Annotated in this window: 54 protein-coding genes and 4 pseudogenes (1 of these 58 only partly in view); 34 read left to right on the top strand and 24 right to left on the bottom strand. The window is 59.8% G+C overall.

Annotation, left to right across the window (positions count from 1 at the left end; translation table 11 throughout):
* Window positions 1-270: the 5' end (the start) of a LysR family transcriptional regulator gene (locus PSJE_RS23205; protein WP_090456558.1), read on the bottom strand. Its footprint begins 645 nt before the window's first position; 270 of the gene's 915 nt are visible here — the first part of the coding sequence; it begins with the start codon at window positions 268-270; the stop codon falls past the left edge of the window.
* A 151-nt stretch (window positions 271-421) separates the two neighbouring features.
* Between PSJE_RS23205 and speB the strand changes: the two genes are divergently transcribed.
* The 5 genes from speB (at window position 422) to PSJE_RS23180 (ending at window position 7,226) form a co-directional block, all read left to right on the top strand.
* Window positions 422-1,423 carry an agmatinase gene (speB, locus tag PSJE_RS23200; RefSeq protein ID WP_057714206.1) on the top strand — a complete coding sequence of 334 codons (1,002 nt, stop codon included), beginning with the start codon at window positions 422-424 and terminating at the stop codon, window positions 1,421-1,423.
* A 53-nt stretch (window positions 1,424-1,476) separates the two neighbouring features.
* Window positions 1,477-2,985 carry an aldehyde dehydrogenase family protein gene (locus PSJE_RS23195; RefSeq protein ID WP_090456556.1) on the top strand — a complete coding sequence of 503 codons (1,509 nt, stop codon included), beginning with the start codon at window positions 1,477-1,479 and terminating at the stop codon, window positions 2,983-2,985.
* Window positions 2,986-3,268: 283 nt separating this feature from the next.
* Window positions 3,269-4,843, top strand: coding sequence for a purine-cytosine permease family protein (locus PSJE_RS23190; RefSeq protein WP_090456554.1), 1,575 nt, complete (start codon window positions 3,269-3,271; stop codon window positions 4,841-4,843).
* Window positions 4,844-4,860: 17 nt separating this feature from the next.
* Window positions 4,861-6,549 (top strand): choline dehydrogenase, encoded by a 1,689-nt coding sequence (gene betA, locus PSJE_RS23185; protein ID WP_090457955.1) that lies wholly within the window; start codon window positions 4,861-4,863, stop codon window positions 6,547-6,549.
* Between the two features lie 218 nt (window positions 6,550-6,767).
* Window positions 6,768-7,226 (top strand): GNAT family N-acetyltransferase, encoded by a 459-nt coding sequence (locus PSJE_RS23180; protein ID WP_090456552.1) that lies wholly within the window; start codon window positions 6,768-6,770, stop codon window positions 7,224-7,226.
* Window position 7,227: 1 nt separating this feature from the next.
* Here PSJE_RS23180 and PSJE_RS23175 read toward each other — a convergent pair whose 3' ends face one another.
* Complete coding sequence (locus tag PSJE_RS23175) at window positions 7,228-7,545, bottom strand: NIPSNAP family protein (protein WP_057714210.1); 318 nt, start codon at window positions 7,543-7,545, stop codon at window positions 7,228-7,230.
* Between the two features lie 206 nt (window positions 7,546-7,751).
* Here PSJE_RS23175 and PSJE_RS23170 point away from each other — a divergent pair, with 206 nt between their 5' ends.
* The 6 genes from PSJE_RS23170 (at window position 7,752) to PSJE_RS23145 (ending at window position 11,639) form a co-directional block, all read left to right on the top strand.
* Window positions 7,752-8,087 carry a hypothetical protein gene (locus tag PSJE_RS23170; protein ID WP_090456550.1) on the top strand — a complete coding sequence of 112 codons (336 nt, stop codon included), beginning with the start codon at window positions 7,752-7,754 and terminating at the stop codon, window positions 8,085-8,087.
* Window positions 8,088-8,269: 182 nt separating this feature from the next.
* Entirely contained in the window at window positions 8,270-8,932 is a 663-nt protein-coding gene (locus tag PSJE_RS23165) for an ATPase (protein WP_090456548.1), read from the top strand.
* A 67-nt stretch (window positions 8,933-8,999) separates the two neighbouring features.
* Window positions 9,000-9,338, top strand: coding sequence for a hypothetical protein (locus PSJE_RS23160; RefSeq protein ID WP_057714212.1), 339 nt, complete (start codon window positions 9,000-9,002; stop codon window positions 9,336-9,338).
* 276 nt (window positions 9,339-9,614) lie between these two features.
* Window positions 9,615-10,544 carry a Ppx/GppA phosphatase family protein gene (locus tag PSJE_RS23155; RefSeq protein WP_090456546.1) on the top strand — a complete coding sequence of 310 codons (930 nt, stop codon included), beginning with the start codon at window positions 9,615-9,617 and terminating at the stop codon, window positions 10,542-10,544.
* A 24-nt stretch (window positions 10,545-10,568) separates the two neighbouring features.
* Window positions 10,569-11,012: an arsenate reductase ArsC gene (locus PSJE_RS23150; RefSeq protein ID WP_090456544.1), complete on the top strand. Its 444-nt coding sequence runs from the start codon at window positions 10,569-10,571 to the stop codon at window positions 11,010-11,012.
* 237 nt (window positions 11,013-11,249) lie between these two features.
* Entirely contained in the window at window positions 11,250-11,639 is a 390-nt protein-coding gene (locus tag PSJE_RS23145) for a c-type cytochrome (RefSeq protein WP_057714215.1), read from the top strand.
* Here the strand turns inward: PSJE_RS23145 and PSJE_RS23140 are convergent, their stop codons facing one another.
* The gene (locus PSJE_RS23140) at window positions 11,640-12,515 is read right to left on the bottom strand and encodes a LysR substrate-binding domain-containing protein (RefSeq protein ID WP_090456542.1); all 876 of its coding nucleotides are present in this window, start codon (window positions 12,513-12,515) and stop codon (window positions 11,640-11,642) included.
* A gap of 134 nt (window positions 12,516-12,649) precedes the next feature.
* Here PSJE_RS23140 and PSJE_RS23135 point away from each other — a divergent pair, with 134 nt between their 5' ends.
* Genes PSJE_RS23135 through PSJE_RS23120 form a run of 4 tightly spaced genes read left to right on the top strand, consistent with a single transcriptional unit; the run spans window position 12,650 to window position 16,890 of the window.
* The gene (locus PSJE_RS23135; RefSeq protein WP_090456540.1) at window positions 12,650-13,702 is read left to right on the top strand and encodes an agmatine deiminase family protein; all 1,053 of its coding nucleotides are present in this window, start codon (window positions 12,650-12,652) and stop codon (window positions 13,700-13,702) included.
* Window positions 13,703-13,706: 4 nt separating this feature from the next.
* Complete coding sequence (aguB, locus tag PSJE_RS23130; protein WP_090456539.1) at window positions 13,707-14,615, top strand: N-carbamoylputrescine amidase; 909 nt, start codon at window positions 13,707-13,709, stop codon at window positions 14,613-14,615.
* A gap of 1 nt (window position 14,616) precedes the next feature.
* Complete coding sequence (locus PSJE_RS23125) at window positions 14,617-15,717, top strand: extracellular solute-binding protein (protein WP_090456537.1); 1,101 nt, start codon at window positions 14,617-14,619, stop codon at window positions 15,715-15,717.
* A 48-nt stretch (window positions 15,718-15,765) separates the two neighbouring features.
* Window positions 15,766-16,890, top strand: coding sequence for an agmatine deiminase family protein (locus PSJE_RS23120; RefSeq protein ID WP_090456535.1), 1,125 nt, complete (start codon window positions 15,766-15,768; stop codon window positions 16,888-16,890).
* A gap of 139 nt (window positions 16,891-17,029) precedes the next feature.
* Here PSJE_RS23120 and PSJE_RS23115 read toward each other — a convergent pair whose 3' ends face one another.
* The 9 genes from PSJE_RS23115 to PSJE_RS23075 all read right to left on the bottom strand — a co-directional run bounded on the left by PSJE_RS23115 (window position 17,030) and on the right by PSJE_RS23075 (window position 26,954).
* A complete protein-coding gene (locus tag PSJE_RS23115; RefSeq protein WP_090456533.1) occupies window positions 17,030-17,458 on the bottom strand; it encodes a nuclear transport factor 2 family protein in 429 nt (142 codons plus the stop codon).
* Complete coding sequence (locus PSJE_RS23110) at window positions 17,451-18,194, bottom strand: SGNH/GDSL hydrolase family protein (RefSeq protein WP_090456531.1); 744 nt, start codon at window positions 18,192-18,194, stop codon at window positions 17,451-17,453. The genes PSJE_RS23115 and PSJE_RS23110 overlap by 8 nt, the downstream gene beginning before the upstream one ends.
* Before the next feature lie 6 nt (window positions 18,195-18,200).
* Window positions 18,201-18,773: a chorismate mutase gene (locus tag PSJE_RS23105; RefSeq protein ID WP_090456529.1), complete on the bottom strand. Its 573-nt coding sequence runs from the start codon at window positions 18,771-18,773 to the stop codon at window positions 18,201-18,203.
* Between the two features lie 81 nt (window positions 18,774-18,854).
* A complete protein-coding gene (locus PSJE_RS23100) occupies window positions 18,855-19,145 on the bottom strand; it encodes a DUF7693 family protein (protein ID WP_057714224.1) in 291 nt (96 codons plus the stop codon).
* 320 nt (window positions 19,146-19,465) lie between these two features.
* Window positions 19,466-21,019 carry an amino acid permease gene (locus PSJE_RS23095; protein WP_057714225.1) on the bottom strand — a complete coding sequence of 518 codons (1,554 nt, stop codon included), beginning with the start codon at window positions 21,017-21,019 and terminating at the stop codon, window positions 19,466-19,468.
* Between the two features lie 162 nt (window positions 21,020-21,181).
* On the bottom strand, window positions 21,182-22,342 hold the full coding sequence (locus tag PSJE_RS23090) for an iron-containing alcohol dehydrogenase (protein WP_090456528.1): 1,161 nt from the start codon (window positions 22,340-22,342) through the stop codon (window positions 21,182-21,184).
* Window positions 22,343-22,345: 3 nt separating this feature from the next.
* The gene (locus tag PSJE_RS23085; protein WP_090456526.1) at window positions 22,346-23,737 is read right to left on the bottom strand and encodes an aldehyde dehydrogenase family protein; all 1,392 of its coding nucleotides are present in this window, start codon (window positions 23,735-23,737) and stop codon (window positions 22,346-22,348) included.
* Window positions 23,738-23,744: 7 nt separating this feature from the next.
* Entirely contained in the window at window positions 23,745-25,118 is a 1,374-nt protein-coding gene (locus PSJE_RS23080; protein ID WP_090456524.1) for a glutamine synthetase family protein, read from the bottom strand.
* Between the two features lie 243 nt (window positions 25,119-25,361).
* Complete coding sequence (locus PSJE_RS23075; protein WP_090457954.1) at window positions 25,362-26,954, bottom strand: winged helix-turn-helix domain-containing tetratricopeptide repeat protein; 1,593 nt, start codon at window positions 26,952-26,954, stop codon at window positions 25,362-25,364.
* Between the two features lie 259 nt (window positions 26,955-27,213).
* Here PSJE_RS23075 and PSJE_RS23070 point away from each other — a divergent pair, with 259 nt between their 5' ends.
* The 4 genes from PSJE_RS23070 (at window position 27,214) to PSJE_RS23055 (ending at window position 31,206) form a co-directional block, all read left to right on the top strand.
* Entirely contained in the window at window positions 27,214-27,966 is a 753-nt protein-coding gene (locus tag PSJE_RS23070; protein WP_090456522.1) for an SDR family oxidoreductase, read from the top strand.
* 44 nt (window positions 27,967-28,010) lie between these two features.
* The gene (locus PSJE_RS23065; protein WP_090456521.1) at window positions 28,011-28,424 is read left to right on the top strand and encodes a cupin domain-containing protein; all 414 of its coding nucleotides are present in this window, start codon (window positions 28,011-28,013) and stop codon (window positions 28,422-28,424) included.
* 95 nt (window positions 28,425-28,519) lie between these two features.
* A complete protein-coding gene (locus PSJE_RS23060) occupies window positions 28,520-29,617 on the top strand; it encodes an HlyD family secretion protein (RefSeq protein ID WP_090456519.1) in 1,098 nt (365 codons plus the stop codon).
* Window positions 29,614-31,206, top strand: coding sequence for a DHA2 family efflux MFS transporter permease subunit (locus tag PSJE_RS23055; RefSeq protein ID WP_090456517.1), 1,593 nt, complete (start codon window positions 29,614-29,616; stop codon window positions 31,204-31,206). Before PSJE_RS23060 ends, PSJE_RS23055 begins: the two co-directional genes overlap by 4 nt.
* A 259-nt stretch (window positions 31,207-31,465) precedes the next feature.
* Here PSJE_RS23055 and PSJE_RS23050 read toward each other — a convergent pair.
* The 5 genes and pseudogenes from PSJE_RS23050 to PSJE_RS31960 all read right to left on the bottom strand — a co-directional run.
* Window positions 31,466-31,702 (bottom strand): annotated as a pseudogene (locus tag PSJE_RS23050) (hypothetical protein); the annotation flags it as partial.
* 149 nt (window positions 31,703-31,851) lie between these two features.
* The gene (locus tag PSJE_RS23045; RefSeq protein ID WP_090456514.1) at window positions 31,852-32,544 is read right to left on the bottom strand and encodes an RES family NAD+ phosphorylase; all 693 of its coding nucleotides are present in this window, start codon (window positions 32,542-32,544) and stop codon (window positions 31,852-31,854) included.
* Window positions 32,538-32,942: an antitoxin Xre-like helix-turn-helix domain-containing protein gene (locus PSJE_RS23040; RefSeq protein ID WP_090456513.1), complete on the bottom strand. Its 405-nt coding sequence runs from the start codon at window positions 32,940-32,942 to the stop codon at window positions 32,538-32,540. The genes PSJE_RS23045 and PSJE_RS23040 overlap by 7 nt, the downstream gene beginning before the upstream one ends.
* Before the next feature lie 97 nt (window positions 32,943-33,039).
* Window positions 33,040-34,536 (bottom strand): methyl-accepting chemotaxis protein, encoded by a 1,497-nt coding sequence (locus tag PSJE_RS23035; protein ID WP_090456511.1) that lies wholly within the window; start codon window positions 34,534-34,536, stop codon window positions 33,040-33,042.
* A gap of 295 nt (window positions 34,537-34,831) precedes the next feature.
* Window positions 34,832-34,966, bottom strand: a complete 135-nt coding sequence (locus PSJE_RS31960) for a hypothetical protein (protein ID WP_256355847.1) — start codon at window positions 34,964-34,966, stop codon at window positions 34,832-34,834.
* A gap of 322 nt (window positions 34,967-35,288) precedes the next feature.
* Here PSJE_RS31960 and PSJE_RS23030 point away from each other — a divergent pair, with 322 nt between their 5' ends.
* Window positions 35,289-35,561 (top strand): hypothetical protein, encoded by a 273-nt coding sequence (locus PSJE_RS23030; RefSeq protein WP_090456510.1) that lies wholly within the window; start codon window positions 35,289-35,291, stop codon window positions 35,559-35,561.
* Window positions 35,562-36,070: 509 nt separating this feature from the next.
* Here PSJE_RS23030 and PSJE_RS23025 read toward each other — a convergent pair.
* Window positions 36,071-37,369 (bottom strand): annotated as a pseudogene (locus PSJE_RS23025) (ABC transporter ATP-binding protein/permease); the annotation flags it as partial.
* Between PSJE_RS23025 and PSJE_RS31345 the strand changes: the two are divergent.
* Window positions 37,367-37,531 (top strand): annotated as a pseudogene (locus PSJE_RS31345) (DMT family transporter); the annotation flags it as partial. The pseudogenes PSJE_RS23025 and PSJE_RS31345 sit on opposite strands and share 3 nt — an antisense overlap.
* Before the next feature lie 87 nt (window positions 37,532-37,618).
* Here PSJE_RS31345 and PSJE_RS23020 read toward each other — a convergent pair.
* Window positions 37,619-38,647, bottom strand: a complete 1,029-nt coding sequence (locus PSJE_RS23020; RefSeq protein ID WP_057714240.1) for an AraC family transcriptional regulator — start codon at window positions 38,645-38,647, stop codon at window positions 37,619-37,621.
* 516 nt (window positions 38,648-39,163) lie between these two features.
* Here PSJE_RS23020 and PSJE_RS32295 point away from each other — a divergent pair.
* Entirely contained in the window at window positions 39,164-39,658 is a 495-nt protein-coding gene (locus tag PSJE_RS32295; RefSeq protein ID WP_408003779.1) for a lecithin retinol acyltransferase family protein, read from the top strand.
* On the opposite strand, the gene PSJE_RS31340 is transcribed toward PSJE_RS32295, so the two are convergent.
* A complete protein-coding gene (locus PSJE_RS31340; RefSeq protein ID WP_167362845.1) occupies window positions 39,637-39,798 on the bottom strand; it encodes a hypothetical protein in 162 nt (53 codons plus the stop codon). The two genes, PSJE_RS32295 and PSJE_RS31340, sit on opposite strands and share 22 nt — an antisense overlap.
* Window positions 39,799-39,950: 152 nt before the next feature.
* Here PSJE_RS31340 and PSJE_RS23010 point away from each other — a divergent pair, with 152 nt between their 5' ends.
* From PSJE_RS23010 to PSJE_RS31735, 7 genes and pseudogenes are all read left to right on the top strand, one after another.
* A complete protein-coding gene (locus PSJE_RS23010) occupies window positions 39,951-41,195 on the top strand; it encodes a dienelactone hydrolase family protein (protein WP_057714241.1) in 1,245 nt (414 codons plus the stop codon).
* 10 nt (window positions 41,196-41,205) lie between these two features.
* Window positions 41,206-41,991 carry an SDR family oxidoreductase gene (locus PSJE_RS23005; protein WP_090456506.1) on the top strand — a complete coding sequence of 262 codons (786 nt, stop codon included), beginning with the start codon at window positions 41,206-41,208 and terminating at the stop codon, window positions 41,989-41,991.
* Between the two features lie 79 nt (window positions 41,992-42,070).
* Window positions 42,071-43,309: a styrene monooxygenase/indole monooxygenase family protein gene (locus tag PSJE_RS23000; RefSeq protein WP_057714243.1), complete on the top strand. Its 1,239-nt coding sequence runs from the start codon at window positions 42,071-42,073 to the stop codon at window positions 43,307-43,309.
* A 25-nt stretch (window positions 43,310-43,334) separates the two neighbouring features.
* Window positions 43,335-43,877, top strand: a complete 543-nt coding sequence (locus tag PSJE_RS22995) for a flavin reductase family protein (protein WP_057714244.1) — start codon at window positions 43,335-43,337, stop codon at window positions 43,875-43,877.
* 176 nt (window positions 43,878-44,053) lie between these two features.
* Complete coding sequence (locus tag PSJE_RS22990; RefSeq protein WP_090456504.1) at window positions 44,054-45,001, top strand: SphA family protein; 948 nt, start codon at window positions 44,054-44,056, stop codon at window positions 44,999-45,001.
* A 341-nt stretch (window positions 45,002-45,342) separates the two neighbouring features.
* A complete protein-coding gene (locus PSJE_RS31335; protein WP_159439189.1) occupies window positions 45,343-45,510 on the top strand; it encodes a hypothetical protein in 168 nt (55 codons plus the stop codon).
* A pseudogene (locus PSJE_RS31735) lies at window positions 45,483-45,619 on the top strand (methyl-accepting chemotaxis protein); the annotation flags it as partial. The gene PSJE_RS31335 and the pseudogene PSJE_RS31735, both read left to right, overlap by 28 nt.
* Window positions 45,620-45,765: 146 nt before the next feature.
* Here the strand turns inward: PSJE_RS31735 and antC are convergent.
* Genes antC through antA form a run of 3 tightly spaced genes read right to left on the bottom strand, consistent with a single transcriptional unit; the run spans window position 45,766 to window position 48,691 of the window.
* Window positions 45,766-46,797 carry an anthranilate 1,2-dioxygenase electron transfer component AntC gene (antC, locus tag PSJE_RS22980; protein WP_057714246.1) on the bottom strand — a complete coding sequence of 344 codons (1,032 nt, stop codon included), beginning with the start codon at window positions 46,795-46,797 and terminating at the stop codon, window positions 45,766-45,768.
* Window positions 46,798-46,815: 18 nt separating this feature from the next.
* Window positions 46,816-47,304 carry an anthranilate 1,2-dioxygenase small subunit gene (gene antB / locus PSJE_RS22975; protein WP_090456502.1) on the bottom strand — a complete coding sequence of 163 codons (489 nt, stop codon included), beginning with the start codon at window positions 47,302-47,304 and terminating at the stop codon, window positions 46,816-46,818.
* 1 nt (window position 47,305) lies between these two features.
* On the bottom strand, window positions 47,306-48,691 hold the full coding sequence (antA, locus tag PSJE_RS22970) for an anthranilate 1,2-dioxygenase large subunit (RefSeq protein ID WP_057714248.1): 1,386 nt from the start codon (window positions 48,689-48,691) through the stop codon (window positions 47,306-47,308).
* Between the two features lie 240 nt (window positions 48,692-48,931).
* Here antA and PSJE_RS22965 point away from each other — a divergent pair, with 240 nt between their 5' ends.
* From PSJE_RS22965 to PSJE_RS22945, 5 genes are all read left to right on the top strand, one after another.
* The gene (locus PSJE_RS22965; RefSeq protein ID WP_090456501.1) at window positions 48,932-49,939 is read left to right on the top strand and encodes an AraC family transcriptional regulator; all 1,008 of its coding nucleotides are present in this window, start codon (window positions 48,932-48,934) and stop codon (window positions 49,937-49,939) included.
* A gap of 174 nt (window positions 49,940-50,113) precedes the next feature.
* Complete coding sequence (locus PSJE_RS22960; RefSeq protein ID WP_090456499.1) at window positions 50,114-50,554, top strand: CBS domain-containing protein; 441 nt, start codon at window positions 50,114-50,116, stop codon at window positions 50,552-50,554.
* 245 nt (window positions 50,555-50,799) lie between these two features.
* Complete coding sequence (locus PSJE_RS22955) at window positions 50,800-52,158, top strand: MATE family efflux transporter (protein ID WP_090456498.1); 1,359 nt, start codon at window positions 50,800-50,802, stop codon at window positions 52,156-52,158.
* A 115-nt stretch (window positions 52,159-52,273) separates the two neighbouring features.
* A complete protein-coding gene (locus PSJE_RS22950) occupies window positions 52,274-52,945 on the top strand; it encodes a phosphoribosyltransferase (protein ID WP_090456496.1) in 672 nt (223 codons plus the stop codon).
* 137 nt (window positions 52,946-53,082) lie between these two features.
* On the top strand, window positions 53,083-53,652 hold the full coding sequence (locus tag PSJE_RS22945) for a YceI family protein (protein WP_090456494.1): 570 nt from the start codon (window positions 53,083-53,085) through the stop codon (window positions 53,650-53,652).
* A gap of 334 nt (window positions 53,653-53,986) precedes the next feature.
* Here PSJE_RS22945 and PSJE_RS22940 read toward each other — a convergent pair.
* Window positions 53,987-56,301 (bottom strand): Ig-like domain-containing protein (locus PSJE_RS22940; RefSeq protein ID WP_244908396.1); only part of this gene is annotated, 2,315 nt, incomplete at its 5' end.

Below are 56,301 nucleotides of genomic sequence, written 5' to 3'. Positions count from 1 at the left end.
CACGTCGGCGTCCATGCAGAAGTTTTCCACCGCCGACAGCAGGCGCTGGGTGGCTTCATGAATCGCCACCCCTTGTTCGGTCAGGCGAAAGCCGCTGCGCCCACGCTGGCAGAGTTTCACCCCAAGACGGGTTTCCAGGTGGGTCATCTGTTCGCTGATGGTCGACTGCCCGGCATTCAACGCCGCCTGCGCGGCCGAGAAACCGCCACAGCGCACAATCGTGGCAAACACCCTGAGCAGTTTCAGGTCGACGTCGTGCAGCTGGATCATCTTGGACCTCCGGCATGTGGATGCATCGGGAATGCCGATATGAGTATCTGATGTTTAGCATTTTTTCCACGAAAACCTGCGCCCATAGTCTTTCCAACGGCGGTCGCCTTGCAGTCCGTCAAGCCGATAACAAGAAGTGGAGAGGCTAGAAATGTCGAACAACGGTTATGAATCCGGTCGCCTGAACCTGCCATTCGTGGGTCATTGCACCTTTGGCAAATCCCCGGTGTGCACCGATTGGGATGCACTGGATGCCGACGTCGCGGTGCTCGGCGTGCCCAACGACATGGGCACCCAGTGGCGCTCCGGCGCACGCTTCGGACCACGCGGGATTCGCGAAGCATCGACGCTGTTTTCCTTCGGCCACGCCGGCGCCTACGATCATGAAGATGACGTGATGTACCTCACCGCATCGGACGTGCGCATGGTTGACGTCGGTGATGCCGACATCGTCCACACCGACATGGCTACCAGCAACAAGAACACCGAGTACGCCGTGCGCAAGATCCTCGACGCTGGTGTCATGCCGGTTGTTCTCGGCGGCGACCATTCGGTGCACGCACCAGTGATCAAGGCCTTCGAGGGCCGTGGCCCGATCCACATCATTCACTTCGATGCGCACCTGGATTTCGTCGACGAGCGCCACGGCGTGCGCTACGGCCACGGCAACCCGCTACGCCGTGCCTCGGAAATGAACCACATTGTCGGCATGACCCAAATGGGCATTCGCAACGTGTCGTCGTCCAACCGTGATGACTACGAAGCGGCCCACGAAGCCGGCTCGAAAATCCTCTCGGTGCGCGATGTGCGTCGTCTCGGTGTCGAAGGCGTGCTGGCGCTGATCCCGCAGAACATCAACTACTACATCACCATCGACATCGACGGTTTCGACCCGTCCATCGCCCCCGGCACCGGCACCCCGAGCCACGGTGGCTTCCTCTACTACGAAGTGCTGGAAATCATCCAGGCCCTGGCCAAGCGCAGCAAGGGCAACATCGTCGGCATGGACCTGGTGGAAGTGGCTCCGGTCTACGACCCGACCGGCATGACTTCGATTCTCGCCGCGCAACTGCTGCTCAACAGCATCGGTTTCATCTTCCACGAGCGAGGCAAGGTGCGGGCGGCCGCCGAAAGCGAAACCGCATCAGCCTGATCATCGAAACCAGTGACCCGGCAGGCCCTGACTGCCGGGCAGAGAGAACAAAAATGGACACGATCGTCAAAAGTTACCTGCAAAAATTCGGCGTCAGCGAAGCCACCCAGACCTTCCTCTGCAAGGTCCAGAAAATGTTCATCGGCGGCGCCTGGGTCGAGGCCAGCAACGGCGAAACCTCCGATGTGATCGAGCCCTCGACCGAAGGCCTGATCACCCGCATTCCCATGGGCACCACCGATGACCTGGACCGCGCCGTGCAAGCCGCCCGCGCCCAGTTCGACGGCGGCGCCTGGCGCCAGGCCAAACCCGCGGAACGCGAGCGTATGATGCAGCGCCTGGCCGACCTGATCGAACAGAACGCTGATGAACTGGCGCAAATCGAATCCATCGACATGGGCAAATCGGTTGCCTTCGCCAAGGACGTGGACATCCAGGGCACCGTGGATACCCTGCGCTACTTCGCCGGCTGGGCCACCAAGCTGCACGGCCGTACTGTCGAACCTTCGCTGCCGGGCAACTACCTGGCCTATACCCGCAAGGAAGCGGTAGGTGTGGTCGGCGCCATCGTGCCGTGGAATTTCCCGCTGCAAACCATGGCCTGGAAGCTCGGCGCGGCGCTGGCGACCGGTTGCACCGTGGTGGTCAAGCCCGCAGAACTGACTTCGTTGTCGGCCCTGCGTTTCGCTGAACTGGTGCAGGAAGCGGGCATCCCTGACGGCGTGATCAACATCGTCACCGGGCGCGGCAGCGTGGTCGGCGCGGCCATGGCCACCCATCCCGGCATCGACAAACTGACCTTCACCGGATCGACCCCGGTCGGCCAGACTGTCGGCCGCGCAGCGCTGGATGACATGAAGCGGCTGACCCTTGAACTCGGTGGTAAATCACCGGTCATCGTCTGTGCCGACGCCGACATCCCGGCCGCCGCCCAAGCGGTTGCCAACGGCGTGTTTTTCAACTCCGGGCAGGTATGCGACGCCGGTACGCGGGCCTATATTCATAGCAGCGTCTACGACGAATTCCTGCGTGAGCTGATCGCCTACACGCGCACCCTGAAAATGGCCCCGGGCCTGGACCCGGACTGCTTCATCGGCCCGCTGGTCTCGGCGCTGCAAAAGCAGCGCGTGACCGAGTACATCGAAACCGGCAAAGCCGAAGGCGCCGAACTGGTCTACGGCGGTCAACCGGTCGATGGCCCTGGCTTCTTCGTCGAGCCGACCATTTTCGCTAATTGCCGCAACGACATGCGCATTGTCCAGGAAGAGATCTTCGGCCCGGTGCTGGTCACCGCACCGTTCGACGATGAAGAAGAGGCACTGGCCCTGGCCAACGACTCGCCTTACGGCCTGGCGGCGGCACTGTATTCCAACGACCTCGGGAAAGTGCACAGCCTGATCCCGCGCCTCAAGGCCGGTTCGGTCTACGTCAACGCCCACGGCACCCTCGATCCGTCGATGCCGTTCGGTGGCTACAAGCAGTCCGGATTCGGCAAGGACCTGGGCGCCGAGCAGCTCGATTACCTGCTCGAAACCAAGGCGGTGTGGATCACGCTGCCTTGAGTCAGGGCTGACTCAATTCCTGTGGGAGCGAGCTTGCTCGCGATGACGGTTGCACATTCGACATCTGTGTTGCCTGACCCTCCGCTATCGCGAGCAAGCTCGCTCCCACAGGTTTTCGGTTCCAGCAACAACGCCAGGTAGGCACGGGCAACACTGAACCTGTGGCGAGGGAGCTTGCTCCCGCTGGACTGCGCAGCAGTCCCATTTTCAGGGCCACAGGGGAGTCGTTCACCCGAAAGAACGCGGTTATCTCGTCATGATCTTCCAACAATAAGAGTCCGTCATGAACACTAACGCCAAGTCCGCCCCGAGCGTGTCCAGCCTCGATGAAAAATCCGTCGTCGAGGGGCATTCGATCGACTTCATCCCCGAGAACGAGCGCACCGACAAACTGTCGAGCCAGGGCCCGTTCTGGTTCCTCGGCAATTTCACCTTCTTCACCATGACCATCGGCTTCGTTGGCCCAAGCGTCGGCCTGACCGCACTGTGGACCACGCTCGCCGGCACGCTGGGCATCATGTTCGGCACGCTGTTCATGGCGTTTCACGGCTCGCAAGGCCCGCACCTTGGCCTGCCGCAGATGATCCAGTCCCGCGCGCAGTTCGGTTATCGCGGGGTGATCCTGGTGCTACTGGCGACGCTGTTCGTGTTCGCCGGCTTCAACATCGTCAACCTGGTGCTGATGATGCAGGGGCTGCACACGCTGTTCGGCTTCAACCCCGCAGTGATCGCGGTGGCGGTGACCATACCGGCGGCGGTGCTGGCGATTCTCGGCCATGACTGGATGCACCGCAGCTTCAAATGGGCGTTGTTCCTGTCGCTGCCGCTGTATGGCCTTGTCACCGTGGCGGTGTTGATGGGTTGGGTGCCGGACGCGGTAATGCCGGCGCTGGCGGCGGGCGAAGTGGCCCGGGAGCCGCTGGGTTTCAACTGGACCGGTTTCATCGCGCAGTTTGCGGCGGCCGCCAGCTACAACATCGCCTATGCGCCTTATGTGTCGGACTACTCGCGCTACCTGCCGAAGAATACTTCCAGCGGCAAGCTGATCGCCGTGGTGTTCCTTGGGGCGTCGCTGTCCGGTGCGTGGATGATTTCCGTGGGTGGCTGGCTGGCCGATCACCTGCACTCCACTGACGTGCTGGTGGCCCTCGGGCAAGTCGGCAACACCGTGTCGCCGCTGGTGGGCACGGCGGTGGTGGTCGTCACCATCCTGGCGTTCCTGCCGGTGATCGCGATGAACATCTACAGCGCCAAGCTGACTACGCTGACCTGCGTCGACTCGATCAAGCACATCGAGCCAACCCGCAAGGCACGCATCCTGGCCATCGGCTTCGTGATCCTGCTGCAACTGGGCGTGGCCCTGAGCATCCAGAGTTCCGGCAAAGGCCTGTCGGTACTGGGGATCTACCTGGTGGTGATGCTGTACTTCCTGGTGCCCTGGACCTCGGTCAACCTCACCGACTACTTCTTCGTGCGCAAGGGCCGCTACGCCATCCCGCACTTCTTCATGCCCCACGGCAACATTTACGGCAGCTGGGGACTGCGCGGTATCGCCGCCTATGCCATCGGTTTTATCTCGATGATCCCGTTCTTCTACATCTTCGACGGCGTTGAACAGCGCGAGGTGTATGTCGGTCCGCTCGCCAAGGCGCTGGGCAGCATCGACATCGCCTGGCTGGTCGGGCTGATCGTATCGGGCCTGGCGTACTACTGGTTGAGCCGCTCGATCGATCTCAAGCGCGAAGAGGCGGTGATCCAGCAGATTGAGAAAAACTCCCCGCAATACACCACCGGCGACACGCTGACCCACAAACAGCAGCCTATGCCGGTATTCACTGAATCAACGGTCGGGAGATAGTCATGACCACGCAAAAAATGGCTACGCAAAAATACGACTACATCATCATTGGCGCAGGCTCGGCAGGTTGTGTGTTGGCCAACCGCCTGAGCGAAGACCCGGCCACCTCGGTGCTGGTCCTGGAATTCGGCGGCAGTGACAAGAGCGTAGTGATCCAGATGCCCAGTGCCTTCTCTATCCCGATGAACACCAAGAAGTACAACTGGCGCTACGAAACCGAGCCGGAGACCCACCTCAACGGCCGACGCATTCACTGCCCACGGGGCAAGGTGCTGGGCGGCTCGTCGTCGATCAATGGCCTTGTGTACATCCGTGGCCATGCACTGGACTTTGACGAGTGGGAATCCCTGGGTGCCGAAGGCTGGGGCTATCGCAACTGCCTGCCGTACTTCAAGCGCGCCGAGAGCTACGAGTCGGGTGGTGATAGCTATCGCGGGCAAACCGGGCCGCTGCACACCACCAACGGCAACCATATGAAAAACCCGCTGTACGGTGCCTGGGTCGAAGCCGGCGCGGAAGCTGGCTACATCAAGACCGAAGACTGCAACGGCTACATGCAGGAAGGTTTCGGCGCCATGCACATGACTGTGAAGAACGGCGTGCGCTGCTCCACGGCCAACGCCTATCTGCGCCCGGCCATGGGCCGTCCGAACCTGACGGTGATCACCCATGCGATGACGCGCCAGGTCATCCTCGAAGGCAAGCGTGCGGTGGGGGTCATGTATGACCACGGCGGCCAGACCCACCAGGTGTATTGCAACCGCGAAGTGCTGATCTCGTCCGGGCCGATCGGTTCGCCGCACCTGCTGCAACGCTCGGGCATCGGCCCGGCGGACGTCCTGCGCAAGGCCGGGATCGGCGTACGCCATGACCTGCCGGGGGTAGGGGAGAACCTGCAGGATCACGCCGAGGTGTACATCCAGTTCGGTTGCAAGGAGCCGGTGACCCTCAACAGCAAGATGGACCCGCTGAGCAAGCTGATGATCGGTCTGCGCTGGCTGCTGTTCAAGGACGGCCTGGGCGCAACCAACCATTTCGAGGCCGGTGGTTTCATTCGCTCCGAGAAGGGCCTGCGCTGGCCGGACATCCAGTTCCACTTTTTGCCGGCGGCGATGCGCTACGACGGCAACAAACCGATCAAGGGCCACGGCTTCATGGTGCTGACCGGGCCGAACAAACCGAAAAGCCGTGGTTATGTGCGCGTGCGCTCGGCCGATCCGTACGAGCATCCGGAAATCCGCTTCAACTATCTGGAGCGGGAAGAGGACCGTGAAGGTTTCCGCCGCTGCATTCGCCTGACCCGCGAGATCATTGGCCAGAAAGCCATGGACCGCTTCCGCGACGGCGAAATCGCCCCGGGCGCGCAAGTGACCAGCGATGAAGACCTCGACGCCTTCGTGCGTGACAACCTTGAAAGCACCTACCATCCGTGCGGTTCGTGTCGCATGGGCGAGGACGACATGGCGGTGGTCGATTCCGAATTGCGCGTGCGTGGTATCGCCGGTCTGCGGGTGATCGATTCGTCGGTGTTCCCGACTGAGCCGAACGGCAACCTCAATGCGCCGACCATCATGCTTGCCGAGCGGGCATCCGACCTGGTGCGTGGCGTGCAGATGCTGCCGTCGGCGGATGTGCCGGTGGGGCTGGTCGAGGGCTGGGAAAGCAGCCAGCGTACTTCGCTGCCGGGGCGTAATGTGCGGGTCTGACCGCAATCCGCAATCCGCAATCCAATGTGGAAATCTAATGTGGGAGCGAGCTTGCTCGCGAAAGCGGCGTGTCATTCAACATTTATGTCGACTGACACGGCCTCTTCGCGAGCAAGCCCGCTCCCACAGTAGGCGGCGGTGCTTTCAGAAAATTTTACGTCGCTGTTGCCTCGCCATTGCTAGTCTGTAATTCCTTGAGACCGCAATGGAGCACCCTCATGGCTATTCAGGCCCTGCGCGCCGACGCATCGCACATCGACCAGATCGCCCCTTTGTTTGACGCCTACCGGATGTTCTACCAGCAGTCGTCGAACCTTTCGCAATCGCGCGCTTTCATCGCCGAGCGCCTCGCCCGGGATGAATCGGTGATTTTTCTTGCCCGGGACAGCGATGGTGAAAACCTCGGCTTCGTCCAGCTGTTCCCGACCTTTTCCTCGATCGACGCCCATCGCACCTGGCTGCTCGGTGACCTGTTCACCACACCCGCCGCCCGGGGCAAAGGCGTCGGCACCTTGCTGATGAACACCGCCCGGGATTTTGCGAAGCTGGCCGGTGGCAAAGGCATGACCCTGGAAACCGCCACCGACAACGTCACCGCCCAGCGTCTGTATGAATCCCTGGGCTGGGTGCGCGACCCCGGTTACTACACCTATTGCCTGGATCTGCAAAAAGGCTGACTCAGCGCGCCTGCTCGCCAAACACCGGCCGCATGAACGATCGCTCGTAGCTGAGGATGAATTTCTTCTCCTCGGCGTACTTGAAGGCTGCGATGCACTCTGGATCGTTCATCGACTGCTGCCGGTAATGTTCGTACGCCGCCAGGCTGGGGAAGGTGAACAGCGCCAGGGCGATGTTGTTGGCACCCTCCGACGGCAAAAAGTAGCCGTGGTGCTGGCCGCCGAACTTTTCCACCAGGGGAATCCACAACTTGCCGTAGTGCTCGAACGCTTCGAGCTGGTAGGGATCGAGCACGTATTTCAAGTAGCAAGTGACCATTTTTTCTCTCCTTGATAAAGCGTCTGACTATCCGCTGATTGCAGCTGTCGCCACAGCAATGTATGCGCCATAGACCGGTAAATTTGCGCCAACTGAACACTATTGCTGTGGTCAGCTTCAAGGGTGATGTTAATGAGGCATCATTTTCGCTAGGATGCGCACCGCCCGAGAATTGATCTCGGGCGTTCCCCCTCTGGAGTTGTTCAGTGAAATACCTCAGTAAAGTGGCTGCCGTTACCCTGTTCGGTCTGGTACTGGCCGGTTGCAACAGTGCCCCGATGAATACCCAGCATTACGACAGCAGTCAGTACACCGTGCTGGGTCACAGTGAAGCGAGCGCCACCGGCCTGTTGTTGTTTGGCATCATCCCGATCCGTCAGAACAGTCGTTTTGTGCGCGCACAGGACGAGGCAATCAAGGCCAAAGGCGGCGATGCCATGATCAACACACAGGTGCAGGAGCGCTGGTTCTGGGCGTGGGTCCTGACGGGTTACACCACCAAGATTTCCGGTGATGTGGTTAAGCTGAAGAACGTTCAATAAACGCAATACCTGTCGCCTTGACGTGAAAAGCCCGGTCGAGCCGGGCTTTTTTTCGCCCGCGGGAACCCCGCCGCCACACTATTGGTTCAATCAATAGTCACCATCAAGAATCGCAAGTTCTGTTTTGTGCGCAAAGGCGGAAAATTGCCTGCATTGAACACGCTGCTCAAGGAACCTGCGCGATGAATATCTTGACCCGACTGGCTGTGATTGCCCTGTTGCTGGGCAGTGTTGCGTCCACCGCATCGGCCTTTGCCGAAGATGCACGCGCCTGCCATCTGCCGCCGATCACCGGCGGTCACAGCGGGCTGCAATACGGTCAGACGGTCGGGGTGCTCTACAGCGACAACACTGTGGAAAACCTGCAATACCTTGAGCAATACCACTCGGTGGCCGTCAACGGTGCGAAAAACGCACTGGATACACGGATTCGCCAGGCGTTCGTCAACAGTTCCGATCCGGCCCTGGCCATCGACTGGCTGATGGGTTCGTTGCACCACACTTTTCTGTCGGTGACGGTCTACGAAAATCTCGATGCCCTGGTGCAGGCCCATCCCGATGTGGTGGTGATGCTCGATACCCACAACCAGTTGCTGACCCAGCGTAACGACCGGGTCGAGGCGCGTTTCGCCGCGCGGTTCTACGACGCCAACCTGCAGTACATCGGCAAGGCCGAAGGCGCGGTGGAAAAACAACTGCCGTCGGTATGGGTGCATGACAAGACCGCGCCCGAGATCGCCGCGCAAATCGAACAGCAACGCGACCTGCAACTGACCGCGCTGAAACAGTTCGATGCATCGTTGAAGGCGCTGGTAACCGCCGGATTGACCGCAACAACAAATTAACAAGCCCGACGTCCATTGAGCGGCGGGCAACCCGATCCACCGTGGATTTCTATTCAGGACCTGATTCATGCGCACTGTTTTTGCCCCGACCCTGGCCTTCGCTTCGCTGCTGCTGGCCGGTTGTGCCACGCCGAACGATCCGACCATGACCTTGCAGACCAGCAAGTCGCCGGAGGAGTACACCCATTGCGTGGTGCCGAAGTTGCAGCACGATGCGCTCAACCCAACGGTGTCGCAGACCCAGCGCAGCTACCGGATCGTCGTATCAAGCAAAGTGTCGGCGGACAACGTGCTTGAAACCTATAAAGCCTCGAACGGCGGCAAGGTATTCCTGTACGAGCGCAAGCTGCTGGCGTCGACCTTCGTGCCGTCGACGTTCGAGCGTGCGGCGCAGGAGTGTTTGTAAGGGCAATTTCAGGCAAAAAAAAGCTGCCGGGACTGGCAGCGGAAAGTTAAAGCACGCATTGGATGGACTGAGTATGGCGCTCGGTCCATGACGATTCGATGACAGCTTCACGGCCATCCATCAGGATGCCGAAAATCCTGCCAGTGTTGTGGTGTGGCTCAGAACTCCAGGCCTGTCATCCGGGTGTCATCGAAGCAATGGCAAGATCCTCGCAATCCGTTTTGAGTGACTGGCGGCCGTCAGTCCGCCGGCAGATGAATGTGCAAGGAACCCCATATGAAAGACGCCCCGCTGTTTGCCGCCATCGACCTGGGTTCCAATGCGTTTCGCCTGATGATTGGCCAGTCGGTGAGACGGAACCAGCAGATGGTCATCCAGGAAGTGAAAACCCTGCGTGAACCGGTGCGTCTGGCCGAGGGCCTGCAGGGCGGGGCGCTCGATGAATTGGCGCTGGACCGTGGCTGGCAGGCGCTGGCGCGATTCGGCAAGAAACTGCGCGGCTTCGAGGCCGGGCGCGTGCGGGCGGTGGCCACCAGCGCGGTACGCGAAGCGGACAATGCGCCGCTGTTCCTGGCCAGTGCCGAGCGGCACCTGGGCTTTCGCATCGACGTCATTTCCGGTCACGAAGAGGCGCAACTGGTCTACGCCGGCGTCGCCCACACCTTGCCGGCGCAAACCACGCGGCTGGTGGTGGATATCGGCGGTGGCTCCACGGAAATGATCATCGGCCGTGGCGACCAGTTGCTGGTCACCGAGAGCATTGCCATCGGCAGCGGCACCTTCGGTGCGCATTACTTCCACGGCGGGCGGATCGTGGCCGAAGCGCTGCTGGAGGCCGAACGTGCAGCCACCGTGCAATTCGAACGCATTGCCCGCCGCTATCGCGCCATGGGTTGGCAGCAGGCGATCGGTTCTTCAGGGACGGCGCGGATGCTGGCCAAGGTGCTCAAGGCCAATGGCCTCAATGATGACGGCCAAGGCGGCATCACCTACGGTGGCCTGTTGCGCCTGTCGTTGCGCCTGCTGGAAGTCAAACATGTGAAACACCTCAAGTTGGCCGGTTTGCCCATCCACCGCCTGAGCATTCTGCCCGGCGGTCTGGTGGTGATGCTGGCGGCATTCAAGGTGTTCGGGATCACGCACATGATTGCGTCTGAACCGGGTCTGCGGTTCGGCGTTCTGCATGGATTGATGAGCAAACACTAAAAACCTGCCAGCCGAGGTAAACCCATGACCGACCCCCGTCGCGTGCTGTTCGTCTGCGCCCGAAACGATGTCCGCTCACCCATGGCTGAAGCCCTGCTTCGCCACACCGATCCTGCCGACTTCCAGGCCTTCAGCGCCGGGCTTGAGGCCAGCGAGATCGACCCGCGCACATTCGAATCCCTCGATCACATCGGTGTCGATGCCAGCGGCTTGCGCAGCAAGTCCCTCGAAGATTTCGAAGGTCAGGAATTCGACTACGTCATCACCCTGTGCGACAAGTCTTGCGAAGAGGCCTCACGCATGCCGTTTACCGGTGAAGTGATGGTCTGGAGCTTCGAAGACCCGACCACCAGCGAAAGACACGACCCGTTCCGCCATACCCTCCAGGAAATCGGTGACCGCATCAAAATGTTCGTCACCGTGAAAACCCGCCCCGTGCCCCAGGCGCCGTCAGTCAGCGATTGCTGAAAACCCTCGAACACCGTCTACCCTCATCGGTCACAACCATCATGATGAGCGCAGGCCCCCTGTGGGAGCGGGCTTGCTCGCGAAGAGGCCTTCACATTCAACATCGTAGGTGGCTGGACTTACTGCTTTCGCGAGCAAGCCCCGCTCCCACAGGGATTGCGTCCATTTGACCACTTGGGATATCCCCGGCCCGCATGTTCCAATAGCCATCCGGCAACACCCGACTGGAAACGGAACATGAAGAAACTCGCAGCACTGACCCTCGCCTCGGCGCTCACCGCGGGCCTGTTCAGCACACCCACCCTTGCTGCGGGCGATGTCCAGGCCGGGGAGAAAGTGTACAAGCGCCTCTGCAGCGGCTGCCATCAGATCGGTGAATCGGCTCGCGCCTTCTTTGGCCCGCAACTCAATGGCGTGATCGGTCGCCATTCCGCCGTCACCACGGACTACGTGTATTCCGACGCGATGAAATCCGCCAACCTGGTCTGGGACCGCGAAACCCTGATCGCCTACCTCGAAGCGCCGAAGAAAGTCGTCCCCGGCACCCGCATGATTTTCTGGGGCCTCAGTGACCCGGAAAAAATCGAAGACCTGCTGGCCTACCTGCAAACTTTCCCGGCGCAATGATCACGCCGTGGTCTGCTGCTCGGCCGCCAGGTTGTCGACCAGCCACTGGGTGAAGGCCCGCGCCATCGGGATGTTCTCGCTGTCACGGTGGGTCAGCAGCGCCCAGTTCGGGCCGCGGATGGTTTGCTCCACCATCGGCTGCAACAGCCCGGTGGCCCGCGCCTGTCGACTCAGCAACTGGCTCACCAGCGCAATGCCCAGTCCGGTACAGGCCGCGTCCAGCAGCAAACCCGGATCGGAAAAATTCAGCCCCTGATCCATCTGCCCCACATCTATGCCCGATTCCACCGCCCAGTGGCTCCAGTCCATTTCCCGCTCGCCATGCAGGGTGGTGCGCTGTTCCACGGGCACGGCCAACAGGCTCGGGTGACACGCCGGGTAGAGGCGGTCGGCGTGCAGCACCTTGAAACTGCATTCGGCCTGGGAACTGATGTCGTCGCGCACCGCCAGGTCGATGGTCTGGCTGGCCATGTCCGGCACTTCATCGGTGCTGAAAATCCACAGATCGACCTGCGGATGCTGTCGGCGGAAATCCCCTAACCGTGGCAACAACCAGTGCCGGGCAAACGCCGGGGTGGTGTTGAGTACCAGTTGATTGGGCTTCTGGTATTGCCCCAAGCGGCGAATGCCCACCGCCAGTTGCTGCAACAACGCCTGGGTGGTGCTCAGCAGATCGTGCCCGGCATCGGTCAGGCTGACGCTGCGCCCGCTGCGATAGAACAGCGGTTGTTCCAGGTACGCCTCAAGGCTGCGGATCTGCTGGCTGATCGCCGATTGGGTGAGGTGCAACTCGTCGGCAGCCTTGTGAAAACTGCCCAGCCGGGCGGCGGCTTCGAAGCCGCGCAGGGTGCTCAGGGGCGGCCAGTGTTTGAGCATATTGATAAGCTCCTCTAATTAGTTGTCTGCAAAATCCATCGTTTGTTTGCCCGTTTTTCCAGCCGTAGCATGCATGCCAAGACCGCCAAGGCCGTTTTCATTGAACACAATGACTTAACTCAGAGGTGCTTGTCATGCAGCAGAACGTAACTCAAAACAGCGGTTGGACGATGCCGGCCGAGTGGGTCACTCACGCCGCCACCTGGATGGTCTGGCCGCACAACAAGACCCTGTGGGAGTCAGGCTGGCGGGTGACACTGCCACAGGTTCAAGAAGATTTCGCCCGGGTGGCCAACGCCATCGCCCGCTTCGAACCGGTGAAACTGGTGGTCGATCCTTCAGCCGTCGCCAGCGCCAAGGCGTTGTGCGGGCCGAACATCGAGTTGATCGAACTGGCGGTCAACGACAGCTGGTGCCGCGACTCCGGCCCGAGCTTCGTCTGCCACCCGCAGCAAGGCCTGGCCGGTGTGAGCTGGCGATTCAACGCGTGGGGCGGCAAGTCGGCCCACGAGCTGGACGAAAGCCTGGCCCGTCGTGCGCTCAACCATTTGGGGCTGGAGTGTTTTGGTACGGCGCTGAGCAACGAGGGCGGCGCGATTCATGTGGACGGCGAGGGCACACTGATCACTACTGAATCGGTGTTGCTCAACCCCAATCGCAACCCGGGCGTGACCAAGGCCGAGATCGAAGAGATCTTCACCCGACTGCTGGGCGTGAAGAAAACCATCTGGCTGCCGGGCGATCCGGACTATGTGACCGGCGACATGACCGACGGCCACGTCGATGGCGTGTGCGCCTTTGCCCGTCCCGGCGTGTTGCTGGTGGACGCCACCCACGACAAGCAATCGGTGTACGCCGAAGTGGCCCGGGAGAACCGCCGCGCCCTTGAACTGGCCACCGACGCCCAAGGCCGCCAGTTCGAACTGATCGAACTGTTCGAAGCCACCGATGCAGTGGACACCGAGGCCGAAGTGTTCTGCGCCTCCTACACCAATTTCTATATCGCCAACGGTGCGATCATCATGCCGGCCTACGGCATCGATGCCGACAAGGTCGCTGCCGAAGTGCTGGCGCAGGCGTTCCCCGGTCGTGAAGTGGTGCCGGTGCGGATCAACCATCTGGCCCATGGCGGTGGCGGTGTGCATTGCATCACCCAGCAACAGCCGGCCTGGCCGGTGCGGGGTTGATGCCATGACACTGCTGACCATCGCCACCACCCAGATGCCCTGCACCTGGGACCTGAAACACAACCTCGACCAGGCCGAGCAACTGGTCCGCGAAGCGGCGGCCAAGGGCGCGCAGGTCATCCTGTTGCAGGAGCTGTTCGCCACGCCGTATTTCTGCATCGAGCAACACCACAAACACCTGGCACTGGCCGAGGAGTATCGCGAAAGCCACGTGCTCCAGCGCTTCGCCGCATTGGCGAAAGAGTTGGGCGTGGTGCTGCCGCTGAGCTGGTATGAGAAGGCCGGCAACGCCTACTTCAACTCACTGAGCGTGGCCGACACCGACGGGCGCCTGTTGGGTGTGTACCGCAAGACCCACATCCCCAACGCCATCGGCTATCAGGAGAAAGAATACTTCAGCCCCGGCGACAGCGGTTTCCGGGTCTGGGATACCGCGTTCGGGCGCATCGGCCTAGGCATCTGCTGGGATCAGTGGTTCCCCGAAACCGCTCGCTGCCTGGCGTTGATGGGGGCCGAAGTGCTGTTGTTCCCGACGGCCATCGGCTCCGAACCGGGTTGTGCCACTCTCGATTCCCGGGATCACTGGCAGATGACCATGCGCGGCCACGCCGCCGCCAACCTGCTCCCAGTGGTGGCGGCCAACCGGGTCGGCCGGGAAGCGGCGACCACCGACCCGACTCTGCAAATGAGCTTCTATGGCTCGTCGTTCATCTGCAACCACAAGGGCAAGTTGCTCGCCGAAGCCGACCGCGACAGCACCGGCGTGCTGGTCCACAGCCTGGACCTGGCGGCCATGCGCGAGGACCGCCTGACCTGGGGTATCTACCGCGATCGCCGTCCGGAAATGTACGGCGCTTTGTTGACCCAGGACGGTCGTCAGATCCACTCACGCTGGGCAACCCAAGGGGTGTGACATGAACACGATCAACAAGCTGTGCCTGGCCATGGGGCTGACGCTGAGCTGTGCGGTGCCTGCGTTGCACGCCGAGGAGAAAACCCTGCGGCTGTACAACTGGGCCGACTATTTCGCCGAGGACACCTTGAGCAAGTTCACCGCCGAAACCGGGATCAAAGTGATCTACGACGTGATGGACGGCAGTGAAACCCTGGAAGCGAAAATGCTCGCTGGCGGCAGCGGCTACGACCTGATCTTCCCCGGTGACACCGTGGCCGAACGCCTGATGCGCGCCGGCAGTTTGCAGCCCTTGGATCAGTCAAAACTTACTGCTCTGAACGACGTCGAGCCGGGGTTGCAGAAATTGCGCTCGCACTATGAGCAGTCGCGCCAGGCCACGGTCCCGTACACTTGGGGCACCATCGGCCTGACCTATAACGCCGGGCAGATCGCCCAGCGTGCGCCGGATGCGCCGGTCGACAGCCTGGACATGCTGTTCAAACCGGAACTGGCGGCGAAATTCGCCGACTGCGGCATCTCGATGATCGACTCGCCGGACGAAGTGCTGGCGGTGGTGCTCAATTACCTGGGCCGCGACCCGAGGAGCGCCAAGCCGGCGGACCTGGCGGCGGCCAGTGACTTGCTGATGAAACTGCGGCCGTACATTCGCAAGTTCCAGTCGCAACCGGTGACCGACCTGGTCAACGGCAACCTGTGCATGTCCCTCGGCTACAGCGGCGACATGACCCAGGCGCAACGCACGTCTGACAGTGCCGGCAAGAAAACCGCCTTCCACTACCGCATCCCCCGCGAAGGCACCACGGTGTGGATGGACACCATGGCCATTCCCGTCGACGCCCGGCATCCGGAGTACGCCTACGCGTTCATCAACTTCGTGATGCGCCCGCAAAACATGGCAGCCATCAGCAACTTCACCGGCTACCCGACCTCCAACGCCAAGGCACGACCGGATGTCGATGTCGCGATGCGCAACAACCCGGACATCTACCTCGATGATGCCACCTACGCTCGGCTGATTCCCGGCAAGGACATTCCCCAGGCCGACATGCGGGCACGCATGCGCACCTGGACCAAGTTCAAGACCGCTACAGTCAAATGATCATCGGCCGGCCCGAGGGCCGGCCAAACCTCGATTTCAGGAAATCACATGCCGACACGTCGAACATTCATCAAGCAGGTATCGGTCGCAGCCGCAATGGGCACGGTGGCGTCCATGGGATTGGGTTTTGCCGGCCTGCCGGTGCGAGCGGCCGACAAAGGCAATTGGTACATGCCCGATGAAGGGGACAAACACCAGCGGGCCTTCATCGCCTTCGGGGCACAGGCCGCGATCTGGGAGGACTTCACGCCCCACGTGCAAGACGCCCTTGGCCGGATCGCCCGCAGCATTGCCGAACACGAACCGGTCACCGTGTTCTGTCGCCAGAGCGAACGGCGCCTGGCCGAAGCCAAATGCGGCAGCCACAACACCACCTTCGTGATCACCGAACTGGATGACATCTGGATGCGTGACATCGGCGCCAATTTTGTCGTCGATGGCAACGGCGACCTCGGCGCCGTGGACTTCAACTTCAACGGCTGGGGCAACAAACAGCAGCACGCGGACGATGCGCAACTGGCTACCCTGGTCGCCGAAAACGCCAAGGCGGATTACCAGCAAAGCGAACTGGTGGGCGAGGGCGGTGGCATCGAAGTGGATGGCCACGGCACCGGGATCATGACCGAAAGCAGCTGGATCAACCGCAACCGCAATCCTGACAGGGGCAAGGCCGAGGTCGAGGCAGAACTGAAAGAGCGCCTGGGGCTGCGCAAAATCATCTGGCTGCCGGGCATCAAGGGCAAGGACATCACCGACGCCCACGTCGATTTCTATGCGCGTTTCGTCAAGCCCGGCGTGGTCATCGCCAACCTCGACAACGACCCCGAGTCCTACGACTACAAGGTCACTCGCGCCCATCTGCAGATCCTGGAAAACGCCACGGATGCCGATGGCCGCAAGTTGCAGGTGCATACCGTGTCGCCGCCGCTCAACCCGCGCAACAGCCGGTTCAGCAACGACAACCCGGACTTCGCCGCGGGCTACATCAACTACTTCGTGATCAACGGCGCGATCATCGCTCCGCAATTCGGCGACGAAGAAGCCGATGCCAAGGCCTTCGACCTGCTGTCCGAACTCTACCCGCAGCGCAAGGTGGTGCAACTCGACATCGACGCGATCTCCGCAGGCGGTGGCGGCATTCACTGCGTGACCAGTCACCAGCCGATGGTGTGATGACTTCCGGTTTTACACAAAACCTGTAGGAGCGAGCTTGCTCGCGATGGACTCAAGAGCGCCGCGTTTAGCCAGCAAGCACGCGTTTTTGTTAACGCCCATCGCGAGCAAGCTCGCTCCTACAGGGGGGATCAGGATGTCAGGCTTTTGTGGCCTTCAGGTAAGCCCCCAACCGCCGCCCCATTTCCTCACCCAGCGCCTGCAAGCCACTGAGCGGCCGCACCATCACTTCAAACTCGACAATCTTGCCCTGTTCGTTGAAGCGGATCATGTCGATACCCTTCAGTTCTTTCTCGCCGACCCTGGCGCTGAATTCGAGAATCACGTTCAAGCCATCCGCCGTCGCCAGCTCACGGTGATAGGCAAAATCCTCGAACACGTCCATGACCGTATTGAGGATCATCGACACCACCGGCGCTCCCGGATACGGCGTGTGCGCCATCGGCGAACGGAACACCGCCTGCGGATCGAGCATTTCGGGCAAACCGCTCAAGTCGCGGTTGTCGAGCATCGCGTGCCACTGCTTCAGGGACGCTGCGACATTGGGGTTCAGTTTCAGCTCAGACATCTTCAACTCCTGTTTTTATTGTTGTGGTGCGAAAGCGTTGGTCGATCACCCTGGCGGCATCGTCAGCCCATTGCCGATAAAGCATCGGCCCCGGATGAAAACCATCGCTGGCCATCAAGCCCGGTTCGGGCGCCAGCGGGGTGGTCAGCATCGTACATTGATCCAGGCGTGCGGCCAGATCCGCAAGATGTGCATTGAACCGCCGCGCCCTGAAACCCAGAAACCAGCGCAGCGGCTGGGGCAGCGCGGGGAACAAATGCATCGGCGGAAGCGGCGACACCACGATCTGCCTCACCGCGTATTTATCGCACAGCAGCGCCATCAAGCGCCGTTGCCGAGCGAGCCACTGATCCAGGGTGAGAGAGCTGGTGACATCGTTGACGCCAATCGACAACAGCGCCACATCGAACGGCTCGGGGGCGTGCTGTTCGAGCAGCTCCAGCAACCCTTGTGAATCCAGCCCCGAGTGCGCCCAGAGTTTCCACGACAACTGGTAATCATCGGCCAGGCGCGCGACCAGCCGACCACTGAGGGCTTCACCTTGAGTCGCCGCACCCACCCCCGCTGCGGCGCTGTCGCCGACAATCAACAAGCGCAGCACGTCACCGCTGCCGGCCTCGCCCTGGCGGTCACCTTCGGCCTCCGGCAACTTGGGCGTCACCCGCCGCGTATACAGGCCCTGGGCCAGCAACAACGGGCCGAGCAGGATTTTGGCGAGGGTTTCAATGTGGCTCATTTGACGTTATCGCCCTGCAATACACAGCTCCCCGGTCGCACGAATCATCGCCTGGCCATGCAAATAATCCTTGATCAGCGCGGAACGTTCGGTGGCCAGCCATTGCGGGCAGTTCGGGTCGTTGCGGTAGGGCAGGAACGCGGCGTACTGCGTGAGCAGCAGGTTCTGCAGGTTGTCGAGCTTGGGCCGGATGTCGTTGCCCAGGTCTGGCCGTGGCGTGTCCGGTGCCTTGTGCGCCGCTTGCCATTGTGCGAGCCGGCCGTATTGCACCAGTTTGCTGGCTTCAATCTGGGCGGCGATCAGGACGGCGACATCGTCGGGGTCAAGCTTGCGCTCGGACGCCTGCTTCCTGGCGTTGGCGATGACCTGCGCTTCCCGGGTGTTGTCCTGGACCGGTTTGCCGCTGTCCCACTTGCTCAGCGCCACCAGTTCGCTGATGTTCAACCGCTCATTCATCGTCGCCAGCAAGGGCTGCAAGGCATCGGGTGCCGGGGGTGTCGTGCCGGCCTGGGCGCTGCCAGCGAGCAAACCGAGCAAGGCGCAGGCCAGCCAGTGCGGCAGGCGCAGGGAACGGGGCATGGGCAGAACCTCCTTGGACGCGAAAATCACTCCGGCTTGTGTATCACAAGTGCGGCCAGGGAACGACAGGTTGCGAAAGATTCAGGCCAGCAGCCGTTCAATCTGCGCCAGCTCCCAGGTGCTGAGCAAACTCACCGGGTCGGTGCCGAAGCGCTGCCCGTTGTCGAACACATATTCTCGGCCATCGGGGCTTTGGCCGTGCAGGCAGTGGCGCAGGTGACCGGCGTCGACGTCGAGCGTCAGGCGCCAGCCGTCGATGTCGACCTGTACATGGTCAGGCTCGCAGGCGTCGTCGACTCGCTTGAAGGTGCAAATGCCTTGAGCGGCATCGCGCAACGGCTGGTAAACCTCGCGGGCGGTGAGGGCGGGCACAGGTGTCTCCGGGGCTGAATCGGGGAGGCACAGGATAGATCATCAGCCTGCAAAAAAGCCCGGAAACGCCAAATAACCTTGTGGGAGCGAGCTTGCTCGCAATTAGGCCGGCACATCCAACATCGATGGCGCCTGACACACCGCCATCGCGAGCAAGCTCGCTCCCACAGGGGAATGCAGCCACCCGCAAAGCTCGGAAACGCCAAACAACCTTGTGGGAGCGAGCTTGCTCGCGATTAGGCCGGCACATCCAACATCAATGGCGCCTGACACGCCGCCATCGCGAGCAAGCTCGCTCCCACAGGTTAATCAGCACTCGCCTATTTCCTGTCCAACGCCGCCTCCGCCGCGGCAATTTCAGCCTGGCGCTTGACGATCATGTCGCCCACCGGTGGCCCCTGGAAGCGCCGGGCTTCAAAACCGAACCAGACGATGGCCGTCAGGATCAGGAAACCGATGGTGATGTACAGCGCCCAATCGTTCGGTGGCTGGATGCCGATGACGAAAATGATGATCATCGCCAGGATCGAGAGGATGGCGAACACCGAGTACCAGAAACGCCCCATGTTCCACGGCCCCATGGTCGGCCACTTCGACGTCCCAAAGGTAAACAGGCCGAGCGCGATGGGAATGGCGAAGGAGAAGAACAGGAAGATCACCGTGCAGGACACCACGATGGTATAGACCGGCGTTGTCCCGATCGAGATCACCGACGATCCCCAGACGAACAACACCGCTAGGGTGGCACCGGTCCAGATCGCTGCCACCGGGCTGCGATGGGTCGATGAGACCGAGGACAGCGCTTTTGAGCAGGGCAGGCCTCCGTCCCGGGAGAACGCGAAGATCATCCGTGAAACCGAGGTGACGGTGGCCAGTCCGCAGAGCACCTGCGAGATGAAAATCGCCACGAAAAGCACCAGTTTCAAGGTCGGGTTGACCTGGGTGTTCATGGCCCAGAAAAACACGTTCCAGCCTTGCTTGGCCGCCTCGTCCATGTTCGGCAGCATCAGCACGAACGCGCTGAGCATCAGCCAGCCGAACAGCAACGACCAGACCACCGACATGACCATGCCGCGCGGCACCGACATGGCCGCGTTGCGGGTTTCCTCGGAGGTGTGCGCAGAGGCGTCATAGCCGGTGATGGTGTAGATCGGCAACAGCAGCCCGAGCATGAACACCCAGCCGTTGGAGACCTGCGGCCAGACGCTGCCACCCGCTTCGCCGGAATAGTTGCCGAAGGTCCACAGCCGTGCGAATTCATAGCTGGGTGCCGATATCAGGCAGACGATGGTCAGGGCCAGCGCCGTGGCGAAGATCAGGTAACCTGAGAAGTCAGTGAGTTTGGCGGTCAGGCCGATACCCAAGTGGTTGCACAAGGCCTGCAGGCCGGTGAGGATTGCCAGGAAAATCACCCTGACCGTGGTCGTGTCTTCCATGCCCAGTGCCGGCCCGAAGGCACCGAAAAAGAAGTAATAGGTACCGACGTTGATCGCGCCCAGCACCGTGACCAGCCCCAGCAGGTTGAACCACGCGGTCAGCCAGCCAGTGAAGCGGTTACCGAGGATCGAGCCCCAGTGGTACAGGCCGCCAGCGGTGGGGTAGGCCGAGGAAATCTGCGCCATGGCCATGGCGAATACCCCGGAGATCAGGCAACCGATTGGCCAGCCGATCCCGATGGATGCCCCGCCCGCGCCCGAGGTGCCCTGGGCCAGGGAGTTGATGCCACCGGAAAGGATGCAGATGATCGAAAAGGAAATGGCGAAGTTGGAGAAAACCCCCATTCGTCGTGAGAGTTGCTGGGCATAGCCCATGCTGTGCAGCACCTTGACGTCATCGTCGTGCGTTTCGGTGCCCGGCTGGCTTGCTGGGTTCATGATGTGTGCCCCTTTTCAGGTTTTGGACAGGCCGAACTAAGCCGCCGTAGGCTCGACCTTGGTTTTCTGTAGGAGCGAGCTTGCTCGCGATGAACGTCAACGATGACGCGGGGAGCCTGACCCCCCGCGTCATCCTCAAGTCCATCGCGAGCAGGCTCGCTCCTACAGACGGCCGTGAAGTGCCGCGTCGAAAATCTTTGCCACGCCGTCCCGGGTCAATGGCAGCGGGTTGCCGCCAGCGGAAGGGTCGACAATCGCCATGTCGGCGATCAGGTCGGCCTGCCGGTCATCCACGCCCAGTTCAACCAGGGTATGGGGCACGCCGATGTCCTTGCGCAGCTTGAGGACGAAGGCCAGGAAACTGTCGAACCCCGGGGAGGGCAGGCGCAGGTACGCCGCCAGGCGGGTGATGCGCTCCTCGATGGCCGAGCGATTGAAGTGCAGGACATAGGGCATGAAGGTGGCATTGGTCATGCCGTGATGGGTGTCGTACAACGCACCCACCGGATGGGAGAGCGCATGCATCCCGCCCAGGCCTTTCTGGAATGCCGTGGCGCCCATGGCCGCCGCCGCGAGCATTTGTGCGCGGGCCTCAAGGTCCGACGGCGTGTGTACCGCCTTCACCAGTGAGTTGGCCACCAGGCGCATGCCTTCCACGGCAATGCCATCGGCCAGGGGGTGAAAGCCGGGGGCGCAGTACGCTTCCAGGCAATGGGACAGCGCGTCCATGCCGGTGCCTGCGGTGATTTTGGCGGGCATGCCGACGGTGAGGGCCGGATCGCTGATCACCACGCGCGGCATCATTTTCGGGTGGAAGATGATGCGTTTGGTGTGGGTGCGCTCGTCGATGATCACCGCCGCACGGCCGACTTCGGAACCGGTTCCCGCCGTGGTCGGCACGGCAATGACCGGGGCGATGCGGCTGTCGTCGGCGCGGGTCCAGTAGTCGCCGATGTCTTCGAAGTCCCAGACCGGACGGGTCTGGCCGCTCATGAAGGCAATGAGCTTGCCCATGTCCAGGCCACTGCCGCCGCCGAACGCGATCACGCCATCGTGCTGGCCGGCACGCCAAGCATCGAGCCCGCCGGCCAGGTTGGCTTCCACCGGGTTGGGCTTGAGGTCACAAAACAGCGCCACGCCAAGACCGGCGGCGCGCAATGCGTCCAGTGCCGCCGTGGTGATCGGTGCGCGCGCCAGGCCGCTGTCGGTCACGAGCAAAGGTCGCTGGATACCCTGGCTGCGACAGACCTCGGCCAGTTCGGCGATGCGCCCGACACCGAAACGAACGCTCGTGGGGTAGTTCCAGTTTCCTGTCAGGTTCATGGTCTACACCTCGTGACGCAGATGAAAGGATTTGGCCCGGGTCAGGTGCTCGTAGCCCAGTGGCGACAGGGTGACGCCGCGACCGCTGTTCTTCACGCCGGTCCAGGCCAATGCCGGGTCCAGATAGTCGCAGCGGTTCATGAACACCGTGCCGGTGGCGATCTCGTTGCCCAGGCGTTCGGCCGCTGCAAGATCCCGGGTCCAGATGGAAGCGCTGAGCCCGAACTCACTGTCATTCATCAAGGCGATGGCTTCTTCATCGCTGGCCACCGGCATGATGCCGACCACCGGGCCAAAGCTTTCGTCGCGCATGACCGACATTTGATGGTTCACGTCCACCAGCACTTGCGGTGCCAGGTAGGCGCTGCCCGGCACGTCGGCGGGAAAGGACTTCGGATCGATCAGCGCTTTGGCGCCCTGGGCCAGCGCATCGGCAATCTGGCCGCGAACGAAGAATGCGGCGCCCGGTGTCACCAGCGGACCGAGGGTGGTGGCTTCATCCAGTGGGTTGCCCAGCACGTACTGGCGGGTCAGTTCGGCGAAGCGCTCGACAAACACCGGGTAGATTTTCTGGTCGACGTAGATGCGTTCCACGGCGCAGCAACTCTGCCCGGAATTGAAGAAACTGCCGTCCACCAGATTTTCCACCGCCTGTTCAAGGTTGGCGTCTGCCCGGACATAGGCCGGGTCTTTTCCGCCGAGCTCCAGGCCCATACCGAGAAATTGTCCGCTGGCGACGCTTTCCATGACTTTTCCAGCCTCCACGGAACCGGTGAAGTTCACTTGCTGCACGCGCCCGCAAGCAATGATCGCCCCGGTCGACACATGGTCGAGCAGCAGATTCTGGAACAACCCCTCGGGCAGTTTTGCGCGACGCATGGCCTCGGCGAAACGCTCGCCCACCAGCAGCGTTTGCGAAGCATGCTTGAGGATCACGCTGTTGCCGGCCATCAGCGCAGGGATAATCGTGTTCACCGCCGTCAGATAGGGGTAATTCCACGGAGCGACCACCAGCACCGTGCCCAGCGGCTCGCGCTTGATATAGCGACGAAATCCCGCGACAGGCTCGGGCTCTACCCGGTCAAGGACTTGCGGTGCGATAGCGATCATGTGCCGGGCGCGTTCGGCGAAACCGCGCAGTTCGCCGGCGCCATAACGCACCGGGCGGCCCATTTGCCAGGCCAGCTCCGGCACGATGTCGGCCTGCATCGACAGCATTGCGTCCACCGCGGCAGTGCAAAACGCCGCGCGTTCGCTCAGTGAGCGGCGTTGCCATGCCGCCTGTGCGCTGGCAGCGGCCGTCAGCGCCTGCTCGATCTGCGCCGCATCGGCCACCTCGCGCTCGGCGTACACCCGGCCATCGACCGGGGAGATCAATTGAACCTTCGCAGTCATGATGTTCTCAATAGCGCTCGAAACCGCGCTGCAATTCCCAGTCGGTGATACGCCGGTCGTACTCTTTCTGCTCCCACTCGGCGGTGTGCACGTAATGGTCGACCACCTCGTCGCCGAACGCCTTGCGCAACATGCCGGAGGCCTTGAGTGCGGCGCTCGCCTCGCGCAGTGTCTTGGACACTTCCGGCAAATGCTCATCCAGGTAGGCGTCGCCTTCGAACGGCGGCGCCAGATCGAGCTTCTCGTCGATACCGGCCAGGCCCGCCGCGATCAATGCGGCGAAGGCCAGATAGGGGTTGAGATCGGCACCACCGATGCGGCATTCGATGCGGATGGCCTTGCTGCCTTCGGCACACAAGCGAAAGCCGGCGGTGCGATTGTCGCGGCTCCAGACCGCCCGCGTCGGCGCAAAAGTGCCAGCCTGGAAGCGCTTGTAGGAATTGATGTAGGGCGCGAGAAAACAGGTGATGTCGTTGGCGTACTTGAGCTGGCCGGCGACCCAGGAACGCATCAGTTTCGACATGCCGAACTCGGCTTTCGCGTCGAAGAACAGCGGCTTCTTGGCGTTCTTGTCCCACAGCGAATTATGGATGTGACTGCTGGAGCCGGCAGCGTCGTAGCGCCACTTGGCCATGAAGGTGATCGCCTTGCCCTGCAATTGCGCGATCTCTTTGCAGGCGTGCTTGATGATGACGTGGTGGTCGGCCATGGTCAGGGCATCGGCGTAGCGAATGTTGATTTCTTCCTGCCCCGGGCCCCATTCCCCCTTGGAGTTTTCCACGGGAATGCCCGAGGCCTGCAAGTGCTTGCGAATCGCCCGCAGCACCGGCTCTTCGCGGGTGGTCTGGAGGATGTTGTAGTCCTCGATGTAATGGCCGGCGGTTTTCGGTTTGTGATAGTTGCGCTTGTGGATCGCCTCGTAACTCTCATCGAACAGATAGAACTCGAGCTCCGAGGCAAACATGCCGGTGTAACCACGCTCGCGCAGGCGCTCGACCTGTTTTTTCAGAATGGCCCTTGGGCTGTGGGGCAGGTCCTGGCGATGGTGATGATCGAGCACGTCGCACAGCACCAGCGCCGTGCACTCAAGCCAGGGCACGCGCCGCAGGGTGGACATGTCGGGCTTGAGCACGAAATCGCCGTAACCCTTGCTCCAACTGGCCGCGGCGTAACCCGGCACCGGCTCCATGTCGATGTCATCGGCCAGCAGGTAGTTGCAGCAGTGGGTTTCTTCGTGGCCGCTGTCGATGAAAAACTCGACCTGGAACCGCTTGCCGACCAGGCGTCCCTGCATGTCGACCATGCAGACCAGTACGGTATCGATTTCGCCGGCAGCCGCGGCGCGCTTGAGTGCATCAAAGCTGAGGAGGGGCTCTGTCATCACGGCAATCCTGCGTGAAAGGTTTGGGACAGTCTGGGATAGCTGTTGCAGACGCTCTCCAGAAAAACCCAAACCTGCAGAACCGAGCATCATGAGCAACGAGTTGCTCAAAGCTTAGCCTACGTTGTAGGAGCGAGCTTGCTCGCGATGAACTTGAAGACACCGCGTTTAATCAGAAAACCCGCGTCATCGTTGGCGACCATCGCGAGCAAGCTCGCTCCTACAAGGTGAGGGGAGTCGTCTTCACTCCGGTAGCCCGGCCAGCCGCAGTCCGTCGACGAAACGGGCGAAATCTTCAGGCCGTTGAATGGGCAGCCAGTCCTTGAGGGTGCACAGACGCAAAGAGGGATCCAGCTTTTGCAGACGCTGCATCGCCAGATCCGCTTTTTCCATTCGACCGCCGAGCGCATCACTGGCCGCCACCAGCGCCGCCGCGACCAGCAGACTGGGCAGGTTACCCAGGGCCTTTTCCGCCCACTGCGCAGCGGCATCGAAGTGCCCGGCGAAGAAATGCGCGAGCGCCATCCCCACCTGCATTCTGAACATTTCCGGATCCAGCGGACTCAAGCGAACGGCATGGTTCAAATGCTCGATGGCGGCGTCTGTTTCACCGTGCAGTGCCCGCAGGATACCGCCCAGAAACCAGGCGGGGGCGAGGTTGGGATTGAGCAGGCGAGCCCTGTCGAGCAGCGCAATGCCGCCGTCGACTTCGCCGGCGAGATGAGCAAGCGCATGTCCGCCCCGGGTCAACGCGACGGCATCGTCGCGGCCGAGGGTCACCGCCAGACGCGCCAGGCGTATGCCCTCGGCGATTTCTGCGGGTCGATCGCTCATCCAGCCATTGAGCTTGCGCCAGAAGTGGCACCAGGCGGCCATGCCATAGGCCGAAGCAAATTCCGCATCGAGTTCGATGGCCTGGTAGAACATCGGCAGCGCCTGCTCGATGGCTTCCCGGCTGCCGCTGTGCAGTTTTGCCATGGCCCGCAGGTAGTAGTCGTAGGCGTCCAGGCTTTCCGTCGGCTTGCGCTTGGCGCGTTCGATTTCTGCCCGCTCCAGTTGCGGTGCGATGGCACCGACGACGCTTTCGGTGATTTGGTCCTGCAGCTCGAAGAGGTCGTCGAGCAGGCCTTCGAAGCGCTCCGCCCAGATATGCGTCCCGCTTGTCGCGTCGATCAGTTGCCCGGTAATGCGCAGCCGGTTCCCGCACTTGCGCACGCTGCCTTCGAGCACATAGCGCACGCCCAGTTCCTGGCCGACGCCCTGGGCGTCCACGACCTGGCCCTTGTAGGTGAAGCTCGAATTGCGCGCAATGACGAACAGCCAGCGGATACGCGACAGGGCCGCGATGATGTCCTCCACGACGCCATCGGCGAAATACTCTTGCTCCGGATCGCCGCTCAGGTTCTGGAAGGGCAGGACGGTGATCGAGGGTTTGTCCGGCAGGACGAGCGTAGGGGAGGGGATTTGTTTCGGGGCAGCGCTTGCGCGTTCGTCGATGTCAGGCTGTGGTGGTGTTTGCCCGCTCAAGTCGTCGTTGATCCGACCAACGAAGCGGTAGCCCTTGCGGGGGACGGTGCGCACCAGGCGCTGCTCCTCACCGGTATCACCAACGGCCTTGCGCACCGCATTGATGTGGCTGGTGATCGTCGATTCCGAAACGATCCGGTCGCCCCACACCGCCTTGAGCAACTCGTCCTTGCTGACGACGCGGTCGGGATTGTTGACGAACAGCAGCAACAGATCGAAAACCTGCGGTCCGACGGCCACGATTTGCCCGCGCAGGGTCAGCTCCCGGCGCTCCTGATCGAGTACGTAGTCTTCAAACGTGAATGGCAAATTGAGCATCCCCTGGCGAAGCGCCCTCAACTCCGTGTCCCAGGCGGCTGGCGGTTGGTAACTGAGGCAGATGATACGGCAGCTCGACACCCGCTGCACCGTCTGCGGCAAGGGCGGCTGGACGAACGTCAAAAGCTTTGGACATAAATCCAAGCACTCGCCAAGGCAAACCCAAGCCCGGCGCAAGGACTTGCCTGGTGCGCGCAGGCACTCTTTCTACACCGACGCAATGGTTGCAGTCGACAAGTGGAGAAAAGTCATGAAGATCGTCGTCATCGGAGGCTCCGGCCTCATCGGATCGAAACTTGTGAACACCCTGCGCGAGCGCGGCCATGATGCGCTCGCCGCCAGCCCCAGCACGGGCGTGAACAGCATCACCCGCGAAGGCCTGGCCGAAGCGATGGATGGTGCTGATGTGGTGGTCGACGTGGCGAACGCGCCGTCGTGGGAAGACCAGGCCGTTCTCGATTTCTTTGAAACGTCGAGCCGCAACCTGCTGGCCGCTGAAGCCGCTGCCGGGGTTCGTCATCACGTAGCCCTGTCGATTGTCGGCAGCGAACGGCTTCCCGATACCGGCTATTTCCGGGCCAAGGTCGCGCAGGAAGCCCTTATCAAGGCATCCGGCGTTCCTTACACCATTCTACGTGCCACGCAGTTCTCCGAGTTTGCCGGCGGCATTGTCCAGTCGTTCGCCGTCGGCGAGGAAATTCATGCTTCGCCGGCGCTGATCCAGCCGATAGCGTCCGACGACGTGGTAGCGGCGCTGGCCGATGTCGTGCTGGCAGCACCGGTCAATGGCACGGTTGAAGTCGGCGGCCCGGAAACCATGCCGATCGACGAACTGGCCAGGCGCTATCTGCAAGCGACCCAGGACAACCGCAAGGTCGTGCCGGATGTGCATGCCCGTTACTTCGGCGCCGTGCTCGACGATCAATCGCTGGTCACCGGCAAGAACGCACGCCTGGGGGCGATCCGCTTCGACGACTGGCTGGCCCGGTCGATGGCGCAGTAACGGATCGCACCCGCACATTTCCCTACGAATCCAGGAGAAATCCCATGGTTACCCGATTGCTAATGGCCGCTGTCTTCGCAGCGCTCTCGATCAGCGCCGCATCAGCCGCCGAGCCGCCCCCCGGCAAGGTGACGGTGGTGTTCGACCGTCCCATTCCCAACATCCCTGGCAAGAGCATGAGGGGCGTGGTCGTCGAGTATGGGCCGGGTGCCGCGTCGCCGGCCCACACCCATCCGAAAACGGCCTTCATCTATGCAACGGTGCTGGAGGGTTCGTTCCGCATCCAGGTCAAAGGCCAGCCGGAAAAGATCTACAACGTCGGCGAAAACTTCGTAGAGGAGCCGGGCTCCGTGCACCTGGTCAGCGCCAACGCCAGTGACACCCAACCTGCACGCCTGTTGGCGGTGTTCGTCCTCGACACCGAGGAAAAGGTACTCGTAACGCCTATCAAACAGTGAACCGATCACGCGCTCATGAAGGCTCGACCGCCGGGCGGCAGACCCTGTCGCCCAGTGGCTGAGTCAGTTCTTGGCACTGAACAGGAAATGAAAAAATGAACTCGCTCCTGGACAAGGCCGCCATTGCCACCAGCGCAAGTAGCGGCACGCCCGTGGTCGTGGTGCGGCGAAGCAAGCGCAAGACCATCGGCCTGTTGCTGTGCGTCGCGGCTGTAATGGTCGTGGCGGTTTGGGGAGCCATGGCGTTTTCAAGTGGCGTGACCTCGACCGACAACGCGTATGTCCGCGGGGACGTCACCTCACTGGCCGCCAAGGTCGCCGGCTATGTCACGGCGGTCGAGGTCCGGGACAACCAGGCCGTGCGTGCCGGTGATGTGCTGTTTCGAATCGATGACCGCGACTACCGTGCCAAACTTGCGCAAGCCGAGGCCAATGTCAGCGCCGCCCAGGCGCGCCTGACCCATGTCGACGCACAGATCCAGCTCCAGCATGCGCTGATCAGGCAGGCCGAAGCGCAAAGGCGTTCAGCCTCCGCCGACATGAGTCTGGCGGCCAAGACCCACGACCGCAGCCGCAAACTGATCGTCAGCAATGCGGTGAGCCAGGCCCTGGTCGATGAAACCGGCACCGCGCAATCCAGAGCCGCGGCCTCGGTTTCGGCCGCTTCGGCAACGGTCGAGGCGCAACAGCAGCGCATCACGGTGTTTGTAGCCGAGCGCGAGGCTGCCGTGGCCGCTGTGAGCCAGGCAGAGGCCGCACGTGATCTCGCCCGGATCGATCTCGAGCACACCGTGGTACACGCCCCTGTGGATGGCGTGGTCGGTAACCGTCAGGTTCGCCTCGGTCGTTTCGTCACACCGGGCGTTTCCCTGCTCGATATCGTGCCGGTCAATGATGTATGGGTCGTGGCGAACTTCAAGGAAACCCAACTGGAACATATTCGCCCCGGTCAGCCGGTGCGCGTCACGGTCGATGGCTACCCTGATGCGGCACTCGATGGCGTGGTCGACAGCTTTGCACCAGGCAGTGGCTCTGCGTTCAGCCTGCTGCCACCCGACAATGCCACCGGGAACTTTGTGCGTGTCGTGCAGCGCGTTCCGGTGAAGATCCGCCTGGCTGACAACCCGCTGCCGGGGCGCATCGTGCCGGGCCTGTCCGCGCGGGTGGAAGTTGCACAAGGGGCCGGCTCATGAGCAGCGTTGCCTGCGCCACGCCGAGCAGCGCCAGGACAACGAACGGCGTCCTGCTCATGGTGGGCATCGTGCTGGCGACGTTGACGGAAGCGATCGCCAGCACCGTGCTGGCCCTCGGCCGCGGCGACATCATCGGCGACACCTATGCCACGTCTGACGAGTTCGCCTGGCTGGATGTCGGCTACATCGCGTTCAAGCTGATCGGGTTCATGCTCGCCCCTTGGCTGATGCAGCGATTTTCTGCGCGCAACGTGATCATCGGCGCCACACTGGTCATGGGCCTGGCGTGCTGCGTGGCTGCCGTTACCGCCTGGCTGGAACTGCTGATCGCATTACGCATCCTGCAAGGCTTCGCGGGAGGTGCTTTGCTGGTGGCGGGCCAGGCGATCATCTTTCGCGGCTATCCGCGCGCGCTTCAGCCGATCCTGCAAGCCCTGTTCGCCATGGCGGCGGTGGTCGCGTCGGCGACCCTCGCGCCAGCCCTGCAAGGGTGGTTGATCGACAGCCAGTCCTGGACCTGGATTTTCTTCAGCGTAGTGCCGTTGGCCCTGGCGGCGACCGGCCTCTTGCTCATCGCCGACCACCCCGTGCCCGCCAGGGTCCGGCAACATTCGTTCGACTGGCTCGGGTTCTCGCTGCTCTCTGCGGCCCTGTTCTGTTTCACCTACGTGCTCAGCCAGGGCAGTCGCTGGGACTGGTTCGAGGAACCGCGCATCCTGGTGCTGACGGTGATCGGTGCCGCCGCGCTGCTGGCCTTTCTCGGTCAACAGGTGTTGGCCAACGGCCAGGGGCTGCTCGATTTCAGCCTGTTCAAAACAAGCGATTTCACCTTTGCCTTTATCGTCAGTTTCGTCGCCGGTGCCGCCCTGTTCGGCAGCGCCTACCTGATCCCGGCGTTCGCCCTGTCGGTACTCGCGTTCACACCGACCGATGCCGGCCTGCTCCTGTTGCCCAGTGGCGGTTTTTTTGTCGGTTCGCTGCTCATCGCCGCCTATCTGTTCAGCGTGCGTCGCGTGCCGCCGGTGGCGACCGTGCCGTTGGGTATCCTGCTGATCATGGGGGCGATGTGGATGCTGTCCGGCTCCAACAGCGAAAGCGGTACCGACGACATGATGGCGGCCATCCTGTTGCGCGGCCTGGGCCTTGGTTTCCTGTTTCTGTCGATCACGCTGATTGCTTTCAGCCACCTCAACAGCCGCAACCTGGCCAGCGGCATCGGCCTGTTCAACACAGGGCGCCAGTTGGGAGGCTTGATGGGCGTCGCCGGGCTGCAGACCTTGATTGACCATCAGGTTGTCAGCAATGGCGTGGTCCTCGGCGCCAACGTCACCCCAGGGGGACACGCGGTCATCGAACGGCTGATGACCACAACCGCGATGCTGGCAGGGAAGGGCATGGATCAGGTGGCCGCTGGCCGGGCGGCCACGAGCTTGCTGGGCAAAGCGGTATCAGGTCAGGCCACGGTGATTGCTTTCGATACGGCGTTCTTCGCCGTGGCCCTGCTGTTCGTCTTTGCCGCACCCATACTGGTCGGCATCAAGATTGGCCTCTCGCGATCCGCGAAAGTGCATGACCTACAAACGAATTGATAACCCGCACGAAAAAGCCCGGCTGTTGAAGCCTGATGCTGTTCAGTTAAATGAGAACGATCCCCTGTAGGAGCGAGCTTGCTCGCGATGGTCGTTAACGATGCCGCGTGTTTACAGGCTAAACGCGGCGTTCTTGATTCCATCGCGAGCAAGCTCGCTCCTACAGTGAGTGGATCATTCTCGCTTGATTGAGCAGCATCAGGCTGTTGAGGCCGGGCTTTTCGTTGAGTCTTGCGGTAAAGCACTGCATTCAGACAGCGCGGCTTTCGATCAGACGGTCGGAACCGCCTTCGGCAACACGTTTTTCCAGCAGGCGATCCGAACCACCTTCGGCCACGCGATTCTCGATCAAACGATCCGAACCACCCTCGGCCACACGGCTTTCAATCAGACGATCCGAGCCGCCTTCGGCGACCACAGGTTGAGCAGAGTTTGCGGCGAAAGCGTTAACTGCGAAAACCGAGAAAGCGATACTGAGGAGGGTCTGGCGTTTCATGATGGTGTGCTCCGGGGTGCTTATGGGTTGGTATGGAGCAGATGTTACGCCGGGGATTTTTCAAGAGAACTTCATTGAAATGATGGTGACTATCGATGCGCTCAATGGATCGCAGATCCCACAGGTATTCATGTGCCTGACAACGGGGCTCAAGCCTCACTGATCTGACTGACACTGGTGATCTGCCCATTCCAGACCATCTCGTAATGCGCCGTCTGCACAATTGACGAAACCGGCCTCGGCGTCATCAACGCCCAGCAATGACTGCCCGGCATCCGCACCGAGTGATAACGCAAACCGGGGCAACCGGCATCGCGCACCGCCTGCCCCAGCACACGGGAGTGGCTGTAGTCGTCCGGCGCATACACCGGATCGCTCATCGGCAGGGCCGCGGCGTCCTTCATCCCGCCATCGCCAAATGCACAGGCCAATCCACGAAACACAAAGCGCTCATAGTTCAGGCTCGGCACCCTCGACCAATACAGCGCCTGGTGATGCCGCACCTCGGCCAGCGCCGCTTCCATCGACTCCGCCAGGTACAACACCCCAAAACGGCCATCGCTGAAACGCGAGCCCGCCGGGTTGACGTGGGTAAACGGCGCAATGGCGTAGGAGCAACCCCGAATGCCGAACGGGATCTCGCTGCGCGCAATCAACTCCAGCTGACCCACCTCATTCTTCAACCGCGGATTGGTCAGCGCCTGAATCTCGAACAACACCTCGAACTCAGCCGCATCCGCCACATCATCAAACAACGCAATGGGCGGAAACTTCGAATTGACCAGGCGAAAAGCCTGCAACGACTGACCGGCAAACACCGCCAGCTCACTCGCCATCACCATTGCGCACCCCGCAGCATGTCGATGCGGCGGAAGGTTTCGTACAGCGAAATCATGTCGCCCTGGGCCATGATCTCCAGCGGCGAACGCCCGTTGAAAAACTCGTTGTCATTGGCCATCGAGGCAAAGCCGTACACGTTATCCGGGTTGTCGAACACCAGCCGCAACGTCGCGTGAATGTTCAACACAAAACTGATGCGCTGCATCTGGTCCGCATCCAGCGCCACCGCCCAGTCCGGGTCTCGCTGCCGGGCGCGGGTGTAGGTGCTGCGGGAAATACGCAGGATGCGACAGGCCTGATCGCTGTTGGCCTTCCACTTTTCCAGAATGCTCACGGCGGCACGCAGGCCGGTGACGCATTGGTTTTTGCTGAAGGATTGGGGTTGCAGGGGGACGGCCATGATCAATACCTATCTTGAGTCCGTAGACTCAAAGATAGGTTTATTGAGTCTGTAGAGCAAATCGGTTCGACCAACGGAAAACTTCTCCCGTCGAACATCATTGATGAAACGTCCGCCCCAACGCATCCAGCCGAGTCGCAATGGGCGGCAAGCGCCGACTGCTCAGCGCCAGTGTCTCCACATCATCCGCCGTGTTTTGCGCAATGCTCTGCACCGACTGCAAGCGCCCGACAATCTCGAAACTTGCCGAGGACTGTTCGCGGGTCGTCGTGACGATCCGCCCATTGAGTTCATCGATCTGCGAGATGTCGCTGCCGACGGCCTGCAACATCGCTGCCGCCACTTGACTGTCCTCGACGCAGCGCACTACACCTTCGCGGCTGTCCTGCATGGCTTCCACGGCTTTGCGGCTGCCTTGCTGCAAGGCTTCGATGATGGTGCGGATTTCCTTGGTGGACACTGCCGTGCGTTGCGCCAGGCTGCGCACCTCATCGGCCACCACCGCAAAGCCCCGGCCTTGCTCGCCGGCGCGCGCCGCTTCAATCGCCGCGTTGAGCGCCAGCAAGTTGGTCTGCTCGGCAATGCTGCTGATCACCTCCAGCACCGTACCGATCTGCTGCGCCTGCCCGGCCAGTACCTGCACGGTCTGGTTGGTGCCTTCCAGGCGTGAGGCCAGTTGAGTGATTTCCTGCCGCGCACGGTTCACGCTTTCCTGGCCGCGGGTGACTTGCGCGCTGGCCTGGCCGGCATGGGCAACGGCATGCTCGACATGCACCACGATGTGCTCCATCGCATCGCCCATGCGCTGCATCGACCCGGTCATCTGCGCGATTTCCGTCAACTGATGCTTGGCGCCTTTCTCCAGCGTGTTGCTGGCCTTGGCCAACTCCTGGCCCAACTGACCCAAACCCTGAGAGTCACGCACCACGCCGTCCACCAAGGCGGTGATCTGCATCAAAAACTGATCGAAGCGCTGTGCCAGCGACACATGCACCCGCGCCTTGTCACCTTGGCCGGCACCCGCGGTGAACTGGGACGTGGTCGCCAGCATCTTGTCCAGCATGTCCTGGCTCTCCACCGCATCGGCCTGGCTGTGCATCGCCAGATAGAGCAGCGCGACCGTCTCCATCACCACATAAAAAGCGTGAACGAACACCATCGTCCAGCCACCGTGATGGGCCATCACAAACACCGGAAAACCCTGATGCTGCAGCGCATGAAACACCACGTGATGCAGCGCAATCGTCACCGCCGCCACCAGAATCGGCAGCCAGTCCCGATAAAACGTCAACACCGCCAACAACGCAAAAATCCCGAAGTGCGACTCAATGACACCCTCGGCCTGATTGATATGCAACGCCGCCATCACCATCAAACCCACGCCCAGCAGACAACGCATCAACCGCGTTCCGCCGATGGCTCGATACAACAGCGTCAACAACACACTGGTGCCGCCGCCCACCAGCAGCGCCTGCTTGAAGGTGTCGTGCCAGAACGCCAGGCCGATAGCGAACGCGAACATCAGCCAGATCAGGCCCAGCATGATGCGGTCGGCTTTGCGGTAGTGGTCGAGGAAACGAGGGGGGAAGGGCATGTACGCTTACTCCATGTAAATGAGCCAGAAAAAGCAGGGTTTATGGCAACACGGGACATCGCGAAGGCTTGGGTACGTTAAGGGGCAGACGTTTTCAGAGTCAGGGATGCGAATCTGTTGGCGGCATGGTCGAGCTGTATTTGAGATGCCGTGGAGAGCGTAGCCTTTGGCCATCATTCTAGGCAGCTACGACGTCGCTCGTGGAAAACAATGTCCGATATAGAGGCAAGTAATGCCGAAGTGACGGGGGAGTGCGACAGACTCCGTTGCAAAGCCTGTCGTACACCCGAGGCAATTACGACTTCTTCGGCGGATAGTTACCGCGCAAGCCACCGGACTTGTTGCCGGTTTTGCTGGGCAGGTTCGGCACCAGCGGACGGGATCTGGGTTGGGGGTTGGAGCGGCTTTGGGGTTGAGGTTGTTTGCTCATGTTCGCCTCCTGAATTTTCAGGGATTCGCGAAGTGGTTTACTGATGAAGTTTAGCTAATTGACAGTGGGCTGGGTTGTTTGGCGCTTGGGGAGGCTGTTTTGAGCAATCGACCTTTCTTTTTTGACCCCATTGATCCCTCACGCAATTCTCGGATTTTGCCTACAGCTTCAGCAGGGGTTACCCGCTATTCCAAAAATGAAAAACCGGAAATGCTGAAGGGGCAGAAAGGGGAGGCACCGAACTGCTCTATACGCCTGATGCTATAGAGGCGTATCGAGAACAAAGTGAACGAGAGTACAAGGAACTTGGAGGGGTAAAATAATGAGCGTCATTGCAACTATCGTGCTTAACGAAAAACCTGAAGAGGTAATTCTATTTCTTACCAAAAATGAATTAGGCATTTCTTTACCTGGGCTTGACGGCCTTTATAATCTGGCTAACTGGGCGCATGTGGAGAACAACTTAGGGCTGTTGAACCTTGTCAAGAAAATGAGTGATGCCGGTTTTATCAAATACAGTGGGACCGGAGTTGTGAGAGGGCCCAACTGGAGAGAGCCGGCATTCATGCTTGAGGGAAAATATACCTTTGATTGACAGCACCAAGTGCCTGAACGCAGGTGCCAGAGAACGGTGACAGTTGCCATCATTTCGTGGTTGTCCGGTTCTCTTGTCCAGTCGCTTAAATCATCGAAGGTTCCCAGGTTGAGCCGCTGCCGCAGCGGCTCTTCTCTTTGTTACGGGCATATTGAGTATCTTCGCCTGATTGGTTTTTCGTGGCCTTGAATCAAGCTGACGGGTAACCCCTTTCTGGAGTAGCAAATAAAGTTGGCGCGAGAGCACCCGGTTTTCTTTACTCCGCCGCCGCCATAGTCGTCATAGTCGTCCGACTGCTCTAGTCTCTTGTCCTCCCCCTGATGGCTGGGGCGTCTTGTTGATTCATACGAATTGAATCGAGCAGACGAAAAAAAGCCCGCGATGGGGAGAGCGGGCTGGAAATCACAAAGGAGCTGGATCCACCGTATGCCAATGGATGTGAAAATACTGTGATAGATGTCTGATTACTTGCCCGCGTTCGATTTGACGTAGCTGTGTGCCCCGCGAAGTCATACCGGTTGCATCACCTTTCGATGCACCCACTGAGCCTCGCTTTGCAGTTCCAGAACTTGCCAATGGAGGCGTTCCAGCGAGGCATTGTGGCCGACGCTGATCAGGATCGTCTCCGGCAGCGTTTGTTTGAGTAACTGATAGCAGCGCGCCTCGTTCGCCGCATCCAGTGCCGAACTGCTCTCGTCGAGGAACAGCACCGCGGGGCGGGCCAACAGGGCGCGGACGAAGGCACAGCGTTGCTGTTCGCCAACGCTCAGGATTTGCGACCAGTCCAGTTCGTCATCCAGTTGCTCGCTCAAGTGTTGCAGGCCGACGTGCTGCATGTGCAGGCGTAACGCGGCGTCTGCATCACGATCCGGTTGATTGGGGTACCAGAGTGCTTCGCGCAGGCTGCCTAGCGGCAGGTAAGGTTTCTGCGAGAGTGTCAGGGCACGCTCACGGTCGTAACTGGCGCAGCCGCGAGCGTGAGGCCAGAGTCCTGTGACCGTGCGTATCAACGTCGACTTGCCGTAGCCGGACGGTGCGCTGATCAGCAGGCTGTCACCGGGCTCAAGTGAAAGGTTGAAGCTGTTGAGCAAGCGCCGACCGTTCGGCAACCAGATGTCCAGATCCTTGATTTGAAGGCCCTTGGGCTGCTGCCCCACAACGACATTCGACTTGACTTCGACCTTGTCCAGGCGCTCCTGGAAACCAATCAACCGGTCGATCACCGATTTCCATGCCGACAGCTCCGGGAACACCTCTACAAGATAGGCAATGGCCGAGTGCACTTCGCCGAAGGCAACGCTGATCTGGGTCAGGCGGCCAAGAGGAAACGCGCCGGCGAAGAACTGCGGCGCCATGATGAACATCGGTATGACCGTGGCACTGCGCAGGTAGAAGGTCGAATAGTCCATGATCAGCTTCTGCTTTTTCACCAGCGTCCAAAAGTTTTCCAGCGCCGCCTCCAGGCGTTGGTTGAAGCGGGCGTTTTCTGTCGCTTCACCCCGGTACTGGGCCACCGAGTCGGCGTTTTCCCGCAGGCGCATCAGCGAGAAGCGAAAGTCGGCTTCGCGCCGCTGTTGCATGAAATTGAGCCGCGGCAATGCGCGCCCCAACCAGAACGCCAGCCCCGTGCCCAGAAGGGCGTAGACGAGGGCGATCCACACCAGCAACCCCGGAATGACTACGGACTCACCGGCGAAGGGCACGCTAACCAGGCCGGATGCCTGCCAGAGGATGTGCAGGAAGGAAAACAGTGACACCACCGAAGTTAGCAATCCCAGGCTCAGCTTGAGCGATTTGACGATAAGGAGCTGACCGAGCCACTGTTCGCCGCGCTGCTGGCGTTTGTGGCGCTCAATGAAGTACCGCGCGAAAGCCTGTACGCGGGAGCGGCACTGATCATCGTCGGCCTGTGTTTCTCCAATGAACTAATCCGCTTTGGCAGCAAAGCATCCGTCCCTTCGACCGAGTGAGCTATTTTCGGATCCTGATTACTTTGCCGGGGCGAAGCTTGAGGCAGCATTGAGATTGCCCCGGATCTTGCACTGTGAATCCTGAGTTCAGCTTCGGAATCTAAGCGTGGTTGAGGGCGCCTCGCCAAAACGTTTTTTATATTCTTGGGCAAACCGTCCCAAGTGGACAAAGCCCCACTTGAACGCGATGTCGGTTACCGAAGCGTCATGACTCTGTGTGCTTAACTCAAGGTGCACCTGTTCCAGTCGCAGGTTGCGCAGATAGGCCATGGGCGTGGTGTCGCAAAAATCGCGGAAGCCGGCAAATAGTGTGCGTACGCTCACCCCGGCGTGCTCGGCCAACTGCTCGATGCTCAGCGGTTCATTCGCATGAGTCCGCATATATTCCTCGGTCCTTTTGACGAAATAGGGCAAAAGCGCTTTTGGTTTACTGGCGCTCTCCAGTTGTTCCCGCAGATTGTTGGGTTGGCCATAGATCAATGCATTGATCAGGACTGACTCGAACTGCTTGAGCACCAGGGAGTGGTGAAGCGGGTGCTGGTTAGATGTAATCGCGTCGGCCAACATGGCGATCAGCTGGAGAAAGTAGCTCCCACTTGGGGTCGTCAGGTCGAGTTCTGGCTGGAACTCCAGTGATCTGTCCATCACATGCCCAAGGTGCTGGGCACAATGGTATTCAACTTCACTGCGTTCGATGCGAAGGGCCAATTGGGGGGCGTTGGCATCCCAGCACATCGATAACGGCAGGTTGGGTGAAATCAAAGAGGCCTTATAAGGGGTGGAGATAAAGTCATGGTCGCCGCAGATGATGTGCGCTTTGCCACTGATGGGGATCTGGATCAAGAAAAAATCTTCCAGACGACCGGGATCAATGTTGACTCGGGCTCCGTACTCCAGCCGGTTCAAGGACAGGCGCCCACGATTGACGTGGTGCATCCGTGCGCTGATGCGGTCGGTTTCCCGGATGCAGCGCAGCTCATGATTTTTGAACACGCTGCTGACGCCTTCACGAATGGCATCCAGGTCATTGAGAAGGAATAGCTGATTTTCAGGGGTGAACAGGGAAGCTCTGTTAAAGAGACTGCCGCAATTCTCTGGAATGAGATTCAGGCTCATGGTCACCTCACTTGCATGCACGGTTTCGAGGCATGGCACACAAAGCGTTACCGAGGGTCTGCAGGATAAGGATAGTCGCTGCGCTAATCGGATAGCCCGTGGGCATGTCTGTTTCTTTTAGCGCCCTTGATCGGGCTTTCTACCGACTCTGGCAAAAGTTATGCCAGGCGGCTTTCAGGTTGGCTGGCCGCTGCGAGACCTTACTCATTCGCCCCTGGAATCCCCCCGTAAATATTAGGCGTCCAATGTTTTTTCCTTGGCGGTGTCGGGCTTTTGAGGGGCGAAAAGCGAGGTATCTGAATCAGTCGCGAAGTACTGTTGCCGGATCGACTTTCGGTGCAGGTCGAATTGACCCTGGGGATGGGAATCAGAAAACTTCCTGCAGGCCATGGACAGGTTTAGCGCCCAGCGGATAGTCCCTCTCGATGCAGATGTTCAACATCATTCCAACGCTTCTGAATTAACTGAGGTGGGAGTGCCGACCAGAGCGCTCATCCACTCCCGGTAAGGCGGAACATGATGAACATCTCCTATAGAACCGCTCCGGTAGACGAACTCCGTACCAGTCAGTGCTATGAGTGGGACTGGGAAACTGACGCAGAGGTCCCACCTGGAAGCCACCTCATCACCTCACGAAATGGCTACTACCATCACGGGATCTACTTGGGTGGGCATCAAGTCGTTCACTATTCCGGGCTTTGTGCAGGCTTGCACGCAGGGCCTGTAGAAGTGCTGACACTGCATCGGTTTGCGTCAGGGAAACCGATCTGGGTCAAGAGCACCCGGCAGCTTGGATTTGAACGAGACGAAGTCGTCCGAAGAGCCCTCTCACGGGTAGGAGAAAATCAATACCGACTTCTGACCAACAACTGCGAGCATTTCTGCAATTGGTGTCTTTACGGCGAAAGCCGTAGTGATCAGGTCTGCAACTTTTCAGTTCATCCTCTCGCAGCACTGCGACTTCTTCTGAAGACCCTGCCCGGACTTCTTCAGCAAACCACCATCGCCTGATCCTTCACCTTTGCCTTCCATCGATTGCGCTGAGCAGGTTTTCGTACGTCGACATCTGTGACGAAATCTTCAAGGCACTGTTCTTCATCAACCTGTTGGTTGATGAAGTCAGTAGGTAGCGTCAGCGCTTTCAGCGCCACTCCCAAAGCTTTGTTTCATTGTGCGCATCAGATCCGGTACGCATGGGCAACTTCCTGCATGCCACGGACAGGCATCGCATTCAGCGGATAGTCCGCATCGCCGAAGGTGCCCAATATCATCTCCAACGTTCCTGAACCATTGGAGATTCGAAATGAAAGGCCAGTATGTCAGCGTGCAGGTTCCTTCCGGGGGACACTTCCAGGCTTACCTGGCGACCTCTGTCGATGGTCGCGGGCCGGGCGTCGTGCTCTGTCAGGAAATCTTCGGCGTTAACCAGGCCATGCGCGAAGTCGCCGACCTGTTGGCTGAAGAAGGTTACACGGTGCTGGTTCCGGACCTTTACTGGCGCCAGGAGCCTGGTGTCCAGTTAGGCTACACCGAGGAAGACTTTGGTCGTGCCTATGAACTCTACCAGGGTTTCGACGAGGCGCTTGGCATTGATGACATTCGTGCCAGCCTGAATGCCCTGGAAGCCTTGCCCCAATGTCAACCGGGCGACTTGGGTGTCGTGGGTTATTGCCTGGGTGGCAAGCTGGCTTATCTGGCGGCCTGTCGGTTACCTGAAGTGGCCTGTGCCGTCGGTTACTACGGCGTGGGCATTGAAAACGCCTTGTCGGAAATCGAAGGGTTACAGGGTCGTCTGGTGCTCCATATGGCCGAACAGGATCAGTTCTGTCCCGCCGAGGCTCGGTCCGCGATCCAGGAGACTTTGCAGAATAAGCCGGGTGTCGAACTCTACGTTTACCCGGGAGTGGATCACGCCTTTGCTCGCCCCAACGGTCATCACTATCACAAGCCGTCGGCGCTGTTGGCTCACGAACGGACCATTGCCGCATTGCGTCGGGTCCTGGGGCCGGACTACAACCTCTCCGATCTCTGGGACGAGCACGTGCGTCACGAGTTCGACACCCGCGACGTACCCGCCACCATGGCTACCATGGTCGCTGAACCTTACGTCAACCACATCCCGACCATGACCGGTGGCGTGGGTGCCAAAGAGTTGAGCCGCTTCTACCAGCATCACTTCGTCCATGGCAATCCCAAGGACATGGCGCTGACACCGCTGTCACGCACGGTGGGTGCATCGCAGATCGTTGATGAATTCATCATGAGTTTTACCCATGACACCGAGATCGACTGGATGCTCCCAGGGGTGGCGCCGACCGGGCGTCATGTCGAGATTCCGATGCTGGGTGTCGTCAAGTTTCGTGGTCCCAAGCTTTATCACGAACATATCTACTGGGATCAGGCCAGCGTGCTGGTTCAGATCGGCCTGCTTGACCCGACGGGTCTGCCGGTGGCGGGTGTGGTGACTGCGCAAAAACTGCTCGATGAATCGCTGCCCTCCAATACGTTGATGCCGAGTTGGGCCTCCAGCGCCAACAAGCCGGTTTAAGGAGATAACCATGTCTCATCTACAGAACAAGATCGCCGTGATCAGTGGCGGCGCGACCCTGATCGGCTCCGCCGTGGCTCGGGCGTTTATTGACGCTGGGGCTAGCGTTGCGCTGTTCGATATCGATCGTGAAGCGGGTCTCAAGGCGGCGGCCGAGCTTGGCGAGAGAGCGGTTTTTTTTCACCTCGATGTGACGGATGACGAACTCATTGCGCATGCGGTCGAAGAGGTGCGTGCGCGTTTCGGCGGGATCGACTTCCTGATCAACCTGGCCTGCACTTACAGCGACCAAGGCATTGCCTCCACGCGCCAGGATTGGTTGCACGCACTTGATGTGAATCTGGTTTCTGCAGTGGCGTTGACTCAGGCGGTACATCAGGACCTCAAGGCGCGATGTGGTGCGATCGTGAATTTCGCTTCCATCTCGGCCAAGTGTGCCCAGACCGGGCGCTGGCTTTATCCGGTATCAAAAGCCGCCATGGTGCAGTTGACTCGCAGCATGGCCATGGACCTGGCAGCCGACGGCATCCGCGTCAATTCGGTATCGCCTGGCTGGACGTGGTCGCGGGTGATCGCCGAAGCCAGTGGCGACAATCGTAAAAAGGCTGATGCAGTCGCCGCTTCTTATCACCTGTTGGGGCGCCTGGGAGAACCCTCCGAGGTGGCCAATGTGGTGGCGTTCCTTTGTTCACCCGCCGCCAGCTTCGTGACGGGCGCGGATTACGCCGTCGACGGGGGCTACTCGGTCATGGGACCGGAGCAGAACCTGCCAGCGATACCGCGGCTTGCCGAGTAACGCATAACACTGACAAGAAACCCTGTTCGGCGACTGCCGAATGCTGCACCTGTAACCGTCGATAACCAGGAGAATAACAATGCGTCGAATCGCCATCGTCGGAGCCGGTCAAGCCGGCCTGCAACTCGCTCTAGGTTTGCTCGCCAAGGGCTATCACGTGACCCTGACCACTAATCGCAATGGCGAGGACATTCGCAACGGTAAAGTGATGTCCAGTCAGTGCATGTTCAATGCCGCTCTGCAAAGTGAGCGCGATCTGGGGCTGAACTTCTGGGAAGACCAATGCCCGGCTGTTGAAGGTATCGGTCTGACTGTGCCTGACCCTGAGAACCCGAATGAGCCACTGTTCAGCTGGAGTGCTCGGCTGGATCGCTACGCTCAATCAGTCGATCAACGTCTGAAAATGCCGGTGTGGCTGGACGAAGTCGTGAAGCGTGGCGGCGAGGTCGTTATCCAGGACGTAGGTGTGGCTGAATTGGAGCAGTTGTCGGCGAGTCATGACCTGGTGCTGCTTGCTGCGGGTAAAGGTGAGATCGTCAACCTGTTCGAAAAAGATACCGAACGGACGCAGTTTCAGCAGCCGCAACGGGCGCTGTCATTGACCTACGTGAAGGGCATGACACCGATGTCGCCGTTTTCCAGGGTCAGCTTCAACTTGATCCCGGGCGTGGGCGAATACTTTGTGTTCCCTTGCCTGACGACCACCGGTCCTTGCGAAATCATGGTTTTCGAAGGGATTCCGGGCGGGCCGATGGATTGCTGGCAGGGGATCACATCTGCCGAGCAACATCTTGAGAAAAGCCTGGAACTGGTCAATCGCTACGTTCCCTGGGAGGCCGAACGTTGCCGGTCCGTGGAACTGACTGATGACAAGGGTTTCCTGTCCGGACGATTTACGCCGATGGTGCGCAAACCGGTTCTGACGCTGCCGTCGGGGCGCAAGGTGTTCGGCATGGCCGACGCACTGGTGGTCAATGATCCTATTACTGGCCAGGGGTCGAACAATGCCGCCAAGTGCAGCAAGGTTTATCTGGACGCGATTGTCACCCGTGGCGCGCAAAACTTCGGCCCGGAGTGGATGCACGATACCTTCGAGCAGTATTGGAGTTATGCCCGGCACGTAGTGAAGTGGACCAATACGATGCTCACGCCACCGCCTCAGCATCTGCTCGAACTGCTCGGGGCCGCCAGCCAGTCAAAACCTCTGGCATCGGCCATCGCCAATGGCTTCGATGATCCACGCAACTTTGCCCCTTGGTGGTTCGACGCCCAGTCGTGCCAAGCCTTCATTCAGGAAAAGACCCATCAGGCCGCTTGAGTCGCCATCGAGCCAGGAGTTCAACATGAATGCCTTTACCGCAGAATCCATCCAGCATGATCTGGTCAACGCTCAGGACTGCGATCCGCGCGAATTACGCAATCTGCTTGGGCAGTTTGCCACTGGGGTGACCGTCATCACCACGCGTACGATCGATGGACGCAATGTTGGCATGACCGCCAACTCCTTTTCGTCGGTTTCACTCGATCCGCCACTGGTGCTTTGGAGTATTGCCCGCAGTGCGCCGAGTCTGCCGGACTACCTGTCGTGCGAGCATTTTGCGATCAACGTCCTCGGTGCAGATCAGCACGATATTTCCGGACGTTTTGCACGACCTGCGCCAGACAAGTTTTCGGGTGTGGCCTTCAAGGCCGGAGAGTCCGGGGTGCCTCTGCTCGATGGCGTGATTGCCACGCTGGTCTGCCGCAATGTCACTCAGTATGAGGGCGGTGACCATTTGATATTCCTTGGACAAATCGAACACTACCGCCACGGCGCAGGGGAACCGCTGGTGTTTCACGGCGGGCAGTATCGAGTGGCTGCGCAACATCCTGGGGTGAACCGATAAGTCAGGGCTTGAACCTCGCAAAACACTAATACCAGCTGAACATCCTACAGGCGTTGAGACTTGTTGATGCGCTGGCCTGTGCGGCAAGGGTTCAACGTTATGTGGTAACGGACAGCCTTTGCACGCCCATTGCTACGTTCAACTTCTCCGCCTTTAGCCTTGCTGTGGAGAGCGTCATGAAAATAAAAAGAAAACTGCTATCGGTATGTGTGTTGGGCACTGGCCTCTTGGGAATTGAAGCCGCGCAGGCGTATGACCTGCCAGTCGTCAATCTGGGTTTAACATCTTTTCTCGATGGCGCGCCGCCAGCGGGTGCGGGGTGGTACTTTCAGGAATACTTCCAGAACTACAGCGCCAATCGTTTTAGGGATCAAAATGGCAAGTCGCTGGGCTTGCCCAGGCAGGAGCTGGATTATCAGGTCGCTGTTACACAGGTCAGCTATTTTTCCGACCTTCGCTTGGGCAACGCGACGCTGGGCATGAATGCCGTGCTGCCTTTTGTAACGAGCATGGATGTTGATGACGGACTCAATAACGCGGCGCTGAAGGCTCAAAGTGGTATGGGCGATCTGCTTTTGGGCCCGATGATTCAGTTTGATCCAATCATGGGACCCGATGGACCGCGTTTCGCGCACCGCATTGAGTTGCAGGTGAACGTGCCGACTGGCAAATACGACAGTAAGCATGACATCAATCCGGGCGCCAACGCTTGGTCGTTTGATCCCTATTGGGCCGCCACTTATTGGTTTACTCCAAAATGGACGGCATCCGTTCGTGCTCATTATCTTTACAACGGCAAGAACGATGATCCGGGCCCAGGGTTTGGTGGCGCTGACGATATTCAAGCCGGCCAGGCTTTACACGCAAACTTTGCTACCGAGTATGCGGTGACGCCACAGCAGCGTCTGGGTATCAATGGCTATTGGCTGAAGCAAATCACCGATACCAAAGTTGACGGTCATGAGGTTTCCGGCCGTCGCGAAAAGGTATGGGCTGTCGGGCCTGGGGCGATGTACAGCTTTTCCAAAGAGGATCATGTGTTTGTGAATGCGTACTTCGAACAGGACGTCGAGAATCGTCCTGAAGGTAGTCGTGTGCAAGTGCGGTATGTCCATCACTTTTAAGACCGCCACAGTCATTGTGCTCCATAGCTTCGATTACGTTGGTCTTCTGCCTGCCCCTGGGGGGCGGGCTTTTTTTGGGGTCCCTCTACCGGGACCCTTTTTTATTGCGCAATGGTTTGGAGGTCACTTCATTTTCGACTCGGACGCGGTCTCGTGCAGGAGCTGGCTCCTACAGTTTCCCGGGATTGGATGAAGAACCTTTTTTTTCCTTTTCGGGACCTTCAGCCATGTCGGCATCTCCTGCTGCTTCTGACCATGTTGATTGCCCAGGTTGCAGAAGAGCGTCGCCTGCAAAGCACATTGTCACGAATAGGGACGACTGGGGCGTCGTAGAACAGCAGGTGGTTGAGCTTGCCCGGTTGATCCAGGGCGAAACCCTGCGCCTCGAACGTCGACGCGATGAAACCGACTTGTCGGTGACCGCCCTCAGCGAATTGGGCGCCACCCTTCAGGAAGTTGCCAGCAACGTTCAGGCCGCCCATCCAGACAAACCAATCTACTGGCTGTGAACGCGGCTATTGAAGCAGCTCGCGCCGGCGAAGCGGGCAGGGGGGCAGTGTCGTTGCCGACGAGGTACGGCAACTGGCAACTCGGACTCAGGAAGGATTGGCGAGGATCTGCTCGTTCAGGCCAAAGCGCTACGGCATTTGGCAGATCGTTTTGATCGCTGAGAGTTCGACGATGGGGTATTGATCAGCAGCGTCGGTGGATGATGAAAAAAGCACAGGAATATCTGGTCTGCACCAGATATTCCTCATGCAATCTCAATGCTTGGAATTGCTCTCGATGAATTTTTCGTAATACATCTGGAACCGCTCAATCTTCTGATCGCTGAACCAGGTTTTAACCGCTTCGACCATCGGCGGGGGACCGCACAGGTAAATGTCGAATGGATTGGCTTCGAACGACTGGCGGTCGAAGTGATCAGGAATCCAGCCGGTTTTACCTTTCCAGTGTTCTGATGGTTTCGACACCACCAAGTGATAATCAAAGTTGGCGATTTTATCGCGATAATCAGCCAGGCGTTGAGTTTCGCAGAGGTCATTATCCTGCGTGACGCCATAGAACAGTTGGATCGGGTGTCCGCAACCACCTTGTTCGGCAATGGTATCCAGCATTCCGAGGAAGGCCGAAAGGCCGGTTCCTCCTGCCACCAGGACGAGAGGCTTACTGACCTGGCGTAGATAAAAGCTCCCCAAAGGCGCCTCGAACTCGAGCACTTCTCCGGGGCGGCAATGCTCACGGATGAAGTTGCTCATCACTCCATCAGGCAACAGCCTGATGAGAAACTGAAGCTGGTTATCGGGGTTGGGTCGGTTGGCGAATGAGTAGGAGCGCCACTCATCGGTGCCAGGTACATGCAGTCGAGCGTATTGCCCCGGAAGAAAATCCAATTGCCGGGGGTGGGAGCAAGCGTCCAGATGAAGGATCGCCGTGGTGGCCGAAACCTGCTCCACACCGGTAATCACCGCTTGCAACAATTGAGTTGCCCCAGCGTTGCACAAGCTCGAATCGAAATCGAAATAGAACGACGCATCCGATTGCACGCGGGTCTGGCAAGAGAGCATCTTGCGTTGCGCCAGATCCTGTTCGGACAGGGCCTCGTCATCGACGTAATCTTGAGTGTATCGGCCTGATTCGCAGCGCCCCTGACAGGTGCCGCAGACACCTTCGCGACAGTCCAGCGGGATGTTCACGCCATTGCGCAGCGCGGCGTCGAGCAGCAACTCGTTTGGCTTGACCTCGAAGAACGAGGTCTTGCCATCGGCGAAGCTGAAAGCGACTTTATGATTCATGACAGCGTGCTCCACAGCTCACAGGTGATAGAAATCAAGCACCGAGTTGATGGTGTCGTTGAGCAATACGATGTGCTTGCGAGTGATCTTCCAGCTGTCCGCGACGGGTTTGAGGTGGTAGGTCACATGGCCGTAGAACTGCTCGGACAACCCTTGTCGCGTGAAGAGCGTGACCCAGGCTGCCTTGACTTCAAGCAGTCCGTTATCGAGTTCGTTGATGCGCACATTGCTGGTTTGATGCAAGGTGCGCGGCATCGGCGTTGAAGCAGCCGACTTACCCGTGCGCAAACGAAACACGCGATCTTCCAGGCCGGAGCGGTTCGAGTAGTAAATCAGCGACATGCTGCGCTTGGGGTCGGTGGTGTACACATGCTCCGACTCCCATTGCGGCAGGTGGAACTCACTCTGCTCATCAAACAGGGCGATATAGGCGTCCCAGTCCTGTTGATCACACAGTTCGGCTTTACGGTAGAGAAATTGTTCGATGGAATACTGTAGTGCGCTCATTTCACACCTCCTTCAACTTCAGGGCTTTTTGTTCCAGACCTTGCAAAAGGAAGCGCTGCCAGGATCCGTGCTGATTGATGTAGAGCCCTTCATGGGTGAACTCGGTGCCGGTCAGTACCGGGTTGATACCCAGAACCTCGCTGTTGGGGGTGGGACCTTCGACCCACTTTTCACTGCCGCGAGACACTTCGTTCCAGCGCTCGAGGCGCGCCTGGAATCCGCGCTGGGCTTCGCGAAACTCAACCAGGTCGTCCGGGGTTCCCATGCCGGAAACGTTGAAGAAGTCCTCGAACTGGCGAATCCGGTTTTCCCGGTCGGCGTCGGATTCACCCTTGACGCCGATGCACTGGCTGGTGATCTCTGTCTTGTTCCAGGCCACCGGGCGCACAATACGCAGCTGTGAGCTGATTTGATCCATGAAGAACAGGCTTGGATAGATGTTGAGGTTGCGCAGGCGGTGCATCATCCACTCGGCTTGCTGCTGGCCATACTCCTCGATCAGACGCGGCATGACGGTGGCATAACCGGCGCGCACCGTTGGATTAGGCATGTCGCTGAACAAGAGGCTGTGGCCATTTTTGAACGAGAACCAGCCGTCGTCGGTTTCTGCATCGCCGGCGCCCAGTTTGCTGTAGTCCAGGGTGTCGGAGACGCCGCCATTGGCGGCATTGACTTGCTGGCGATGTTGCACCGTGGAGACGTAGTTGTAGTGCACGGTGCTGACGTGATAACCGTCCAGACCGTTTTCGTGCTGCAGCTTCCAGTTACCGTCGTAGCTGTAGGTCGACTTGCCGGGCAATATTTCCAACTCGCCCGTAGGGGATTGCGCGACCATCATGTCGAAGAACACTTTGGCATCGCCCAGGTAGTCTTCCAGCGAATCGCTGCCATTGACGTCCAGGCTAATGAACACGAAGCCTTTGTAGCTTTCGATCCGGGCCTTCTTCAGGCCGCGGGTTGCCTTGTCGAAGCCTTCCGGATATTCGCCCGGGGCCTTGACCTTGACCAGGCGGCCATCACTTTTGTAGCACCAGGCATGGAACGGACAGGTGAAGGTCGACTGATTGCCTTTGCTGACGCGAGTCAGGGTCGCGCCCCGGTGCTGGCAAGCATTGATCAGCGCGTGGAGCTGATTGTTGCCATCGCGGGTGATGATCATGGGCTGACGACCAGCACGCATCGTCAGAAAGTCATTGGGGTTGGCGATTTCACTCTCGTGGCAGGCGTAGATCCAGTTCTTCTCGAAGATCAGTTCCATCTCCAGGTCGAACAGTTCCGGCTCGGTGAACATGTCACGGGCGACGCGGTAAATACCTTCGGCCGGCCGGAAATCCAGACAGCCTTGAATGTATTCCTGCCACTGAGTAATGCTTTTAGCGCTGTTCATCAGGTCCACCCTTTTGTAGTTTTAGGCTCACCCCGATTGAAAGCCTTTCCGGGCGGTGCATCTATCCGGATTCGAGGCGATATCTATCCGTTTCTGAGGAGGGCGGGGCGTGCTTTTTCCGAGGGCCATACGGCGAGGTGTTTTTGTGCGTTTTCTTGATCATTACCGCATTATGCGGATAGCAGTCCCGAGGCCTGGGAAGTACGTTTGTAGCCAATCCGTAACCATTGTGGTGCTGCGATGAATCTGCAAACTCATGCGGGGACCGATGTTGAATTTCAAGACATCCATGCAGTGCGTCATGACCTGCAGAGTGCGCAGGCCTGGATGTCGAACATTTGCGGCCCCCACGAACTCAAGGCCTCGTACCCCCAACGCATGCATTTTCAACATGCCGGAAATGTCTTGAAGTCGATGTCCACGGTGATCGGGTATATCGAATATGGTACCGATGTCACTATCGATATTGATGCGTCGGTGCTCAACAGCTATAGCATCAGTCTACCCATCAGTGGCGAACAGGAACTGCGAAAATCAAATGGCTTACTGATGTCCGATAGCGATAACGGATTGATCGTATCGCCTTATGATCAGCAAGAGCTTTCTATTACCGGTAATTGTCGAAAAATTCAGGTCGCAATAAAATGTGCAGCGATGCGCCAGGTGTTGGAGGAACTGTTACAGCGTCCGACCCAACAACCAATTGTCTTCGAAACGAGAGTAGGTGCAAGTGAGGGCGCGCCCGCAGCCTGGTGGCGGCTGGTCAAATACCTGCTAACGGAGATGGAGCAGGCGCGTAACTTCTTTGGTCATATTTCCATGGCTCGCGATATTGAAAGAGCGCTAATCAAGGGTTTTATATTGTCGCAGTCTAATAATTACTCGGATGAGTTGGTTGGTCTTTCGCAAAGTCGCTGTCCTGAATATTTATTTAAAGCCAAACAATTTATACATGAGCATGCCTGCGATGAAGTCGATTTGGACGAGTTAGGTCGCGCGGTCGGAGTGTCCCGCTTCAAACTATATGATGACTTCAAGAAATACTTTGGCCTTACGCCGACTTTGTATTTGAAGCGTTTTCGGCTTGAGGCTGTAAGGCAGGCGTTGCTGGAGGGGGGCTCCAACGAAAATATTACTGCGGTGGCAATGCGCTGGGGGTTTAATCACTTGGGGCGTTTCTCATCCGATTACAAGAAAATGTTTTTAGAAGTGCCATCGAAGACGGTTGAGCGAAGTCGAAAGCTTTAATTTCAAGCATGCACCCTGTGCGCGGTTTTACCATTGAAGCGTGTTGATCCACGATTTCAACAGATTCTTATGCTTGATTTTTTATTTTAACGAATTTTCTGTTTGTCTTTTTTATGCCGATTCAAGCGCCGGGCAGCGGATGCTTGCATTAAACAAAAACAAGAGAGAACCATTATGAAGACGGTTGCGCAGTTGCTTTGTATAAAGCCCGAATATAACCGGAATGTTCACACCATTGCACCGGAACAGATGGTTCTGGAGGCAGTCAGGACCATGGCTGAACGGAATGTTGGTGCACTACCTGTCGTAGAGGACGGAGTCGTAGTTGGTGTTATCAGTGAGCGAGATTACGCGCGGAAGATGGTACTGAAAGGGCGCTCCTCGGCGGGTACACCCGTTAGGGATATTATGAGCTCGCCAGTGATAACAGTGGACTCTCGTCAGAGCATTGAGGATTGCATGGGTATTATGACCGATAATCATCTTCGTCATCTGCCAGTTGTAGAAAACGAAAAGCTGCTTGGGTTGCTATCGATAGGCGACCTGGTGAAGTCAGCTATTGCAGAACAAGCTGATCTGATATTGCAACTTGAACGGTATATTCGCGGCCATTAGTTCTTGTTCCGCGTCTGGTACGGTCTGTCCCAGTCCGGGGCATAAGATGCTGGGACGGCTCATCGCTTCGGTCTCGTCAGACAAAAAAACTGGCAGACGTAAGATCCGTGTTGATGAAACTTCAGACCTTTCACCTCACGTCGCTGGAAATATAAACACAGACCTGAGATGTTCACGGCCCCTTGGATTCAGCCACCCACGCTATCCTTAGTCATCGCTCCGGCCGTCGAGATGGACCTTCCCGAATGCAGACCCCAAACCCCCAACGCCCCCTCTGGAAAACCTACCTGCTGTTCCTCGCCCCCATGGTCCTGTCGAACTTCCTGCAATCCATGTCCGGCACGGTCAACAGCATCTACATCGGCCAGATGCTCGGCACCCAGGCCCTGGCGGCGGTGTCGGGGATGTTTCCCATCGTGTTTTTCTTCATCGCCCTGGTGATCGGCCTCGGTGCCGGCGCGGGGGTGTTGATCGGGCAGGCGTGGGGGGCGCGGGAGACGCATCTGGTGAAGGCGATTGCCGGGGCGACGTTGTTGTTGGGGGTGTTGATCGGGTTGGTGGCGGCGGTGGTGGGGAGTGTGTTTGCGCGGTCGGCGCTGGTGGGGTTGGGGACGCCCGCGGATGTGCTGGACGATGCGGTGGCGTATGCCCATGTGATGTTGTGGATCATGCCGTCGCTGTTGGTGTTCGTGTTGTTCACGCAGTTGCTGCGCGGGGTGAGCGATACGTTGTCGCCGTTGTTGGCGCTGGTGGTGTCGACCTGTGTGGGACTGGCGCTGACGCCGGCGTTGATTCGCGGGTGGCTGGGTTTTGCGCCGATGGGGATTCAGAGTGCGGCGATTGCCGGGTTGGTGGGTAACCTGGTGGCGATGGGGTTGCTGGCATGGCGCTTGATCGGCAAGGGCCATCCGTTGGCGCCGGATCGCGAGTTCTTTGCGGCGATGAAGCTGGACGTGGCGATCCTCGGCAAGGTGCTGCGCATCGGTTTGCCCACCGGGTTGCAGATGGTGGTGTTGTCGCTGTCGGAGTTGGTGATTCTGGCGCTGGTGAACCAGCATGGGTCCCAGGCGACGGCGGCGTATGGCGCGGTGACGCAGATCGTCAATTACGTGCAGTTCCCGGCGCTGTCGATTGCGATCACCGCGTCGATCCTTGGGGCCCAGGCGATCGGGGCGGGGCGCATCGAGCGCATCGGGCCGATCCTGAAGACCGGGCTGATGATCAACGTGTGTTTGACCGGTGGTCTGGTGGTGCTCGGGTACTTGTTGTCGAGCTGGTTGCTGGCGTCGTTCCTCACTGAGGAGGCGACACTTGGCATGGCCGAGCACTTGTTGCATATCATGCTCTGGAGCCTGTTGGTGTTTGGTTTCCAGGCGATTATCGGCGGCATCATGCGCGCCAGCGGTACGGTAATGGTGCCGGTGGCGATTTCCATTGTGTGCGTGGTGGGCGTGCAGTTGCCGGCGGCGTATCTGCTGGATGCGAAGTTTGGATTGCAAGGGGTGTGGATGGCGTTTCCGGTGGCGTATCTGGGGATGCTGGTGTTGCAGACGCTGTATTACAAACTGGTGTGGCAGCATCAGAAGATTGAGCGGTTGGTGTAGGCGGAACGCTGCGGGAGGGGCATGCTGTTCACAGGTCCCTTGCCACAAAGCCCCTCGCCACAAAAGGACGGTGTGACTGAAAAAGACAGGCGCCATCGCCTGGGGAGGTTTTCAAATGAGCCCCTTGTCCCATTCCATCCTGCAAGACCGACCAGCAGCCGGGCGGCGTTTGATTGAGCCGTTGCTGCCTTACGCCAATCGCCCCGACGTCATCGTTCTGGCCTTGCCCCGTGGCGGCGTGCCGGTAGCTTATGAGGTGGCCACGGCGCTGAAGGTTCGCCTGGATTTGATGCTGGTGCGCAAGCTCGGCGTGCCGTCCCACCCGGAGTACGCCATGGGCGCGATTGCAAGCGGTGGTATCCAGATTCGTAATGAAGAGGCGCTGCGGGTGCACCCGATTGATCGCGCCGCTTTCGACGCCGTGGTCGAACGGGAAAGCCGCGAGTTGCTACGCCGCGAGCAGGTCTACCGTGGCACGCGACCGGCGGTGCAGCTCAAGGATCAGGTGGTGATCCTGATCGATGACGGCCTGGCCACCGGGGCTTCGATGAGGGCGGCGATCCAGGCGCTGCGGACGCAGGCACCATCGCGCATCGTGGTGGCGGTGCCGGTGGCGCCGATCGAAACGGTGGAGGCGCTGCGCAGCGAGGTGGATGAGTTGATCTGTCCGCTGATGCCCGAGTGGTTCACGTCGATTGGTCATTGGTACATGGATTTTTCCCAAACCTCGGATGCCGAGGTGATCGACCTGTTGCGGCGGGCGTGGCAACGCGGGGAGTGCGGGTAGCGCTGGCGGCCAGCGGCAGGTGGTCGCAAATCAACGGGTGAGGTGGAATAAACCCCGGTTGTTTGCTTTAGTCCATCTGATACGACCCGACTTGTGCGGCACGCCAACTCAGGACGGGAGCCCTCCCGGAGAGCGTCATGAACCTTCGATCCACGCGTTGCGTCGCTCTGGCCGGCACGTTGGTGTTCGGCCTGGTGCCGTTTGCTGGAGCCGTGGAATACAAGGATGTGAACGCCAGGGCCAGTACCTTGAGCTTCACCTATGAGCAGATGGGGTCGAGAGCCTACGGCACCTTTGGCAAGTTCAAGGCCAAGCTGGACTTCGACACCGATAACCCCGGCGCCGCCCGTGCCTCGCTGACCATCGACCTGAACAGCATCGACGCCGGCAGCAGCGACGCCAACGCCGAGCTGCAAAAACCGGCGTGGTTCGACACGGCGACTTATCCGGTGGCGACCTTCGAATCGACATCCATCAAGGCCCTGGGCAATAACCGCTACACCATCACCGGCAAGCTTTCCCTGCGGGGGCTTACTCGGGAAGTGAGTGTACCGGTGCTGCTCAAATCGGAGAGCGCCATCGGCATCTTCGAGGGCCAACTGGTGCTCAAGCGTGACGACTTCAAGATCGGCGAGGGCGAGTGGGCGGACAGTGTGGTGTCCAACGAGATCAATATCCGCTTCCGGATGGTGGCGCCGCAGCGGTGACTGGGACCCCATCGATAGCTCGTCGGCCAATCATGTGACCATGCTGCCAGGGGGATGGAATGTGGTTTGTCTGATAGACCGAGGTGCCGCCATCGCGGGCAAGCCCGCTCCCACAAGGGTCTTCAGCGAGCCTGTAAATTATGCTCGACGCAGCCCCCCTGTGGGAGCGGGCTTGCCCGCGATGGCGGTGTAACAGTCAATACAAAGGCTGAGATCCATCAGGCACTTTGCGGATAGAGCGGACAGTCAACAAAACCCACCTCGGTCCCACCGCACGCTGCACAAAAAAAACGCCCGATCCACATTGCATGGGCCGGGCGTCGATCAATCCGCTCTAGTTCGCCTTTATCGGCACCGTCACGGTTTTGCCGAAGGCCGATTTGATGGTCGCCGTCGGGCTAGGCGACGGGCCGCTGCCGGCGGTTGTCACCGCTATGTTCCAGCGCGCGCCAGTCGGTGTCTGCGTCAGGACGGCGGCACCAAGGTTCACCGTACCGGTTGTGGTGGTGGCCGTTGCCGTGATGGTATTGCCCGTGCCACGGGAGGTGGTGCCGGACAGGACCCAATACCAGCGGCTGTTGCTGCGGGCGGTGACGGTGGCGCTGGTGACGATCAGGCTCTCGTTGATAGGTGCCGAGACCGCCACGGACACCGTCGCCGGTGCCGACTCGGCGCCCTTGGCATCGGCGGCCTTATAGGTAAAGGTCGCGGTGAACGGCGCGGGGACCGTGGCCGGTGGTGTGTAGGTCACACGCAGACCATCGGTGCTGACCACGCCCTTGCCGGAGTCCGGCTGCTCCAGACCCACCACTTTAAGTGGCACGTTACCGTCAGGGTCGCTGTCGTTGGCCAGGACGTTGATGATCACCGGTTGGCCGGTGTTACTGATGGCGCTGTCGGCGTTGGCGACCGGTTTTTGGTTATCGGGGTCCTCGACACGTTTATCGCCAGTGCGGAAGGTCGGCAGCGCGGCGGAATTGACGTAGGTGACGCCGTCCCAGCCGGGCAGGGGGGTTGGCATCAACTGGAACTGGCCGGGGTTCTCGACATCCCAGCGCAGCAGCATGGAGGTGTCCTCGTGCTGGGTGTTGTGGCAGTGCTCCATGTAGGTCCCGGCGAATTCGCGGAAGCGGATCGCTATCTCCACGTCCACCGAACTGTCGACTTCTTGACCGATCCGATAGACGTCCTTGCGCGCCCATTTTTCCCATTCCGGCGGTGCCTTGCCGTCGCGCTTGAGGACGATGCCTTCTTCGAAGTGCACGTGCACCGGGTGGCTCCAGCCGTTGCCGCCGTTGATGATTTTCCACACTTCCAGGGTGCCGTCGCCGGAGAACCCGGCAGCGGTCGGGCCGGTAGCCAGTTGCGGAGCGGCGCTGATGATCCGAGGGTCCATCTGGTAGCCGAAACCGCCGTCGGTCTTGATGGTCCAGGGTTCTTCGTCGGTGCCGTCGGAGCGGCCGAAGGTGAACTCGCGATGGCGCGCCAGTTTCAGTTTGGCCTGCACCGTCGGATCGTCGCGGTTAAGGGTCAGCGGGATCATGCTTTTACCCACCGGCTTGCCTGGCTTGGCGGGTTCGTAGTCGGCGGGGTTCATGCTCACGTCCTGGCCGGCATAAGTCTGCACCACCATCTGCATGAACTTGCCCACCACCGGGTCGCCAGCGTCCCATTCCAGCCCTTTGCTGCCCAGCTTGAGCACTGCCTTGTACCTGCCGGACAAGACATCGGCCAGGCTCTGCGATGCAACCTCCGGCCCCTTGCCGTCGTGGTGCTCCATCAGGTTGACGAAGTACAGTTTGTCGCCGGTCTTGATCCCGTATTTCGAGAAGTTGACGATGATGTCGTAACGCTCGGCGATGGCCAGGGTGGGCAGGATGGCGTTGTGGTCCTGCACATCGCCGTCGGCGTCCAGGTCCATGCTGCCGTCGAACGGCACGGCGTGCTCCATGAGGTTGCCGTCGTTGGCGATCATGTGGAACGGCACGCGGGTGTAAGACAGGCCGGAGCCTGTCGGGCCGGGGAATTCGCCACCGGTGCCGACGATCTCACGCACCAGCGCGATCTTGAAGTAGCGCGACACCGAGCCATTGAGAATGCGGAAGCGATAGCTGCGCGCCCGCACGTTCAGGCGTGGCTGGTACTGCCAGTTGACGAGGATCTGGTCGCCGAGAAAACCATCGGTGTTGAACGGGTTGAACCACAGCTGGCCATTGGTATCCCAGGCCTTGTCGGCAATCATCAGGTTGACGTCATAGTCGCGGTTGCCCCAGGGCAATGCCGAACCGCTGGGCAGACGCAGGTTGACGCCGTCTTGCAGCGCTTCGTTGCCACGATCCATGGCGCTGTAGTAGTTCATCATCACCGCATTGCCCTTGTAGACGTTCTGCGCGGTGAAATCGAGCATGTGGTCGTGGAACCAGTGGGTGCTCATGGCTTCGCGCCAGTCGCCACGGATCTTGATGCTGCCGTTGTTGCAGGTCTTGAGGCCCGGCGTGGCATCGTTGACATACAGGGTTTCACCCGGGGCGCAGGGGAACGCCGCGCGCGGATCCTGAGCGCTGGTGTTGATGGTGTCGTAACCGGCCAACTGGATCGGCCAGCGATAGTCGTAGTACTGCCCCGGAAAGAAAAACGCATTGGAAAATC

Source organism: Pseudomonas jessenii (genome assembly GCF_002236115.1).
In the GTDB taxonomy this organism is placed as follows: Bacteria; Pseudomonadota; Gammaproteobacteria; order Pseudomonadales; family Pseudomonadaceae; genus Aquipseudomonas; species Aquipseudomonas jessenii.
Note: the sequence above shows the minus strand (reverse complement) of the source record. Positions and strands in the feature narration are given on the sequence as shown.

Excerpts from the sequence above, each read along its gene's own strand:
- PSJE_RS23000 (WP_057714243.1), top strand. The coding sequence starts at position 42,071 with ATGCGTCGAATCGCCATCGTCGGAGCCGGTCAAGCCGGCCTGCAACTC.
- PSJE_RS23045 (WP_090456514.1), bottom strand. The coding sequence starts at position 32,544 with ATGGTGATGGCGAGTGAGCTGGCGGTGTTTGCCGGTCAGTCGTTGCAG.
- PSJE_RS23195 (WP_090456556.1), top strand. The coding sequence starts at position 1,477 with ATGGACACGATCGTCAAAAGTTACCTGCAAAAATTCGGCGTCAGCGAA.
- PSJE_RS22960 (WP_090456499.1), top strand. The coding sequence starts at position 50,114 with ATGAAGACGGTTGCGCAGTTGCTTTGTATAAAGCCCGAATATAACCGG.
- PSJE_RS23080 (WP_090456524.1), bottom strand. The coding sequence starts at position 25,118 with ATGACAGAGCCCCTCCTCAGCTTTGATGCACTCAAGCGCGCCGCGGCT.
- PSJE_RS23125 (WP_090456537.1), top strand. The coding sequence starts at position 14,617 with ATGAACACGATCAACAAGCTGTGCCTGGCCATGGGGCTGACGCTGAGC.
- PSJE_RS22995 (WP_057714244.1), top strand. The coding sequence starts at position 43,335 with ATGAATGCCTTTACCGCAGAATCCATCCAGCATGATCTGGTCAACGCT.
- PSJE_RS31960 (WP_256355847.1), bottom strand. The coding sequence starts at position 34,966 with ATGAGCAAACAACCTCAACCCCAAAGCCGCTCCAACCCCCAACCCAGA.
- PSJE_RS23055 (WP_090456517.1), top strand. The coding sequence starts at position 29,614 with ATGAGCAGCGTTGCCTGCGCCACGCCGAGCAGCGCCAGGACAACGAAC.
- PSJE_RS23095 (WP_057714225.1), bottom strand. The coding sequence starts at position 21,019 with ATGAACCCAGCAAGCCAGCCGGGCACCGAAACGCACGACGATGACGTC.
- PSJE_RS22945 (WP_090456494.1), top strand. The coding sequence starts at position 53,083 with ATGAACCTTCGATCCACGCGTTGCGTCGCTCTGGCCGGCACGTTGGTG.
- PSJE_RS23140 (WP_090456542.1), bottom strand. The coding sequence starts at position 12,515 with ATGCTCAAACACTGGCCGCCCCTGAGCACCCTGCGCGGCTTCGAAGCC.
- PSJE_RS23110 (WP_090456531.1), bottom strand. The coding sequence starts at position 18,194 with ATGAGCCACATTGAAACCCTCGCCAAAATCCTGCTCGGCCCGTTGTTG.
- PSJE_RS23040 (WP_090456513.1), bottom strand. The coding sequence starts at position 32,942 with ATGGCCGTCCCCCTGCAACCCCAATCCTTCAGCAAAAACCAATGCGTC.
- PSJE_RS23085 (WP_090456526.1), bottom strand. The coding sequence starts at position 23,737 with ATGACTGCGAAGGTTCAATTGATCTCCCCGGTCGATGGCCGGGTGTAC.
- PSJE_RS23145 (WP_057714215.1), top strand. The coding sequence starts at position 11,250 with ATGAAGAAACTCGCAGCACTGACCCTCGCCTCGGCGCTCACCGCGGGC.
- PSJE_RS23190 (WP_090456554.1), top strand. The coding sequence starts at position 3,269 with ATGAACACTAACGCCAAGTCCGCCCCGAGCGTGTCCAGCCTCGATGAA.
- PSJE_RS23090 (WP_090456528.1), bottom strand. The coding sequence starts at position 22,342 with ATGAACCTGACAGGAAACTGGAACTACCCCACGAGCGTTCGTTTCGGT.
- PSJE_RS23070 (WP_090456522.1), top strand. The coding sequence starts at position 27,214 with ATGAAGATCGTCGTCATCGGAGGCTCCGGCCTCATCGGATCGAAACTT.
- PSJE_RS23065 (WP_090456521.1), top strand. The coding sequence starts at position 28,011 with ATGGTTACCCGATTGCTAATGGCCGCTGTCTTCGCAGCGCTCTCGATC.
- PSJE_RS23115 (WP_090456533.1), bottom strand. The coding sequence starts at position 17,458 with ATGTCTGAGCTGAAACTGAACCCCAATGTCGCAGCGTCCCTGAAGCAG.
- PSJE_RS23165 (WP_090456548.1), top strand. The coding sequence starts at position 8,270 with ATGAATATCTTGACCCGACTGGCTGTGATTGCCCTGTTGCTGGGCAGT.
- PSJE_RS22950 (WP_090456496.1), top strand. The coding sequence starts at position 52,274 with ATGAGCCCCTTGTCCCATTCCATCCTGCAAGACCGACCAGCAGCCGGG.
- antB (WP_090456502.1), bottom strand. The coding sequence starts at position 47,304 with ATGAGCGCACTACAGTATTCCATCGAACAATTTCTCTACCGTAAAGCC.
- PSJE_RS23120 (WP_090456535.1), top strand. The coding sequence starts at position 15,766 with ATGCCGACACGTCGAACATTCATCAAGCAGGTATCGGTCGCAGCCGCA.
- PSJE_RS22955 (WP_090456498.1), top strand. The coding sequence starts at position 50,800 with ATGCAGACCCCAAACCCCCAACGCCCCCTCTGGAAAACCTACCTGCTG.
- PSJE_RS23180 (WP_090456552.1), top strand. The coding sequence starts at position 6,768 with ATGGCTATTCAGGCCCTGCGCGCCGACGCATCGCACATCGACCAGATC.
- antA (WP_057714248.1), bottom strand. The coding sequence starts at position 48,691 with ATGAACAGCGCTAAAAGCATTACTCAGTGGCAGGAATACATTCAAGGC.
- antC (WP_057714246.1), bottom strand. The coding sequence starts at position 46,797 with ATGAATCATAAAGTCGCTTTCAGCTTCGCCGATGGCAAGACCTCGTTC.
- PSJE_RS23135 (WP_090456540.1), top strand. The coding sequence starts at position 12,650 with ATGCAGCAGAACGTAACTCAAAACAGCGGTTGGACGATGCCGGCCGAG.
- PSJE_RS23030 (WP_090456510.1), top strand. The coding sequence starts at position 35,289 with ATGAGCGTCATTGCAACTATCGTGCTTAACGAAAAACCTGAAGAGGTA.
- speB (WP_057714206.1), top strand. The coding sequence starts at position 422 with ATGTCGAACAACGGTTATGAATCCGGTCGCCTGAACCTGCCATTCGTG.
- PSJE_RS23150 (WP_090456544.1), top strand. The coding sequence starts at position 10,569 with ATGACCGACCCCCGTCGCGTGCTGTTCGTCTGCGCCCGAAACGATGTC.
- PSJE_RS22990 (WP_090456504.1), top strand. The coding sequence starts at position 44,054 with ATGAAAATAAAAAGAAAACTGCTATCGGTATGTGTGTTGGGCACTGGC.
- PSJE_RS23160 (WP_057714212.1), top strand. The coding sequence starts at position 9,000 with ATGCGCACTGTTTTTGCCCCGACCCTGGCCTTCGCTTCGCTGCTGCTG.
- PSJE_RS23005 (WP_090456506.1), top strand. The coding sequence starts at position 41,206 with ATGTCTCATCTACAGAACAAGATCGCCGTGATCAGTGGCGGCGCGACC.
- PSJE_RS23105 (WP_090456529.1), bottom strand. The coding sequence starts at position 18,773 with ATGCCCCGTTCCCTGCGCCTGCCGCACTGGCTGGCCTGCGCCTTGCTC.
- PSJE_RS22965 (WP_090456501.1), top strand. The coding sequence starts at position 48,932 with ATGAATCTGCAAACTCATGCGGGGACCGATGTTGAATTTCAAGACATC.
- aguB (WP_090456539.1), top strand. The coding sequence starts at position 13,707 with ATGACACTGCTGACCATCGCCACCACCCAGATGCCCTGCACCTGGGAC.
- PSJE_RS23060 (WP_090456519.1), top strand. The coding sequence starts at position 28,520 with ATGAACTCGCTCCTGGACAAGGCCGCCATTGCCACCAGCGCAAGTAGC.
- PSJE_RS23010 (WP_057714241.1), top strand. The coding sequence starts at position 39,951 with ATGAAAGGCCAGTATGTCAGCGTGCAGGTTCCTTCCGGGGGACACTTC.
- PSJE_RS23035 (WP_090456511.1), bottom strand. The coding sequence starts at position 34,536 with ATGCCCTTCCCCCCTCGTTTCCTCGACCACTACCGCAAAGCCGACCGC.
- betA (WP_090457955.1), top strand. The coding sequence starts at position 4,861 with ATGGCTACGCAAAAATACGACTACATCATCATTGGCGCAGGCTCGGCA.
- PSJE_RS23175 (WP_057714210.1), bottom strand. The coding sequence starts at position 7,545 with ATGGTCACTTGCTACTTGAAATACGTGCTCGATCCCTACCAGCTCGAA.
- PSJE_RS23155 (WP_090456546.1), top strand. The coding sequence starts at position 9,615 with ATGAAAGACGCCCCGCTGTTTGCCGCCATCGACCTGGGTTCCAATGCG.
- PSJE_RS32295 (WP_408003779.1), top strand. The coding sequence starts at position 39,164 with ATGATGAACATCTCCTATAGAACCGCTCCGGTAGACGAACTCCGTACC.
- PSJE_RS23020 (WP_057714240.1), bottom strand. The coding sequence starts at position 38,647 with ATGAGCCTGAATCTCATTCCAGAGAATTGCGGCAGTCTCTTTAACAGA.